54 protein-coding genes are annotated in these 55,748 nt (G+C 58.2%); 24 read left to right on the forward strand and 30 right to left on the reverse strand.

The features are described from left to right. Positions 1-153: 153 nt before the first annotated feature. Both RUESEDTHA_RS07925 and rpe read right to left on the reverse strand, forming a co-directional pair. Positions 154-372 (reverse strand): hypothetical protein, encoded by a 219-nt coding sequence (locus RUESEDTHA_RS07925; RefSeq protein WP_171121721.1) that lies wholly within the window; start codon positions 370-372, stop codon positions 154-156. Between the two features lie 136 nt (positions 373-508). Beyond that, positions 509-1,195, reverse strand: coding sequence for a ribulose-phosphate 3-epimerase (gene rpe, locus RUESEDTHA_RS07930; RefSeq protein ID WP_180885965.1), 687 nt, complete (start codon positions 1,193-1,195; stop codon positions 509-511). 166 nt (positions 1,196-1,361) lie between these two features. On the opposite strand from rpe, the gene phnC reads away from it, so the two are divergent. The 5 genes from phnC to RUESEDTHA_RS07955 all read left to right on the forward strand — a co-directional run bounded on the left by phnC (position 1,362) and on the right by RUESEDTHA_RS07955 (position 6,107). Then, on the forward strand, positions 1,362-2,183 hold the full coding sequence (gene phnC, locus RUESEDTHA_RS07935) for a phosphonate ABC transporter ATP-binding protein (RefSeq protein ID WP_180885967.1): 822 nt from the start codon (positions 1,362-1,364) through the stop codon (positions 2,181-2,183). A 63-nt stretch (positions 2,184-2,246) separates the two neighbouring features. Then, positions 2,247-3,149 carry a phosphonate ABC transporter substrate-binding protein gene (gene phnD, locus RUESEDTHA_RS07940; RefSeq protein WP_180885969.1) on the forward strand — a complete coding sequence of 301 codons (903 nt, stop codon included), beginning with the start codon at positions 2,247-2,249 and terminating at the stop codon, positions 3,147-3,149. A gap of 68 nt (positions 3,150-3,217) precedes the next feature. Then, the gene (gene phnE, locus RUESEDTHA_RS07945; RefSeq protein WP_180885971.1) at positions 3,218-4,099 is read left to right on the forward strand and encodes a phosphonate ABC transporter, permease protein PhnE; all 882 of its coding nucleotides are present in this window, start codon (positions 3,218-3,220) and stop codon (positions 4,097-4,099) included. Beyond that, positions 4,096-5,451 carry a phosphonate ABC transporter, permease protein PhnE gene (gene phnE / locus RUESEDTHA_RS07950; protein ID WP_180885973.1) on the forward strand — a complete coding sequence of 452 codons (1,356 nt, stop codon included), beginning with the start codon at positions 4,096-4,098 and terminating at the stop codon, positions 5,449-5,451. The genes phnE (RUESEDTHA_RS07945) and phnE (RUESEDTHA_RS07950) overlap by 4 nt, the downstream gene beginning before the upstream one ends. A 26-nt stretch (positions 5,452-5,477) precedes the next feature. Continuing rightward, positions 5,478-6,107 (forward strand): chloramphenicol acetyltransferase, encoded by a 630-nt coding sequence (locus RUESEDTHA_RS07955; RefSeq protein ID WP_180885975.1) that lies wholly within the window; start codon positions 5,478-5,480, stop codon positions 6,105-6,107. A 51-nt stretch (positions 6,108-6,158) separates the two neighbouring features. Here RUESEDTHA_RS07955 and phnF read toward each other — a convergent pair whose 3' ends face one another. Further along, a complete protein-coding gene (gene phnF / locus RUESEDTHA_RS07960) occupies positions 6,159-6,869 on the reverse strand; it encodes a phosphonate metabolism transcriptional regulator PhnF (protein WP_180885977.1) in 711 nt (236 codons plus the stop codon). 115 nt (positions 6,870-6,984) lie between these two features. Between phnF and phnG the strand changes: the two genes are divergently transcribed. The 7 genes from phnG to phnN are packed head-to-tail and all read left to right on the forward strand — an operon-like array spanning position 6,985 to position 11,966. Beyond that, entirely contained in the window at positions 6,985-7,431 is a 447-nt protein-coding gene (phnG, locus tag RUESEDTHA_RS07965) for a phosphonate C-P lyase system protein PhnG (protein WP_180885979.1), read from the forward strand. Continuing rightward, complete coding sequence (gene phnH, locus RUESEDTHA_RS07970; protein WP_180885981.1) at positions 7,431-8,006, forward strand: phosphonate C-P lyase system protein PhnH; 576 nt, start codon at positions 7,431-7,433, stop codon at positions 8,004-8,006. Before phnG ends, phnH begins: the two co-directional genes overlap by 1 nt. Positions 8,007-8,009: 3 nt before the next feature. After that, positions 8,010-9,101 carry a carbon-phosphorus lyase complex subunit PhnI gene (locus RUESEDTHA_RS07975; protein WP_180885983.1) on the forward strand — a complete coding sequence of 364 codons (1,092 nt, stop codon included), beginning with the start codon at positions 8,010-8,012 and terminating at the stop codon, positions 9,099-9,101. After that, positions 9,098-9,958: an alpha-D-ribose 1-methylphosphonate 5-phosphate C-P-lyase PhnJ gene (locus RUESEDTHA_RS07980; protein ID WP_180885985.1), complete on the forward strand. Its 861-nt coding sequence runs from the start codon at positions 9,098-9,100 to the stop codon at positions 9,956-9,958. Before RUESEDTHA_RS07975 ends, RUESEDTHA_RS07980 begins: the two co-directional genes overlap by 4 nt. Next, a complete protein-coding gene (phnK, locus tag RUESEDTHA_RS07985; protein WP_180885987.1) occupies positions 9,955-10,725 on the forward strand; it encodes a phosphonate C-P lyase system protein PhnK in 771 nt (256 codons plus the stop codon). The genes RUESEDTHA_RS07980 and phnK overlap by 4 nt, the downstream gene beginning before the upstream one ends. A gap of 12 nt (positions 10,726-10,737) precedes the next feature. After that, positions 10,738-11,421 carry a phosphonate C-P lyase system protein PhnL gene (gene phnL / locus RUESEDTHA_RS07990; RefSeq protein WP_180885989.1) on the forward strand — a complete coding sequence of 228 codons (684 nt, stop codon included), beginning with the start codon at positions 10,738-10,740 and terminating at the stop codon, positions 11,419-11,421. Next, positions 11,418-11,966, forward strand: a complete 549-nt coding sequence (gene phnN / locus RUESEDTHA_RS07995) for a phosphonate metabolism protein/1,5-bisphosphokinase (PRPP-forming) PhnN (protein WP_180885992.1) — start codon at positions 11,418-11,420, stop codon at positions 11,964-11,966. Before phnL ends, phnN begins: the two co-directional genes overlap by 4 nt. Here phnN and RUESEDTHA_RS08000 read toward each other — a convergent pair. After that, a complete protein-coding gene (locus RUESEDTHA_RS08000; protein WP_180885994.1) occupies positions 11,948-12,631 on the reverse strand; it encodes a DUF1045 domain-containing protein in 684 nt (227 codons plus the stop codon). The two genes, phnN and RUESEDTHA_RS08000, sit on opposite strands and share 19 nt — an antisense overlap. A 52-nt stretch (positions 12,632-12,683) precedes the next feature. On the opposite strand from RUESEDTHA_RS08000, the gene RUESEDTHA_RS08005 reads away from it, so the two are divergent. Beyond that, positions 12,684-13,823: an alpha-D-ribose 1-methylphosphonate 5-triphosphate diphosphatase gene (locus RUESEDTHA_RS08005; RefSeq protein ID WP_180885996.1), complete on the forward strand. Its 1,140-nt coding sequence runs from the start codon at positions 12,684-12,686 to the stop codon at positions 13,821-13,823. Here the strand turns inward: RUESEDTHA_RS08005 and RUESEDTHA_RS08010 are convergent, their stop codons facing one another. Genes RUESEDTHA_RS08010 through RUESEDTHA_RS08040 form a run of 7 tightly spaced genes read right to left on the reverse strand, consistent with a single transcriptional unit; the run spans position 13,824 to position 20,321 of the window. Continuing rightward, positions 13,824-14,300 carry a class I SAM-dependent methyltransferase gene (locus tag RUESEDTHA_RS08010; RefSeq protein WP_180885997.1) on the reverse strand — a complete coding sequence of 159 codons (477 nt, stop codon included), beginning with the start codon at positions 14,298-14,300 and terminating at the stop codon, positions 13,824-13,826. Further along, positions 14,297-15,070 carry a polysaccharide deacetylase family protein gene (locus RUESEDTHA_RS08015; protein WP_180885999.1) on the reverse strand — a complete coding sequence of 258 codons (774 nt, stop codon included), beginning with the start codon at positions 15,068-15,070 and terminating at the stop codon, positions 14,297-14,299. Before RUESEDTHA_RS08015 ends, RUESEDTHA_RS08010 begins: the two co-directional genes overlap by 4 nt. Next, positions 15,067-16,209: a glycosyltransferase family protein gene (locus tag RUESEDTHA_RS08020; protein ID WP_180886002.1), complete on the reverse strand. Its 1,143-nt coding sequence runs from the start codon at positions 16,207-16,209 to the stop codon at positions 15,067-15,069. The genes RUESEDTHA_RS08015 and RUESEDTHA_RS08020 overlap by 4 nt, the downstream gene beginning before the upstream one ends. After that, positions 16,206-16,790, reverse strand: a complete 585-nt coding sequence (locus RUESEDTHA_RS08025) for a histidine phosphatase family protein (RefSeq protein WP_180886005.1) — start codon at positions 16,788-16,790, stop codon at positions 16,206-16,208. The genes RUESEDTHA_RS08020 and RUESEDTHA_RS08025 overlap by 4 nt, the downstream gene beginning before the upstream one ends. Then, a complete protein-coding gene (locus RUESEDTHA_RS08030) occupies positions 16,787-17,863 on the reverse strand; it encodes a glycosyltransferase family 4 protein (protein ID WP_180886008.1) in 1,077 nt (358 codons plus the stop codon). The genes RUESEDTHA_RS08025 and RUESEDTHA_RS08030 overlap by 4 nt, the downstream gene beginning before the upstream one ends. Beyond that, positions 17,863-19,110, reverse strand: coding sequence for a glycosyltransferase family 4 protein (locus RUESEDTHA_RS08035; protein WP_180886010.1), 1,248 nt, complete (start codon positions 19,108-19,110; stop codon positions 17,863-17,865). Before RUESEDTHA_RS08035 ends, RUESEDTHA_RS08030 begins: the two co-directional genes overlap by 1 nt. Continuing rightward, complete coding sequence (locus RUESEDTHA_RS08040) at positions 19,107-20,321, reverse strand: glycosyltransferase family protein (protein WP_180886012.1); 1,215 nt, start codon at positions 20,319-20,321, stop codon at positions 19,107-19,109. Before RUESEDTHA_RS08040 ends, RUESEDTHA_RS08035 begins: the two co-directional genes overlap by 4 nt. Positions 20,322-20,731: 410 nt before the next feature. Here RUESEDTHA_RS08040 and RUESEDTHA_RS08045 point away from each other — a divergent pair, with 410 nt between their 5' ends. Beyond that, a complete protein-coding gene (locus RUESEDTHA_RS08045) occupies positions 20,732-23,065 on the forward strand; it encodes a mechanosensitive ion channel domain-containing protein (RefSeq protein ID WP_370456785.1) in 2,334 nt (777 codons plus the stop codon). A gap of 88 nt (positions 23,066-23,153) precedes the next feature. Here RUESEDTHA_RS08045 and RUESEDTHA_RS08050 read toward each other — a convergent pair whose 3' ends face one another. From RUESEDTHA_RS08050 to RUESEDTHA_RS08070, 5 genes are read right to left on the reverse strand one after another with little or no spacing between them, the layout of a single operon-like run. Further along, the gene (locus RUESEDTHA_RS08050; protein ID WP_180886016.1) at positions 23,154-24,509 is read right to left on the reverse strand and encodes a CoA transferase; all 1,356 of its coding nucleotides are present in this window, start codon (positions 24,507-24,509) and stop codon (positions 23,154-23,156) included. Further along, complete coding sequence (locus RUESEDTHA_RS08055; protein WP_180886018.1) at positions 24,506-25,660, reverse strand: ABC transporter permease; 1,155 nt, start codon at positions 25,658-25,660, stop codon at positions 24,506-24,508. Before RUESEDTHA_RS08055 ends, RUESEDTHA_RS08050 begins: the two co-directional genes overlap by 4 nt. After that, entirely contained in the window at positions 25,657-26,685 is a 1,029-nt protein-coding gene (locus RUESEDTHA_RS08060) for an ABC transporter permease (RefSeq protein ID WP_171125840.1), read from the reverse strand. The genes RUESEDTHA_RS08055 and RUESEDTHA_RS08060 overlap by 4 nt, the downstream gene beginning before the upstream one ends. A gap of 13 nt (positions 26,686-26,698) precedes the next feature. Then, positions 26,699-28,609: an ABC transporter substrate-binding protein gene (locus tag RUESEDTHA_RS08065; RefSeq protein ID WP_180886020.1), complete on the reverse strand. Its 1,911-nt coding sequence runs from the start codon at positions 28,607-28,609 to the stop codon at positions 26,699-26,701. Continuing rightward, positions 28,602-30,374 carry an ABC transporter ATP-binding protein gene (locus tag RUESEDTHA_RS08070; RefSeq protein WP_180886022.1) on the reverse strand — a complete coding sequence of 591 codons (1,773 nt, stop codon included), beginning with the start codon at positions 30,372-30,374 and terminating at the stop codon, positions 28,602-28,604. Before RUESEDTHA_RS08070 ends, RUESEDTHA_RS08065 begins: the two co-directional genes overlap by 8 nt. Positions 30,375-30,607: 233 nt before the next feature. Between RUESEDTHA_RS08070 and RUESEDTHA_RS08075 the strand changes: the two genes are divergently transcribed. From RUESEDTHA_RS08075 to RUESEDTHA_RS08100, 6 genes are all read left to right on the forward strand, one after another. Next, positions 30,608-31,105, forward strand: coding sequence for a class I SAM-dependent methyltransferase (locus tag RUESEDTHA_RS08075; protein WP_255431657.1), 498 nt, complete (start codon positions 30,608-30,610; stop codon positions 31,103-31,105). A 21-nt stretch (positions 31,106-31,126) separates the two neighbouring features. Continuing rightward, positions 31,127-31,756 carry a glutathione S-transferase family protein gene (locus RUESEDTHA_RS08080; RefSeq protein WP_180886027.1) on the forward strand — a complete coding sequence of 210 codons (630 nt, stop codon included), beginning with the start codon at positions 31,127-31,129 and terminating at the stop codon, positions 31,754-31,756. A 111-nt stretch (positions 31,757-31,867) separates the two neighbouring features. Continuing rightward, positions 31,868-34,270, forward strand: coding sequence for an FAD-dependent oxidoreductase (locus tag RUESEDTHA_RS08085; RefSeq protein WP_180886029.1), 2,403 nt, complete (start codon positions 31,868-31,870; stop codon positions 34,268-34,270). Next, the gene (locus tag RUESEDTHA_RS08090) at positions 34,270-35,823 is read left to right on the forward strand and encodes a trimethylamine methyltransferase family protein (RefSeq protein WP_180886031.1); all 1,554 of its coding nucleotides are present in this window, start codon (positions 34,270-34,272) and stop codon (positions 35,821-35,823) included. The genes RUESEDTHA_RS08085 and RUESEDTHA_RS08090 overlap by 1 nt, the downstream gene beginning before the upstream one ends. Then, the gene (locus RUESEDTHA_RS08095; protein WP_171211017.1) at positions 35,824-36,498 is read left to right on the forward strand and encodes a TetR/AcrR family transcriptional regulator; all 675 of its coding nucleotides are present in this window, start codon (positions 35,824-35,826) and stop codon (positions 36,496-36,498) included. Then, the gene (locus tag RUESEDTHA_RS08100; protein ID WP_180886033.1) at positions 36,495-37,799 is read left to right on the forward strand and encodes an FAD-binding oxidoreductase; all 1,305 of its coding nucleotides are present in this window, start codon (positions 36,495-36,497) and stop codon (positions 37,797-37,799) included. The genes RUESEDTHA_RS08095 and RUESEDTHA_RS08100 overlap by 4 nt, the downstream gene beginning before the upstream one ends. Positions 37,800-37,884: 85 nt before the next feature. Here RUESEDTHA_RS08100 and RUESEDTHA_RS08105 read toward each other — a convergent pair whose 3' ends face one another. After that, positions 37,885-38,244 (reverse strand): DUF3307 domain-containing protein, encoded by a 360-nt coding sequence (locus RUESEDTHA_RS08105; protein WP_171122314.1) that lies wholly within the window; start codon positions 38,242-38,244, stop codon positions 37,885-37,887. Positions 38,245-38,488: 244 nt separating this feature from the next. Here RUESEDTHA_RS08105 and RUESEDTHA_RS08110 point away from each other — a divergent pair, with 244 nt between their 5' ends. Then, positions 38,489-41,485, forward strand: coding sequence for an ABC transporter transmembrane domain-containing protein (locus RUESEDTHA_RS08110; RefSeq protein ID WP_180886853.1), 2,997 nt, complete (start codon positions 38,489-38,491; stop codon positions 41,483-41,485). Positions 41,486-41,490: 5 nt separating this feature from the next. On the opposite strand, the gene RUESEDTHA_RS08115 is transcribed toward RUESEDTHA_RS08110, so the two are convergent. From RUESEDTHA_RS08115 to RUESEDTHA_RS08155, 9 genes are all read right to left on the reverse strand, one after another. Continuing rightward, the gene (locus tag RUESEDTHA_RS08115) at positions 41,491-41,778 is read right to left on the reverse strand and encodes a helix-turn-helix transcriptional regulator (RefSeq protein WP_171122319.1); all 288 of its coding nucleotides are present in this window, start codon (positions 41,776-41,778) and stop codon (positions 41,491-41,493) included. Between the two features lie 108 nt (positions 41,779-41,886). After that, positions 41,887-43,119: a mandelate racemase/muconate lactonizing enzyme family protein gene (locus RUESEDTHA_RS08120; RefSeq protein WP_180886035.1), complete on the reverse strand. Its 1,233-nt coding sequence runs from the start codon at positions 43,117-43,119 to the stop codon at positions 41,887-41,889. A gap of 21 nt (positions 43,120-43,140) precedes the next feature. Next, positions 43,141-44,235, reverse strand: coding sequence for a Zn-dependent alcohol dehydrogenase (locus RUESEDTHA_RS08125; RefSeq protein ID WP_180886037.1), 1,095 nt, complete (start codon positions 44,233-44,235; stop codon positions 43,141-43,143). Between the two features lie 82 nt (positions 44,236-44,317). Further along, positions 44,318-45,517: a TCR/Tet family MFS transporter gene (locus RUESEDTHA_RS08130; RefSeq protein ID WP_180886039.1), complete on the reverse strand. Its 1,200-nt coding sequence runs from the start codon at positions 45,515-45,517 to the stop codon at positions 44,318-44,320. A 77-nt stretch (positions 45,518-45,594) separates the two neighbouring features. Continuing rightward, positions 45,595-46,320 carry an alpha/beta fold hydrolase gene (locus RUESEDTHA_RS08135; RefSeq protein ID WP_180886041.1) on the reverse strand — a complete coding sequence of 242 codons (726 nt, stop codon included), beginning with the start codon at positions 46,318-46,320 and terminating at the stop codon, positions 45,595-45,597. Positions 46,321-46,343: 23 nt separating this feature from the next. After that, positions 46,344-47,132 carry a 3-oxoadipate enol-lactonase gene (gene pcaD / locus RUESEDTHA_RS08140; RefSeq protein WP_180886043.1) on the reverse strand — a complete coding sequence of 263 codons (789 nt, stop codon included), beginning with the start codon at positions 47,130-47,132 and terminating at the stop codon, positions 46,344-46,346. A 59-nt stretch (positions 47,133-47,191) separates the two neighbouring features. Beyond that, on the reverse strand, positions 47,192-48,166 hold the full coding sequence (locus tag RUESEDTHA_RS08145) for a threonine/serine dehydratase (RefSeq protein ID WP_180886045.1): 975 nt from the start codon (positions 48,164-48,166) through the stop codon (positions 47,192-47,194). Next, entirely contained in the window at positions 48,163-48,990 is an 828-nt protein-coding gene (locus RUESEDTHA_RS08150; RefSeq protein WP_180886047.1) for an alpha/beta fold hydrolase, read from the reverse strand. Before RUESEDTHA_RS08150 ends, RUESEDTHA_RS08145 begins: the two co-directional genes overlap by 4 nt. After that, a complete protein-coding gene (locus tag RUESEDTHA_RS08155) occupies positions 48,987-49,676 on the reverse strand; it encodes a haloacid dehalogenase type II (RefSeq protein ID WP_180886049.1) in 690 nt (229 codons plus the stop codon). The genes RUESEDTHA_RS08150 and RUESEDTHA_RS08155 overlap by 4 nt, the downstream gene beginning before the upstream one ends. 110 nt (positions 49,677-49,786) lie before the next feature. Between RUESEDTHA_RS08155 and RUESEDTHA_RS08160 the strand changes: the two genes are divergently transcribed. Further along, positions 49,787-50,215, forward strand: a complete 429-nt coding sequence (locus tag RUESEDTHA_RS08160) for a peptidylprolyl isomerase (protein WP_180886051.1) — start codon at positions 49,787-49,789, stop codon at positions 50,213-50,215. 274 nt (positions 50,216-50,489) lie between these two features. Here RUESEDTHA_RS08160 and RUESEDTHA_RS08165 read toward each other — a convergent pair whose 3' ends face one another. The 3 genes from RUESEDTHA_RS08165 to fabA are packed head-to-tail and all read right to left on the reverse strand — an operon-like array spanning position 50,490 to position 53,057. Next, complete coding sequence (locus tag RUESEDTHA_RS08165) at positions 50,490-51,281, reverse strand: enoyl-ACP reductase (RefSeq protein ID WP_180886053.1); 792 nt, start codon at positions 51,279-51,281, stop codon at positions 50,490-50,492. Positions 51,282-51,286: 5 nt separating this feature from the next. After that, positions 51,287-52,516, reverse strand: a complete 1,230-nt coding sequence (fabB, locus tag RUESEDTHA_RS08170; RefSeq protein WP_180886055.1) for a beta-ketoacyl-ACP synthase I — start codon at positions 52,514-52,516, stop codon at positions 51,287-51,289. A 31-nt stretch (positions 52,517-52,547) separates the two neighbouring features. Continuing rightward, positions 52,548-53,057 (reverse strand): bifunctional 3-hydroxydecanoyl-ACP dehydratase/trans-2-decenoyl-ACP isomerase, encoded by a 510-nt coding sequence (fabA, locus tag RUESEDTHA_RS08175; RefSeq protein ID WP_170326986.1) that lies wholly within the window; start codon positions 53,055-53,057, stop codon positions 52,548-52,550. Positions 53,058-53,246: 189 nt separating this feature from the next. On the opposite strand from fabA, the gene irrA reads away from it, so the two are divergent. Together irrA and RUESEDTHA_RS08185 are read left to right on the forward strand one after the other, a co-directional pair. Continuing rightward, positions 53,247-53,663 carry an iron response transcriptional regulator IrrA gene (gene irrA / locus RUESEDTHA_RS08180; RefSeq protein WP_171121768.1) on the forward strand — a complete coding sequence of 139 codons (417 nt, stop codon included), beginning with the start codon at positions 53,247-53,249 and terminating at the stop codon, positions 53,661-53,663. Positions 53,664-53,977: 314 nt separating this feature from the next. Then, a complete protein-coding gene (locus RUESEDTHA_RS08185; protein WP_180886057.1) occupies positions 53,978-54,772 on the forward strand; it encodes a phytanoyl-CoA dioxygenase family protein in 795 nt (264 codons plus the stop codon). 9 nt (positions 54,773-54,781) lie between these two features. Here the strand turns inward: RUESEDTHA_RS08185 and RUESEDTHA_RS08190 are convergent, their stop codons facing one another. Next, positions 54,782-55,645 carry a hypothetical protein gene (locus RUESEDTHA_RS08190; RefSeq protein ID WP_180886059.1) on the reverse strand — a complete coding sequence of 288 codons (864 nt, stop codon included), beginning with the start codon at positions 55,643-55,645 and terminating at the stop codon, positions 54,782-54,784. Between the last annotated feature and the right edge of the window lie 103 nt (positions 55,646-55,748).

Below are 55,748 nucleotides of genomic sequence, written 5' to 3' on the forward strand. Positions count from 1 at the left end.
GTGTCGAAGATCATTGAATAATCGGTAGGACGGGCTTCAGCCCGGCACATCGATAAAACTAAAGAAGGCCGCTCCTCAGGGGGCGGCCTTTTTACTTGGATTGTGTCGTGGGTGCATAAACTTGGCTATGCAGGCCAAAACCCTCTGATCGGCTTAGATTACGCCAGCCAATACCAACCGAACGATATCTTCGCGTTTAAGACTGCGCGCGCGCAGCTCGGCGTCACTCATCAGCCAATAGGCGCGGATTCTGCGGGTTGCCGATCTGGTTTCAGACAGTCTGCGTAGGTTGGAACGGAGGCGACGGCTCAGCAGTTGCCACAATGCGGCAGGGCTAAGGTCATGCGGGCGGTAAACGGTGGATTTGGGCATAACGGTATTTCGTTGCGTTTTGATTGAACCGGTACAATCTACGCACGCGTGTATCGGACAGCTAGCCCCGCCCGGTCATATCCGCTGTGCGTCTGGCGCAATGGCCCAGCGTTTCCGCCGGGCCATGGTATGCAGATCAAATCGCAGCTTCTGCCGCTGCACGAACAGCCCGGATGTTGTCCCCGTAAACGTCTGGTTGCGAAACCGAGCCGCCTTTGAAGACCGCCGATCCTGCCACCAGCACGTCCGCGCCCGCAGCCGCGACCAGTGGGGCTGTTTTCGGGTCCACACCGCCGTCAATCTCAATATGGATAGGGCGGTCACCGATCATCTGACGCAGGCGGCGCACCTTTTCGGTCAGGTCGATGAATTTCTGGCCGCCGAAACCGGGGTTTACTGTCATGACGCAAACAAGATCAGTGAGGTCCAGCAGATGCTCGACCGCTTCGGCCGGGGTGCCGGGGTTAAGGGCGACGCCAGCCTTCATGCCAGCGGCACGAATGGCCTGCAACGTGCGGTGCGTGTGCGGGCCAGCTTCGACATGGGCCGTCAGGATGTCTGCACCGGCTTCGGCATAGGCCTCGATGTAAGGATCGACGGGCGTAATCATCAGGTGCACGTCCATCACCGTTTTTACATGTGGACGAAACGCTTTGACGGCGGGGGGGCCAAAAGTCAGGTTTGGCACGAAATGGCCATCCATCACGTCAACATGGACCCAATCTGCGCCTTGTGCTTCGATCGCCTGAATCTCGGCGCCGAAATTGGCAAAGTCGGCGGACAGGATCGACGGAGCGATTTTGATGCTGCGGTCAAAGGACATGTTTGGCCTCGTGTCAGGATAAAGAGTCGGCCCGCATATACCTGCGATATGCGGAGAAGGGTAGGGCCAACAGCGGCGAGCGCTGCGTTACAAAACTTTCACCCAATCGACACACAGCCGTTGAACACCGCCTTTAGCTAGCCGCCAACACATTTGGGGGTGGCTCGTGCTGCGAATAGAAAAACTGACGAAACGCTTTGGCGAAAATACGGCTGTGGAGGCTGCTTCGCTGGACGTCGACAAGCCGTGCATGATCGGCATCATTGGGCGTTCGGGCGCCGGTAAATCCACCCTCTTGCGCATGATCAACCGCCTGACAGACGCCAGCGACGGAGAGATCATTTTTGAAGGCCGCGATGTAACCAAACTTAAAGGTCGCGAAAAGCGCGCGTGGCAAGCCGATTGCGCGATGATCTTTCAGCAGTTCAATCTGGTGCCGCGTATGGACGTGGTGTCAAACGTGCTGCATGGCACGCTGAACCGGCATTCGACGCTGGCCGCCATGTTCAACCTGTTTCCGATGGACGATATTCACCGCGCTATCGACATTCTGGACCGCCTGGGCATTGCCGAACACGCACCCAAACGGGCCGAGGCGCTGTCGGGCGGTCAGCAACAGCGCGTCGCCATTGCGCGCGCCTTGATGCAGGACCCCAGCATCATTCTGGCGGATGAACCGATCGCCTCGCTGGACCCGATGAACGCCCAAGTGGTGATGCAGGCGCTGCGTCGTATCCACGAAGAGGACGGCCGGACGGTCATTGCCAACCTGCACACGCTGGACACCGCGCGCCGCTATTGTGACCGCGTCGTCGGAATGCGCGACGGGCGTATCGTTTTCGATGGCCTGCCCGAACAACTGACGACCGGTGTCGCGCGCGAGATTTATGGGGCCGATGCTAGCTTCTCGGAAGAGGCGACCTCGACCGAGATCGAAACGCTGGACACGACCCAAAAGGCCCTGATGGAAGCCGAAGCAACCATCTAGGCCCGACCCCCCTTTCATCGACCGGCCGATGAAAGGCCGGCATATCAAACCGGAGAGAGACAGATGAAAAAACTGATTACTGCCCTTGTTGCGACAACTGCGATCGCCGCCCCAGCCATGGCTGCGGATATAAACGAATTCCGCATTGGTATTCTGGGCGGTGAAAACGCTCAGGACCGGCTGAACAACAACGAATGCCTGCGCGAATACACCGAAGAAGCGCTGGGTGTGGAAACCAAGCTGTTCGCGCCTGCCGACTATGACGGCGTGATCCAGGGATTGCTGGGTGGCACCATCGACATGGCGTGGCTGGGTGCCTCGGGCTATGCGAAAACCTACCTGTCTGATCCCGAAGCGGTTGAGCCGGTTCTGGTCAAGGTCAACACCGACGGCGGCTATGGCTACTACTCGATTGGTTTTGCCCGCAAGGACAGCGGCATCACCTCGCTGGACGATATGAAGGGCAAGACTTTTGGTTTTGGCGATCCGAACTCGACCTCGGGCTACCTGATCCCGTCCATCGAAATCCCTGCCGCCACTGGCGCGACCATGGACTCGGGCGACTATTTTGGTGAGGTGAAATTCACCGGCGGTCATGAGCAGACCATCGTTGCCGTAAACAACGGCGATGTTGATGGCGGCGTGACCTGGGCTGACGGTTTGGGCGATTGGGAAGACGGCTATAAGTCTGGCGCTCTGCGCCGTGCTGTTGATGCCGGTCTGGTTGACATGAACGACATGGTCCAGATTTGGAAATCCAAGCCGATCCCCGAAGGCCCGGTTGTGCTGCGCACCGCTCTGCCTGCGGATGTGAAAGAGAAGATGACTGCTCTGATGGCGGGTCTGGCCGAGAAAGACCGCGAGTGTTTCTATGGCGTTGCAGCTGGTGAAGCAAAGGCGTTCGAACCGATCACCCACGAGGCGTATGAGATCATCATCGAAGCACGCAAGCTGAAGTCCAACTAAGCCTGCACAACCCAAAGACCGGGGTCCGGTGTTGAAACCGGACCCCGTTTCCCACTCAGGAGCATTCCATGACAGACCTGACCGCAGGGTCCCCGACCGTTGACCAGATCCGGGCCGACTATTCCGAGACGACACGACGCAAGCGGGTCTATGGTGGTATCCTTCTGATCGTATTCGTGGCTTTGATGGCCGCTGGGTTTCGCACCGCGGATGACCGCAACGCAGGCAGCTTTGTAGACGGCTGGCACCGTATCTTTGACTACCCCGCCGAAGTTCTGTCCGAGGCCTGGGATAAGATCGACGCGCTGCCTGCCAACTTGGTCAAGTTCTTCCCGGCGCTGGTCGAGACAATCAACATTGCTGCTGCATCCACGTTAATTGGCACAATCGCAGGGACTTTTCTGGCACTGATGTCCACGCGGGGTATGGCGCTCTGGCCTGCGCTGATCCCGCTGTTCCGGCGTATTGCCGATATCTGCCGCGCAATTCCTGAGATCGTGATCGCGCTGGTCCTGATCTTTATTCTGGGCGGCGGTCCGGTGCCCGCGATGATCGCCATTGCAATCCATACGGCAGGAGCGCTGGGTAAGCTGTTTTCCGAGGTGAACGAGAACGCATCGCTGAAGCCGGTCGCAGGGTTGCATTCGGTCGGGGCCAACTGGTCGCAGCGTATGTATCTGGGGGTGATCCCTCAGGTCGGACCGAACTATGTCAGCTATGCCTTGCTGCGGTTCGAGATCAACATCCGCGCCTCGGCCATTCTGGGTTTCGTTGGCGCGGGTGGTCTGGGGTACGAACTGCGCAATTCGATGTCGTGGGGGCAGGGGCGCTATGATGAGGCTGCCGCGATCTTCCTGTTGCTGTTTGTCACCATTGTTGTCGTCGACCAAATCTCGGGTCAATTGCGTGATCGCTTGACCCACGGATCCGAGAAAGGAGCGCGGGCATGAGCACCTTCGCCACAAACCTGACCATAGATGAGCTGAAAGCCGAAGCTGACCATCTGTTCAGCCGCAAACGTCTTGTGAATTTCGGCCTGCCCTCGCTGGTGCTGACTTATCTTATCTATGTGTTCTTCGCTTTCGATGTGCCCGGTCTGGCCGAGCGTGCGAATTGGGAAAACGGCAAGACGCTGGTGGCCGACAGCTATAGTTACAAAACCCATATCGAACGCGATAACCGCACCGGAGAAATCTCAGCCGCTATTGAGGGCGAGCGCAAGGGCGCCTATCCTGCGGGCGAAGCGCCAGATTGGGTCACGCTGGGCGAAACCACGGTGATTGATCTGGAGGACGGTCACGTCGTGCGGTTCGGTCCTCGTACCGTTGAATACGATATCCCCGGATACGGCACTGTCCGCGCCACACCCACGCGTGTAGCAGGTGTACAGGCCGAACTGCCTGCAGGCGATGTGCCGGACTGGATCAACATCTCGAAAAACAGGATGGCGATCACGACGGATGCGGGTCGCCTGACAGTGACGCGGAACCGGTCGGAAGTCTTCCGCTACTTCACCGGATGGGAGCTGTACTTCTTCACCCTCGACAGCCCCTATTACGGTAAGTCCTTTCCGCAACTTGTTGGGCTGGCCGCGAATGGTGAAGCCGGGGCGATCCTGAACGATTTCTGGACCAACAAGATGTGGCGGCATCAGGACGTGGCTTGGGCCATATTCGAGACGATCCTGATGGCCTTCCTGGGTACGCTGGGCGCGGGCATGGTCGCGCTGCCGCTGGCCTTCCTTGCAACGCGCAACTTCAACCCGCTGAGGTCGGTTCGGTTTCTGACCCGTCGCGTATTCGACTTTGTCCGGGGCGTGGATGCCTTGATCTGGACTGTCGTGCTGGCCCGCGCTTTTGGTCCCGGACCACTGACAGGTGCGCTGGCCATTCTGGTGACTGACACAGGAACCTTCGGCAAAATCTTCTCGGAAGCGCTGGAAAACGTTGATCAGAAGCAGGTTGAAGGTGTCCAATCCACGGGGGCCAATGCGCCCCAGCGATATCGGTTTGGCGTGATCCCGCAGGTGACGCCCGTTCTGCTCAGTCAGTTGTTGTACTTCCTTGAATCCAACACCCGCAGCGCGACCGTGATCGGTGCCATCACAGGTGGCGGGATCGGGTTGCTGCTGACTCAAGCGATCATCACGCAAAAGGATTGGGAAGAGGTTGCCTATTACATCGTCCTGATCATTCTGATGGTCATGTTGATGGACTGGTTCTCGGGCTGGTTGCGCAGGCGTCTGATCCAGGGGGAAACTGCGCCCAGACGTAAGAAGGCGAAGCTTGTCAAAGCAAGCTGAACTGGCACAGGCAGAAGGATCAAAAGATGGCGCGTCTTCGTTCGGACCAACCTTTCATTCACCCCGATTGCGCGATCTCGAACAGCACCTTTGGCGCATTTGTTGAGATCGGAGCAGGGACGCGAGTCGCGAATTCCGTGGTCGGGGATTACTCGTATTGTGATCGAACTTGTGACATTGCCAATGCCGAGATCGGGAAATTTTCTAATATAGCCAGCTTTACCCGGATTGGGGCAACGGATCACCCGATGGGGAAAGCCTCTCAGCATCATTTTCTCTATCGGTCGGCTGATTATTGGGATGATGCTGAGGACGACGCCCAATGGTTTGCCCGTCGCGCAAGCCGGGTTACGACAATCGGGCACGATACGTGGATTGGACACGCTGCAATCATCAAGCCCGAGGTCACCATTGGCCACGGTGCAGTCGTCGCATCGGGTGCAATCGTTACCAAAGATGTTGCGCCCTATACAATCGTGGGCGGCGTCACGGCACAACCGATCCGACGCCGGTATCCCGAGGCCGTGGCCGAGCGGATGATGACCCTTGCTTGGTGGAACTGGGACAATGCGCGTCTTCGCGCAGCGCTGACGGATTTTCGCGCGCTGGGGGCCGAGGCATTTTTGGAAAAATACGAAAGCGTTCCCGCCTGCTGATACTGCCGACCTTGGCCGCTGCGGTCATAGAAGGCAGGTGCAGATTTCTGCTCAGTCTTCGTTCAATGTCAACGTCACGCGGTCGCCCGCGAACACCGTCCGGCCAAATTCCACGGGCACGCCGTTTGTGTCGGCGTTAATGCCTGTGGAAAACAGAACCGGTGCGCCCTCGGTCAGGCGAAGGTGCAGGGCTTGCGTGGCCGTCGCAGCCCGCGCTGTCAGGCGGGTTGAGACACGGGTGTAGTCCCGCACACCGCACACTTGAAGGGCTTTAGTCACCGATTGCGTCTCGGACAGGGCCACAAGAATATTGGGCAGGCGGTCGGCTGGAAATACACTTTGAAACAGACCAATGGGCTGACCATCAGCCAACGACAGACCATCGTAGACATGAATTGTCGCGCCCGGCTCAAGCTGTAGCGCCTCGGCTTCGGCGTTGTCGGCTGTTCGGGTGGTGAGTGTCAGTATCTTCTTTCCCGGAATCTTGCCGCTGGCCGAAATGCTCTGGTGATACCGCACGCGTTTTCCGATTGGGTAATCCGTCGGACGCGCGGTCACGAACACGCCTGCGCCGCGTCTGGAATGCACCAATCCTTGTTCGGACAGGTCCGATAATGCGCGTCGAACGGTATGCCTGTTTACGCCATGCTGCGAGGCCAACTGCGCCTCGGTTGGAAGTTGATCGCCGGTTTTGTACCGCCCTTCGGCGATGTCCGATGTCAGGCTTAATGCGATGCTTTTCCAGACCGGAGTTTTGCTCATGTCACCAAATCTTCACAGTTCCCCGGATTGCGAGTCGCTCCGGTTGGATGTAATATTTGTCTAGTTGTATAGTACGCATAGACAACCCGGCCAAGAGGGTTTGATGGTGGATCAGATGAAAACAGAAGACATCGCGCGCAAGGAATGGATGGGCCTTCTGGCCCGTGTGCCGTCCGACGTGCTGATTGCGAAATGGGGCGAGTTCGACTTGCGTCCCGATTTTGAGTGGCTTCGTCGACCCGAAGTGGGCGGGGTCATGGTGCGGGGGCGCACTGGCGGAACCGGCGCGGCGTTTAACCTTGGGGAAATGACCGTCACGCGCTGTTCGTTGGCACTGGATGACGGGACAGTCGGGCATGGATATGTGCAGGGTCGCTCAAAATCAAAGGCTGAGGTGGCGGCGCTGATTGATGCGCTGATGCAGACCGACGTTTCAGAAAAAGTCCGCTCACAGGTGATCGAGCCTCTGGCCGAAATGATGCAAGCCGCAAGAACCAGCCGCGCGGCAAAGGCTGCCGCCACAAAGGTAGAGTTCTTTACTCTGGTTCGGGGAGAGGATTGATGACCAAGCAATCCCAGTTCTCAGGCGGTTTCAGTGATGCGTCGATTCAGGCCGCACACGCGTTTCGGGCCGCGATGACGGCGATGGCACGACCGGGCGAGATACGATCACTGACCGGTGGGCTGCCGCCCAAGCCGCTGTCTATCGCCGCAGGTACGCTATTGCTGACGCTTTGCGATCCTGAGACAAACGTTTATCTGGCTGGGGCAGCTGATACACCCGCCGTGCGCCAGTGGCTGACATTTCATACGGGTGCACCGGTCACGGGCGCTGCCGAGGCGGATTTTGCCTTGGGAACGTGGCAGGATCTAGGGCCGCTGACGGCCTATCGCATTGGAACGGCTGAATATCCAGATCGGTCCGCGACCCTGATCGTCGAATGCGCCGAATTGACCAACGCCGGCGCAACACTCAGCGGCCCGGGGATCAGGGATACGGCGTGTTTGTCCCTGCCTGATATCCCGGCTTTGCACGCCAATTCGTCGATGTTTCCGCTGGGCTGTGATTTCTTTTTCACCTGCGGCAGCGAGGTTGCTGCCTTGCCGCGCAGCACGACAATTCGGTCGGAGGGTTAGGCGATGTATGTTGCAGTCAAAGGTGGTGAAAAGGCCATCGAAAATGCGCATTCCTGGCTGGCCGAGGAACGCCGGGGGTCAACGGATGTGGCCGAGTTGAGCATCGCGCAAATCCGCGAACAGCTTTCCTTGGCCGTGAACCGGGTCATGGCCGAGGGGTCTCTGTTCGACCCCGATCTGGCGGCCTTGGCGATCAAGCAGGCGCGGGGCGATCTGATCGAGGCGATATTCCTGATCCGCGCGTACCGAACAACTCTGCCGCGGTTTGGGTGTTCAAATCCGGTGGCCACGGCTGAGATGGCGTGCGACAGACGAATATCGGCCACTTTCAAGGATGCGCCGGGCGGACAGGTTCTGGGGCCGACCTTCGACTACACACACCGTTTGCTGGATTTTAAATTGGCGGCCGAGGGGGAGGTTCCCGACGCGCCAAAGGGCGCTCCGCGCGATGAGCCGACGCCGCATATTACGGAATTTCTGCAAGGCGAGGGGATCATTCAGGATGAGCCCGAAGGCGACGAAACCCCTGACGATCTGACCCGGCAGCCGATGGAATTTCCGTCCAAACGTCCGTTGCGGCTTCAATCCCTGACGCGCGGCGATGAAGGTTTCGTGTTAGGCATGGCGTATTCGACCCAGCGCGGATACGCCCGCAACCATGCCTTTGTCGGGGAATTGCGCATCGGCAAAGTCGCGGTTGAGATGGATATCCCGGAACTGGATTTCGCCATCGACATAGGCGAGGTTGAACTGACCGAATGCGAAACGGTCAACCAGTTCAAAGGTTCAAAGACCGAACCACCCCAGTTCACGCGGGGCTATGGATTGGTTTTTGGCCAATCAGAACGCAAGTCAATCGCGATGGCTTTGGTCGACCGCGCCCTCAGGTGGAAGGAACTGGGCGAAGACAATCTGGGCGCCCCCGCGCAGGATGAGGAATTTGTCCTGAGCCACGCCGACAACATTCAGGCCACAGGGTTCCTCGAACATATCAAGCTGCCGCATTACGTGGATTTCCAGTCCGAGTTGGAACTGGTCCGAAAGCTGCGTCGCGAAGCCGAAGAGCGCATCACGCCGAAGGAGGCAGCGGAATGAGCGAGTACAATTTTGCATATCTGGACGAACAGACCAAGCGTATGATCCGCAGGGCCATCCTCAAAGGTTTGGCGGTGCCCGGCTATCAGGTGCCATTCGCCAGTCGTGAAATGCCGATGCCCTATGGCTGGGGTACGGGTGGGGTGCAGGTGTCAGCTGCGACGCTTACCCCGGATGACACGTTCAAGGTGATCGACCAAGGCGCGGATGACACCACCAACGCCGTTTCGATCCGCAAGTTCTTTGAGAACACGGCAGGCGTCGAAACCACCGAGGAAACCGAAAAGGCAAGCCTCATCCAGACTCGCCACCGCATCCCCGAGGCCAAGCTGCGCGAGGATCAGATCATTGTCTATCAGGTGCCGATCCCCGAACCGCTGCGTTTTCTGGAGCCGCGCGAGACCGAGACCCGCAAGATGCACAGCCTTGAAGAATATGGGCTGATGCACGTCAAATTGTACGAGGACATCAGCCAGCATGGGGCGATTTCAACCTCGTACGCCTATCCGGTGAAGGTGTCGGGGCGGTATGTGATGGATCCGTCTCCGATCCCGAAATTCGACAATCCCAAGCTTGAGATGGACGCGATCCAACTGTTCGGGGCAGGGCGCGAACAGCGCATCTATGCCGTACCGCCACACACCAAGGTCGTGTCTCTGGATTTTGAGGATTACCCTTTTGAGGCGACGAAAGCCGACCACCCCTGCGATCTGTGCGGTGCCGAAGACAGTTATCTGGACGAAGTTATCACCGATGATGCGGGCAGCCGAATGTTTGTCTGCTCTGACACCGATTACTGCCGCTGCCGACGTGAAGCGGGCCATACAGGTCGCATGACCAAGGATGTTGCAGCATGACCCCTCTGCTACAAGTCAAAGACATCGAGAAACGATACGGAACCAGGATTGGGTGCTCGGGCGTCAGCTTCGATCTTTATCCGGGCGAAGTCATGGGGATCGTCGGCGAAAGCGGTTCGGGCAAATCGACGTTGCTGAATTGTCTGGCCGGTCATCTAGAGCCTGACGCGGGTCAGGTGATTTTTGATACGCGCGCGGACGGACCTGTGGATACGGTAACCATGTCGGAACCCGAACGGCGAATGCTGGGTCGGACGGACTGGGCTTTTGTTCATCAGCATGCACGCGACGGGCTGCGCATGTCCGTCAGCGCTGGCGGCAATATTGGAGAGCGCCTGATGGCCGTCGGCGACTGTCACTATGGTCAGATCCGCGACCGGGCGATTGATTGGCTGGGTCGTGTCGAGATTGACGGAAGTCGGGTGGATGACCGCCCGACGGCATTTTCAGGCGGGATGCAACAGCGGTTGCAAATTGCGCGCAATCTGGTGACCGGCCCCCGGCTGGTGTTCATGGACGAACCGACGGGCGGGCTGGATGTGTCGGTGCAGGCCCGGCTGCTGGACCTGTTGCGCGGTCTGGTCCGTGAGATGGGGCTGAGTGCCATCATTGTCACCCATGACTTGGCTGTGGTGCGATTGCTGGCGGACCGGCTGATGGTGATGAAGGACGGCTACGTAGTCGAGGCGGGTTTGACCGATCAGGTTCTGGACGATCCGCAACATGCCTACACGCAGTTGCTTGTTTCAAGCGTGCTGCAGGTTTGAAGGAATAAGGCAATGATTGAACTGATCGGTGTGAACAAAAGTTTTACCCTGCACAATCAGGGCAGCGCGGTCATTCCAGTGATGGAGGGCGCGACGCTCAGGGTATCGCCCGGAGAATGCGTCGCGCTGACGGGGGCTTCGGGCGCGGGAAAGTCGACCTTGATGCGGGTGATCTACGGTAACTATCTGGCTGCATCCGGGCAGGTTCTGGTCGGTGGGCTCGATGTGGCGCAGGCCGAGCCGCGCCAGATATTGGCGCTGCGGCGCGATACGTTGGGATATGTCAGCCAGTTCCTCAGGGTTGTTCCGCGCGTCCCAACGCTTGAGGTGGTGGCCGAGCCGTTGCTTGCGATTGGAACGGAAAAGCAGGCGGCGCTGGATCGGGCGGCCGCATTGCTGGCCCGGTTGAACATTCCAGAACGGCTGTGGCAGCTTAGTCCAACTACTTTTTCAGGCGGTGAACAGCAGCGCGTGAATATTGCACGAGGCTTTGCGCACACCTATCCCGCGATGTTGCTGGACGAGCCGACCGCCTCGCTGGACGCGCAGAACCGCGATATAGTGCTGTCCCTGATCGAGCGGGCCAAAGAGCGCGGCGCTGCCATTGTCGGTATTTTCCACGATGTCGAAGCGCGAAACCGTGTGTGTGATCGGGAAATCGACGTGTCAGGGTTCACACCGGGCAAGGCCGCATGACCCGCGCCCCTGTCATAGCGGTTGTCGGCCCGTCCGGGGTGGGCAAGGACAGTGTGATGGAGGCACTGGTTGTGCGCGCGCCCGGAATTCTAAGAGTGCGGCGCGTGATTACCCGGCCCAAGGGCAAAGAGGGCGAAGATTTTGACCGGGTCGCTGAAGATGCCTTTCAACACATGGTGGCCGACGATGCGTTTATTTTGCACTGGTCGGCGCATGGGCTGAATTATGGCGTCCCGCGTTCGATCGAGACCTTCAGACAAACCGTTGATGCGGTACTTGTGAACCTGTCGCGCGCTGTCTTGCTTCGGGCGCAGGAGGTGTTTGGCGACCTGATCGTAATCTCGCTGACCGCCGACCCCGAGGTTCTTGCCCAACGACTAGCAAGCCGTGGGCGTGAAACCACAGCCGAACAAGAACGGCGTTTGGCGCGTGCGGAAACCAATTTGCCCGAAGGCCTTGTGAAGGTCTTTGAGGTCGATAATTCCGGCCCGTTGGATCAGACGATTGATACTATTCTGAACCGGCTTCAGCCGGAAAGGGCGTAACGATGGATCATGTGAAAGCACCCATCCTCAGCCTCGCCCACAAGGGCCAGATCTTTGATCTGAAACGGATTTGGCAGCAAAGGCGCAAGCCAGTCTTCCAGCGTATTCTGCACCTTGGACAGCGTAGGTTTGTTCAGATGCCCGCTGAGTGTGATGTGAAAGCGGAACGCCTCGATCACGTAGGGATAGCCCCATTGCACGAGATTGGCCTCTTGTACCGGTGTCAGACCCGCGCCGCGCCGACGGTCAAGTTCAGATTGGGGCGCGGGCGCGCGAAATGCGTCCAGTTCCCGAACACAGCCAGCGGCCAGAGCATTCAGGTCGGTGGTGTCTCCGACAGGGCGAAGAGCCAGAAACCGGCCAAGACGTGCGATCTCAAGCCCGTCCAGCACCACGGGCGCGCGTGTGGCCGCAAATTCAGCGCAGGCCGCGTGCAGACCGTCAAACGACTGCCCGTCCGCCAGTCGGAACGGAGGCTTCATTGTTGCATGCAGCCCGTATTTTCGCGGAACCTCAGTCACCGAGGAAACGTCAACCCCGGCGATGTCCAGATGGGCCACGGCTTGTCCGGTCTCCATGTCCCAACCCAGCCATTGGGTCGCAAATTTTGTCCAACCGGCCTCAGCCGGGGGCGCAAAATATATCGCGTATCGCGTGAATGTCACATTGGCCTCCTATGCGTGGCCTTCCCAATAGCTCAAACCGTGTGAAATTCAGATGACAGAAGAAATGATCCTTGCCAATGCCACACTCGTTCTTCCCAACGAGACGTTAACAGGCAGCGTTCGGATTGCGGGTGAGACAATTACCGAGGTCGCGTCGGGTGCCGCGATTCCTGCCGGTGCGATTGACTGCGAAGGGGATTATGTCTGCCCCGGACTGGTCGAATTGCACACCGACAATCTGGAACGTCACATTCAGCCACGCCCCAAGGTCGACTGGCCCCACGCTGCGGCCATCCTCGCACATGATGCTGAACTGGCCAGCACAGGGATCACCACCGTGTTTGACGCCATGCGCATCGGCTCGATCCCCAGCGGCCAGCGTTATAAGAAATATGCGCGTGACCTGTCCCGCGAGCTTTGGCAACTGCGCGAGCAGGACGCGCTGAAGATCAGCCATTTCCTGCACCTTCGGGCAGAAGTCTGTTCCGAGACACTGGTCGAGGAGCTTGACGAGTTTGATGCAGGCGACCGTGTGGGCCTTGTGTCACTGATGGATCATACGCCAGGTCAACGGCAGTTCCGGGACATGACCCAGCTTGAGGCTTATATGAAGGGCAAGCATGGCATGAATGATGACGACTTTCTTCAGCATGTCGCCTTGCTCAAGGCGTTGCGCGAACGCTTTGGCGACAGGCACGAAGTCGAAACGGTCAAGGCCGCCCGACGCTTTGGCGCGATGCTGGCCAGCCACGATGACACCACGGCTGCACAAGTGCGCACATCCTCAGGGCATGGGATTACGCTGGCTGAATTTCCTACTACGGTTGAGGCCGCTCGCGCCTGCCATGATCACGGAATCAAGGTGATGATGGGTGCTCCGAATGTCATCCGGGGCGGGTCCCATTCCGGCAATGTTGCGGCGCATGAACTGGCCAATCTGGGGCATCTCGACATTTTGTCGTCAGACTATGTGCCCGCCGCCCTTTTGCTGTCGGCAACACGATTGGGCGAAATGTGGGGCGACATGGCACGTGGTTTGCGCACCGTGACGCAGACGCCTGCACAGGTCGTCGGACTGAATGATCGCGGCGAATTGCGCGCCGGGGCTCGCGCGGACGTCATTCGGTTCCGAATGCGCGAGGACGCGCCTGCGCTTAATGGTGTCTGGTCGCGTGGGCGCCGTGTGGCCTGATCAGGCCCTGTAGAACAGATACCGGTCCGGGGCGATGGTGTCCGGGCCGCTAATCTGGTCGAACCCCACCAAGGGCTGACCCGAGATCAATAGCCCGCCCGGTCGCATCACGCGCGATATAAGGGGGCTGAGACGAGCCGCTTCGGCCACGTCCTCGTCCTTGATACCGCGCCCAAAATCATAGTGAGCCATCGCCAATTTTTGCCCACCAGCGGCCAGCTTTTCGAGCATGGGTTCCGCTTCGCCCTGCAGAAAATCTTCGGCTGGTGGAGTGCTGGATGGGTGGCATTGCAGAACCCGGTCCATCACCCAGATTCGGCGGTCTGGCAGGATTTCCCTGAGGTGATCATAGGTCCGACCGTTTCCCAGACCCATATCCAGAACGTCCCCGGTCATGTCGGATATCTGTTCGGCTGCCCAGTTCAGCCCATCTCGTTGCGCTGTCAGGCGGCGCAGCATGGAATCCAGTCGGCTCATTCGGGTCTCCGTTTTGTGTCGTTTTGCTGCGCGGTCCAGATAACGGCAGGCCCATCCAGAAGCCGGTGCAACAGGTCTTGTGTGAATGTCCAGATGTCTTCGTTATGAACAAGGTGATGGGTCAGAACGCCAAAGGGCTCAGCGTTGTCGGTACGCCTCTCACGGCGATCCCGCAGCAATTCCACGGCTTGATTGATCAGGACGTCCGGGGCGATCAATCCCCGTGTTCCGCGCCAGTCAATCGGATCCAGATGTGTATTGACCTGCTGAAGCCCTAACACCGGGTAAGCGGCGTTTCGCGGTGTGGCAGTAGACAGAAACTGGTAACCCAAATCGGGCAGTTCTTTTACAACGTCCGGGGCAATTCGGTTCCATGGCGGTACGAACATCGGGCACAACCGTTCGCCGAACGATACTTTCAATCGGTCCAGCCCGTCTTGTGCGTCCTTCAGTATTTTTGACATAGGCCGGTGCAGGCGGAATTCTGACTTCTTCTCGCCCTGCGGTGCGTGGTTTTGATGGGCCCATCCGTGAACGACCGGGATCAGGCAGGGGGTGTCAGTCACATGGTCCGTTAGCGCGTCGTCCGCGTCCTGCGGGATCACAGCCAGATGCACTGGCAAATCAAGCCTATCCGACAGGGCCGTCAGACGATCAAGCTGCGGTGTGGTGGTCGTTGCATCGTCGTCGCGCCACCAAAGAGGCAGCGACAGGCCCATGTTGTGCCAGACCTCAAGCTCAACCATCAAAGGACGCCAATCGACGATCATGTGCGCCGCTCCCAAAGGGTCTTGGCGATGTCCACAGACCTGGCTGCCCCGTCAAACCCAAATTCTGCGACTGTTCTGGTGGGGGCATCAATAACGCGATCCACCGCCATCGCCAACGTTTCGCCGTTAAGGAACTGACTTGGTAGAACGTCAATTGCGGGAAGGTTCGAAAGACTTCGCCCGCGTAGGGTTTGCTCAACCTCTTTGCCATCATCGAAGGGCACGAATACAGCGGCTGTTCCCGTCTGAAGGATGTCTAGTGCGGTGTTATATCCGCACATGCTGACCGATGCGGCCGCGTGGGGCAGCATTTGACGGAAATCTTGTCGTACTCGTTCAAGTGTTACGGGAGCGTCGCCAACGTATTGGGATAGGCGATCAATGCGTTCGCGTGCGTCCTGTCCACCGACCAGCAGGCGCCAGCGCCTGCTGGACATCTTTCGGGCGGCTTCGATAGCCGCGCGAAAGATTGGTTGCCCCACCGATCCCCCTCCGGCGCTGACAAGCACTTCGCCCCGACCCACGGCGTCGGGGTGCGGATCAGGTGCATTGGGCGCAACAAAGCCCGTGTAGAATAGCCGTTTCTCAAGCTGTTCCGAGACAGGCCAGCTTAGACCCAGCGGAACGGCTTTCTGATCGGAATGGACCAAAATGCCGTCATAGGTCCCCAGCACGATCTGCTCGGTGCGTTCAGCCTTTGCTGGCTTGGACGGCGGAGCAAGAATATCCCGCACAGATCCCAAGATGACGGGTTTGGCAGGCAGTTCCTGCGCCGCGTCAAGTGCTGCGCTGAATTCACCCGTCAACGATCTGCGCCCAAAAGGATAAAGCTCGGTGATAAGAATGTCCGGCGCAAAGGATCGCACCGCCTCTACCAGCGCCCGTTTGCGTGCCTGAAAATAGGCGTCATCGGCAACGTCGCCTGTTTGCGTCAGCAGTCGCGTGAAATCCGTACCGTCCGATCGCAAAGGTGGTAACCCAAACACCGTCATTCCGGCGCTGTCCAGTTGCGGCGCGGGCATCCCGCCGGACACCAGCAGGACCTGATGGCCGTCTTGCGCAAAGGCCCGCCCCAACGTGAGAGCGCGGCTCAGGTGCCCTGTCCCCAGCAGATGGGTGACGACGATCATCACTTTCATTCGGGAACCTCTGCCCGGATCAGGCGGACGGGCTCGGGGTCGGGGCGCATTGTATCCATATCAATGATATACAGGCGGTTGCGCTTGATTTTGAAGGGGGGGATCCCGCTAAAATCCCAACCCCAGGCCAGTGCCAGAATGACCCGCATGATACCGATATGGCAGACCGCTACGGTATCTGCGCGCAGCGAGTCCAGCCACGGGCGCAATCGCATCTTCACATCCGCAGGGCTTTCCCCGTTCGGAGGTCGAAAATCCCATCCCCAATCCTCGATATGACGATAGCCGCTGCCAGCATCTGCGATCAGGTCGACACCGCGCAGACCTTCCCATTCGCCCCAGTTCATTTCGGTCAGTGCAGCGGACATCATGGGGTCTTGTCCCGATACCAACTGGGCCGTTTCGCGGGCCCGCGCAAGCGGGCTGGACCAAATGTCCGCCGTGTCCCACGGTTGCGGCAGGCTGTAGGTCGACAAGTCCTGGCGCGCTTCTTCGTCAAGATTGATGTCGCTGCGCCCTTGTATGCGACCGGCGCGGTTCCATTCCGTATGTCCGTGGCGCAGCAGGGCAAGGCGGGTCATTGGCGTCCCTCGATCAATTGGCGTGCGGCTTGCCAGAACCTGTCCGTGGCCGCAGGCATGAGGTGTCGTGACGCAATCCGTTCGCGCGACATACGTCCGATTGATTGGCGCAGCGGCTTGTCATTCAGCAGGTCTTGAAGGCGCGCGGCAAGCGCAGAAGGACCGGAGTCCACCGACGGATAGTCACCCGGAGCCAAAACATCACGAACGCCCGGCCTGTCCTGAGCCACAACCGGAACACCGTTGGCTTGTGCTTCCAGATAGATCATTCCATAGGCCTCGTTCACACCGGGCCAAACCAGCAGGGACGCGGTTTGATAATGGGCGTGCAACGCGTCCCGGTTCAGTTGGCCCAGAAATTGCACCTTTGAACCGAAGGGGGACATCAACGCCTCGACCTCAGCGCGGGCCGGGCCATCCCCGGCTAATTTCAGGGACCAATCGCCCTGCAAGTGACCCAACGATTGCGCCAGAATCTCGTAGGAGGCCAGTTTGTCGCCATGTCGCATCATTCCAACCGTCAGCATCGGTCCCGCGCATGTTGATGGGGCCGGCAGCTCTGAAACTGGTAGGAACGGGGGCAATTCCACCAGACGTTGGTTTCCAAACCTTTCCCGCTCCAGCGTAATCAGGTCGTTGGCGGTGTGGTAATAGATCACCTGCGCAGCGTCGCATGCATCGTGTGCAGCTTGCGCGAAACGGGCCCATGGGCCTTTTAACCTGCTTGTGGCGCGCGTGCTTTCCAATTGCACATAGGGGATGTTGCGGGCTTTACATACGAGAGGGCCCAGCAGGTCTGGCGCCTTGTAATAATTGTGATAGGTCACCCACAGCGCCGTATCCGCAGGTAATTCTGTAATCAGCCTCTGCGCCTCTGTCTCGGCGTGCTTGCGCAATTCCTCTTGGACGACGGTGTCGCCGGTTTTGTCGTAAATGCGCAGGCGCGACACCAGATTAACCGTGTCACCTTGCGCGCCAATGGCCTGCATCAGGTTGCGCGCCATTTCACGATCGCCCGAAGGCACCGGGCTGTCCGGTGATTTCATTGGCGTGTAAAAGGCGACGCTTGCCATTAGTCCGGACCCGCGCCAAGGGCGCTGAGCCGCTGGGAAAGACGCGCAATGCCCGGATCCATCCGAAACTCGGCGATGAGTCGGTCATAGGCAGCGTCTGCCATCGCTGCTGTTTCGCCGGGATCGTTGGCCATCTGGGTCATGGCGGCAGCAAGGGCCACAGGATCGTCGTCGGACAAAACGCCATGCTGACCGGTTTCGATGAACTCTGGGATCGCGGAAATGGGTGTTGACAGGATCGGCAGGCGCTGAGACGCGGCCTCCATCAGCACGTTGGGCAAGCCGTCCCGGTCCCCATCTGATGCGATGCGGCTGGGCAGCACAAACAAGTTGGCCTTGCGCATGGCAGCGATGACTTCCGGCTGGTCGCACGCGCCTTTCCACTCGATCCGATGCGCGACCCCAGCGGCCTGTGCGCGGTCCTGCAGAACCTGTCCCAAAGTCCCGCCGCCGATATGCGTCCAGTGCCAGTTCAGTTCGTCCGGCAGCATTGCAAGCGCGTCGATCAGACGGTCGAACCCCTTCTTTTCGACCAGCCGCCCAACGGACAACATGTGAAACGGGTCATTCAGGGCGCGGGGCGTTCGATCTGGTGGGGGCGGGAACCGCGTCAGGTCCAACCCGTGATAGATCAAATCAACCCGCTTTGGATCGTCGGCCAGACTGCGCAGATGTTCCGCCCCGACGGCGGTACAGGTCGCGCCAAACGCAGCGCCATGCGTGCCGGCCTGCAGCTTTTCGGACTTTTCCCAATCAGGTGACGTCCAAATGTCCTTGGCGTGGGCGGAAAAACTCCAAGGCAAGCCGCGCATGATGGCTGCATAGCGGGCGACGGATGACGGCGTATGCATGAAGTGGGCATACATCGCCCGCGTCGCCTGCGGCAGTTCGGCGGCCAGAACGCACGCCTGCCCAAAGCGTCGAATGCGGTTATGCGTCGGGTCGCGGCGCAGATCAGCGCGCCAGACCCGATAGGCCTCGGCATAGCCAGATAAGCCTTTGGCCTTTTGCCGGGCCGCCCAGACGCGATCAGGCTCTTGGTAAAGGTATTCAGGCAAGTAATGTACCTGCCCCTTGAACCGATCATGCAGCGGGTGGCGTTTTACATCCGTTGGATGCCGCAGGGACCAGATATCAAAGCGATGGCCTGCGTCCTGCAAGGCAACCAGTTCTTGCGCGATGAACGTCTCGGACAGGCGCGGCCACCCTTTGACCAGCACCGCCAGTTTCGGAGGGATGGACGTCATCCGGTGGCCCGTTCCCGTTCACCGCCAAGTAGGGCGTCAACCCGGCTGGTGACATAATCCAGCCCATCCAGCAGCCCGTCTTGAATGGCCTGAGAGGGCAGCGGCTGATGGGGCAGCGCGCGGATCGCCCGAACCATCGCGTCTGTGGTCAGCCCGTCCCGGTTTTCGTCCAGCATCCGCACCAGCCCCAGACCTTCGGCACGCGAGGCCCGGATCCATTGTTCCAATCTTGGCGTTGTGCGCGGAACAATGACAGCGCGTTTGTCGAAAGACAGCACTTCGCAGAAGGTGTTGTAGCCCCCCATACAAACCACGCCAGCGGCACCCGCAAATAGTGTTTCGATCTGGGATTCAAAGCCCACGGCTGTCACGCGGCCATTCAGGGCGGCGACGCGTGTTTCAAAATCTTCGCGCAACTCACCGGACAGGAAAGGGCCATAGACCAGTACGGCCCGAGGGGAAAGGTCCGGGTCCTGTTCGTAGGCGGACAAAACCAGATTGACCATCGCCTTACCGTCGCCACCGCCGCCCGGAGTAATCAGGATATAGGGTTGCTTTGGCGGTTCGCCCACTGGCCCCAAATCACGCCGCAGGTAGCCCGTCCAATGGATGCGGGATTGTGCAGCCGCGCTAAGGGGTAGCCCACTGGTGGGATCATAGATCGACCGCAAGCCATATACCCAGATTTCGTCATAGTATTTTTCGGTCGCGGTAACGGCTTCTTTCCGGTCCCACTCGGCAGCAAGAACTTCGGGTTCATCAAGAACGTCGCGCAACCCCAAGACCAAACGTGTGTCCTTGGTTTGATATAGCGTTTCAAGCGTTGGCAGCAGCTCACCGCGAAATCCGGTGGGTTCCTTGTCGACAATCAGAACGTCGGGTTCGAACTGCTGGACCGCAGTTTGTATCAAGCCTGCCCGCAGTTCCGTCACCTCTTCAATGCCCATGCCCATCGTTTGCGAGGCATAGGACCCATCAGCCCGTTTCGTCACCCCGGGCAGGCGGACGTGGTCCACACGGCGCGGAAATGTGAATCGGCCCGCGACCGGTGATCCCGTAAGGATCAGCGCAGATGCGCTCGGGTCAGCCTGCGTAATCGCCGAGGCCAAGGCACGAGACCGGCGCAAATGGCCCAATCCAAACGTATCGTGGCTGTAAAACAGGATGCGGGGCGCACGGCCGATTGTATCTTTTTGTCTTCCTAGGCTCATGCTTTCGCCTGTCTTAGTGTTCCGGTGCAACTCCGCGCGCTTGCACCTGTATCGTATATGTTTTCCCTGCGCTTGCAAAAACTCGGTTGAGATGACCCGAAACTGGTAAGCATTGCGATTTAGCTACATATTAGTTGAGATTTGCCAGATATTCCCTGTCCTACATCAAACACAGAGCGCAGGCATCAGTTTGCAGTCTGTATGGTGGGTCATATGCAGTTTTTTCTGGGTTGAAAACACTTCAATTGGCGTCGGTGCATCCGAGACACGAATAGACACGATCACGAGAAGCGCGAGGCTGATTATTTGAACACCGCGTCACGCTTCTGTAGTGTTTTGTGCAAATGCCGAACTGGATCGAACACCTGATGAAACTTAGATTTTTTGCCGTTCTCGCCCTGTTGGTCTGGATGATGCCAGTGGTTTTGGCAAATGGGGCTGCGGCGCAGACCTCGCTTATTCCCGGATACGGCGCGGCTACAAGCACGACCGAAGACACGACCGATGAAGGCGATCTGGCCGCCGCAATTCGTTCAGCCACTGAAAGCGGTGCCAGTGTCATCGTGATCGACAGCGCAGGTCAGATCGTTTCAACGGGTGCGCAACAGGACGCCTCGGCCGAATCCGAGCCACATGACCTGATGGCCGAAGGTTCGCAACTTATGAAGGCGCAGGAGCGGCTTTCGAAGTTCCGCGAGTCGATGGTCTCACGGCTTGAGGCGTTGCCGTATTCGATCTTTGAAGTTCAGTACATTTTGCGGCAAACCAGCCCGGATGGACGCATTCAAACCTATGTCGAGGTTTTGTTCTGGAATGTCCTTTTCCTGCTGCTGGGGCGTTGGCTGTCCACCGAGATTTACGGCAAACGTATCGCCAAGAAGATCGTTGTTGCGCGGTCCAAGGAAAACCCCCAAGGCTATCGCGAAAAGATGCCGTTTTTGGTGTTCCGCTTCCTGATGGGGATCGGAGCCACGGTTTTTGCAATGCTGATGGCACTGATCGTCGGGTATTTGTTCTTTGGTGAGGCCGAAGATATCTCGATCCAGTTCACGGTCACGGCGATATTCACAGCATTCTTCCTGTCTCGAACGGTGTCGGACCTTTGGCGTATGGTGCTGTCGCCGTATCTAAGCCAGTACCGACTGCCGCCGTTTTCGGATCGGGATGCCAAGCGGCTGTATATCTGGGCATCCGCATTGGCGACCTATGACATCACCGTGGTGCTGTTTTCGACATGGGTTGCGGATTTCGGCCTGAACTACAACGTCTATGCCATGGTCTATGGCGGCCTGACGATGGTTGGCGCGCTGGGCAATGTGCTGATGATCCTGTTCAACGCGCGCTCCATCTCCAATGCCATCCGCGGGGGCAGGGCACCGGATCAGGTGTCGTGGATTTTGCGATTTATCTCGTTCGCCTGGGCCCCGGTTCTGATCGTTTACATGGTGTTTAGCTGGTTCAAGCTGGCGGTCGATCTGGTGCTGGAGAACGACAATTCGATTCCCATTGTCGCAAGCAGCTACGCCATCTTCATGTCGGTCGTCATTGCGTATGGCGCGATGAACTACCTTCTGGAACGGTATTTCGACCGCAATCGCAAGATTGAAGAAATGAATGCCGAGGTCGAAAGGGATGAGGAACCGGAAATCATAGACACACCGCTGGCGGAGCGGCGCAAGCACTCGATCGTGACGTATGAGGATCTGGCCCGGCGCGTCGCAGGTATTCTGGCCTTTGTCGTTGGTCTGTATGCACTGGTGGTGATCTGGAACCCGGATGCAAGCTGGAGCGAGGACCTGCCCATCGAGCGTGCTCTCGACGTGATGGTCATCCTGTTCATCGGGTATATCCTGTTCCATTTCTTCCGCGTCTGGATCGACAGCAAAATTGCCGAAGAGATTGATGACGGCGGAGGTGAAGCCGAGTTGGGCGATGAAGGGGGCGAAGGCGGGCAAAGCCGGTTGGCCACGCTGCTGCCGCTGTTTCGTGGCGCGATCCTTGCCGTAGTGGTCGTGACCATCGCACTGATTGCCCTGATGGAACTGGGCATCAATGTCAGTCCCCTGTTTGCAGGTGCGGGCGTCGTGGGTCTGGCTGTGGGCTTTGGTTCGCAAACGCTGGTGCGGGATATCTTCTCGGGCGCGTTCTTCCTTATGGATGATGCGTTTCGCAAGGGCGAATATATCGACATTGGCGATGTGAAAGGAACGGTCGAGAAGATCTCGGTCCGGTCGTTCCAACTGCGTCATCATCTGGGTGCGCTGAACACCATTCCCTTTGGTGAGATCAAAGTTCTGACAAACTATTCCCGCGACTGGGTGATTATGAAGCTGCCGCTGCGGGTGACGTATGACACCGACGTCGAAAAGGTGCGCAAGCTGATCAAAAAGCTGGGTCAGGAATTGCTGAGTGACCCGGTGATTGGTGACAATTTCATCCAACCGCTCAAGTCGCAGGGCGTGATCGAAATGCAGGATTCCGCGATGATCATTCGGGTCAAGTTCATGACCAAGCCGGGTGATCAGTGGCTTGTGCGTAAGAAGGTCTATCAGGACATCCGCGAGCTGTTCGCCCGTGAAGGCATTCGCTTTGCCCACCGCGAGGTTACGGTTCGTCTGGCCGACGAAAAAGGAGCCGAAGATCTGACACCAAAACAGCGTGAGGCCGTAACTGGTGCGGTGCAGGCTGCGATTGACGAGGATTACCTCGACGATATCGGCCCGGGTGGTGGTGATGACCGCTAGGGGCGGCTCCCGCCCCTTTGGGTTGTGCCTCTGATGAGGCGCTGCCCAAAGCGTTAGGCCGGGCCGCGCGTGCCGCGCGGCGGGCGCGCTACGACTTAGATGTCGGCCAGTTGGGCTGGGACGAGCCCAGTTTCGACGCAGGCAGGGGCCAGTCCATGTTTGCCTTTCCCACACTGAGGGCAGGTTTCAGGCGGTGACCTTTGCCCCAGCCCGAGTTCTCGGGCGTGTCAGAAAAATCGGCGGGCATGGCCTGCGTTATGTCTTCTGAAGTTTCGGATTTGGCGAGGCTTGCCAGCAACTCGGCTGTGCGAGCCAGCGACAGCCGGGCCTGCATGACAGACCCACCCGATGCGGCCTCGGCCAGCGCGGAAAGAATGGCAGCTGCCATCAGATAGCCGGTTGCGTGATCCAGTGCCTGCACAGGCAGCGGCGTCGGCTGGTCGGATTTTGCCCAGACGCGCCCTGCGTCTGCGATTCCGCTGCTCATCTGTACAAGGCTGTCAAAGCCACGACGACTGGCCCACGGTCCCTGCCAACCATATGCGTTCAGGGTGACTTCGACGCGGTTTGGGGCAAGTTCGTCCCGCTTTGCCTGTGTCAGGCCCAGCGCGTCCAAAGCGCCGGGTCGGTAACCGTGTACAAACACATCCGCTTGCGCCAGAAGAGACTGCAATTGCTCAATGCCTGCGGGTGATTTCAAATCCAGATAGGTACAGCGCTTACCCAAAGAGATATCTGGGATCACGCCGGGCTCGTCCCAACCCGGAGGATCAACGCGAAGTACCTCGGCCCCGAACCCGGCCAGGGTGCGTGTGGATACTGGCCCGGCCAACACGCGGGTCAGATCAAGAACACGGAGGCCCGACAGCGGGCGCTCTGCCGTCGCTTGCTGCCTGTCGCGCAAGGTAATCTGGCGGGGATTGGTCCACCCGATCAAGGGATCGCGCGACGCGGCGCGCCCCTGCGGATGGTCCAACCAGTCCGAGCGGCTGCGCATGGCGGCTGCAACGCCACCCTCTGCGACGATCGCGGTTTCGAGGTCAGAAATCGCCCAGGTTTTCAGGGCTTGCGAAACGGCCTCGCGATCTGGTTTGGCCCCCAAGACTTTAAAGGCTGCCGCCCGATGACGGGGCAGATTGGTATGCAGTCTAATCCACCCATCCGCGGCCTGATAATCCCCGGCGATGGCGTCCCACAAGCTTGGCATCTCCCAACCGTCGGCTTTGAAGGAAAACCCATACCAGAGTGAGGCCATCCGGTGATCAACCGAAACCTCTGGCGCGCTGGGAGCAAGGTTCAGCGCAGCAATCAAGCGGGCCAGTTCCTGACCCACAGCGGCGAAACTGGCGGTTGCCAGCTCGGAAACCGCATAAAGACTGGGCCGGGAACCCGATCCCGTTGTCAAATAACTATCTGATGCGGGAAGGGCAGAGATCAGGGTCATTGCTGATAAGGATCCAGACTGTCCCGCAACCCGTCGCCAAGGAAGTTGAAGGCCAAAACCACAACAATGATCGGAAGCATCGGGATCGCCGTCCATGGGTAGATCTCGATCGAAGCGAGGTTTTGGGCATCGTTTAACATCACACCCCAACTGACGGCAGGGGCCCTCAGGCCAAGGCCAAGGAAGCTGAGCGCCGTTTCCCCAAGTATCATGGCTGGGATCGACAGAGTGGCGGAAGCGATCAGGTGAGACATAAAGTTTGGCAACAGGTGCTTGCGGATCACCCGGCCCGAGCTTGCGCCCATCATCTCGGCGGCGCGGACATATTCCTCCTCCCGCAAGGACAGGAATTTGGCGCGCACGGATCGCGCCAGACCGGGCCAATCGAGTATCCCGAGAATGATCGAGATGATGAAGAAGACCGCAACTGGACTCCAATTCGATGGCACCGCAGCCGACAGCGCCAACCACAGCGGAAGTTCTGGGAGAGAGCGTAGAATTTCGATCACACGGTTGATAACCCAGTCGATCTTACCACCAAAGTAGCCGGCCATGGACCCGAACAAGATGCCAAGGAAGAAGGAAACAGAAATACCAATCAGGCCCACCGTAAGTGAGAGTTGCGCGCCGTATAGAATTCGGCTGAACACGTCGCGGCCCAAACGGTCAGATCCCCACAGAAACAGGGTTGCGCCCTCGGGCGGACAGAACAGGTGCGTATCCGTTCGGATCAGCCCCGCCAGCTTGTATTCGGTTCCTTCGCAGAAGAACCGGATTGGTCGCGGGTCTTCCTCATTTGGAATGAACTTCCACTGGAATGTCTCTAGGTCCGCTTCGGCGACGATTGGATAAACAAATGGTCCCACGAACTTTCCCTCGTGGAAAAAGTTGATGCTCTGCGGTGGGGCGTAAAGGTGTTCGTCGTTGCGCTCATTCGGGCCATAGGGGGCGATGAACCCTGCAAACGGCAGCATCAGATAGCACAGCAACAGGAAGATGCCAGAGATCAGACCCAGCTTGTGCGTTCGAAACTTGCGCCAGACCAAAACCCAGTTGGGCGCGTCCAAATCCGCGCGTTCAAGCTGTTGCAGGGCGGCATCCGGATCGAACGGAGCGTCGTCAACAAAGCGGCCGTCAGAACGTTTGGTCATGCCTCGCGCCCCTCATAGCGAATGCGCGGGTCCAGCATGACCAGCAGAATGTCAGAGATCATGGTTCCGATCAGGGTCAGAAGGGCCACGAACATCAGGATAAAGGCAGACAGGAACTGGTCCTGCGTTTTCAGCGCGGTCAGCAGGGTGGGCCCGATGGTCTGCAAACCCAGAACAACCGACACCAGAACCGAGCCGGATACCATTGACGGCAACAGGTTGCCGATATCCGCCACAAAGGGGTTGAAGGCCACGCGCAGCGGGTATTTCGTCAGCATCCGCGACGGAGACATTCCCTTGGCGATTGCCGTTTCCACGTAAGGTTTGCCCAATTCATCTAGCATATTGGCGCGCAGGCGTTGCATCATGGCAGACGCGCCGGACGTGCCGATCACGAATGTTGGGACAATCAGGTGAACTAGAATGGACTTCATCTTGTCCCAACTCATCGGCTGGCCTTCGAAGGACGGGTCCATCAGGCCGCCAATCGGTAAGTTGAAGTAGCGGTGGCCGTAATAGAACAGGATCAGAGCCAGCAGGAAGTTCGGCGTGGCCAGTCCAAGGTAACCAACAAATGCCGAGGTATAGTCGATCCACGTCCGGGACCGGGCCGCGGCGATTACGCCAAGCGGCAAGGCAACTGCGTAGACGAACAGAATGGCGGCAAGGTTGACCACCACCGTCAGCCACAGGGTGTCGCCCACGATTTCAGCCACAGGACGGTCAAATTCAAATGACCAGCCGTAATTGCCTTGTATCAGGCCCTCGAACCCGTGGGGACCGGGCCAGAATCCCATCCAGATCAGATACTGCTCCCACATCGGGCGGTCCAACGCGTATTCCGTACGCAAAAACTCGGCCTTGGCGACGCCTGCAGACTGGCCCGATGCCTGAAGCTCGGCGATCTGGTTGCTGAGATAGTCGCCGGGCGGCAGGTTGATGATCACGAAGATCAGTACCGACACCACCAAAAGCGTCAGCAGCATCGTGAAAAAGCGATACACCGCGTAGCGCAGCATTACCATTTAGCTGCTCCTGTCAGTCGGCGAAGAAAAACTCGTCGGGACGATGAATACCAAAATGAGCACCCGGTTCCCATGCCCACATTGCCTGCTCGGGCACGTTGCGCAGCCGGTTCGAGACAACTATGGGCTGAGGCGCGCCGTTCAGGATGCCGATCGCGTACAACTGGTCCGCGTGTATCTTCAGCATTTCGTTCCACGCGGTCTGCCGATCATCGTCCGTCTTGGCGATCTGCCAATCATGGGCCAGCTCCATTAGGCGCTGTGCTTCGGGCATATCGGGCGGCTCACCGGCTTCGCCTCCGGTCTGATAATACTGCCCCCATTTGGGCCAGGCCAGAAACACCTGATCGGTCGGCGCCAGATACGCGGGTGAGGTATGGAGCTGCGGAATTCCGTCATCCCAACCAAACCAGACCGAGGCCATCGTGTTCCCCGCAAAAACCCGGTTGCGAAGGATATCCCTGTCCAATGGGCGCATCACAAGGTCGACGCCAATCTCACGCCACGTGTCGGTAACGATCTGCAGCGCGTTCTCAACCTCTTGCCGTTCACCTGCTGTTTCAATGATCAGTTCCATCGGGCGTCCATCGGGCAACAGTCGGATACCGTTCTTGTCACGCTCGGTCAGGCCAGCCTCATCCAGTAGGGCATTGGCCTGTTCAATATCGTACTGGGCCCAAGCCTTTGCGTTTTCTTCGTCATAAAACGGCGACGCGGGTAAAACCGACATGGCACCGGGTTGAGCCAGCTTGAAATAGAGCGCCTGATTGATCGTCTTTCGGTCGATGGCCAACGACAGGGCACGGCGCACGCGCACGTCACGCAGAACCTCGCGCCACGCATCATCGGCAAAATTCAGGTTGGGATAAATCGCGATCTGCGACGCGACCCCGGTTTTCCATAGCAAGGTTTTGTAGTCGCCGCCCGTCTCACCTTTCTTCAGGATCGAGGCGTCGCGGAACGCCAGCCCACGCCCTTGCAGATCGGTTTCGCCAGCGTTTGTTTTCGCGGCGACCAGTCCGGGGGCGACGATCTCCATCTCGACGACGTCGATATAGGGCAATTGCATGCCTTTGCTGTCGATGCGGTGATAATAAGGGTTGCGGACAAAATTGTGCCGGATCTTCTTGCCGGAACTTGCGTTCAACCACGGCTGCAACGTGGGCAGTTGGTGATTGTCGAACTTATAAAGGTTATCCAACTTGTTGTGCAGCGCGGCCCAGCTTTTGACGCGGGCATCCTCGACCTGAAATGCCAGCTCATCGGCATCAGCGAATTTCTCGTGATATTGTTTGAGGAATTCTGAAGGCCGATAAATGAAGGGCGGGCGGGCCTGCGCCAGAGATTGCAGAAAGTCGGGGTTCGGATCGTCCCATTCATATACGACCGTGGTTTCGTCCGGGAAGCTGACGGTTGGCGGTTTGCCCTCGACAATCAGGAAGTCGGGCGGCCCGGACGGGCTGAGCAGTTCGTTATTCGCAACGTCCTCCCACCAGTACCGAAAGTCCTCGGACGTGAAAGGTGAACCGTCAGACCATTTATGACCTTCTCGCAGGCGCAGCGTGAACTTGCGGTTCCCTTCGTTTTCAAATGACGCAAGCAGGTCCGGGACAATCTCGTAGTTTTGGTCAAATCCAACCAAACGGGCATAGCCGTAAACGACCATCTGACGAATGTCCTTGGAACGCGTCACCATCGTGCGCAGGGTGCCGCCCGGGGTGCCAAATTCGCGCCCCTTCGCGGCAAGGTCCACGACCAAGGGTTCAGCCGGAAGCCGCTCCTCGATGGGGGGTAGGTTGCCCGCGCTGACCTCAGACTGCCAGAAGGGGCCTTCGACAGGGGTGGGCGTCGCGGCCAGTGTCGGTAATGAACACAGGGCCGAAAAAGCGGCTGCCAGTAACAGGGGGCGAGTGGTCTTAAACATGGCATCGTACCTTATGGCCGGGCTCCATCTCTACCAGCGAAGGTATCACGGAGTCGGTAAATCGGAAGGCGTCATCCCAACTGTCTGGTGAACCAGCGCCCAAAGCAACCAAATTCAGGTCAATGGGCCGGTTGATGTCGGGTTCCGGCTGAGCGGCAATCAGCGCCTTGGTGTAGGGGTGGCGGGGGTTGTAGAACAGGGTCTCGGGCGGGGCTTGTTCCACCACCAGACCCCGGCGCATCACCGCGACTTCGTCGGCAATCCGCGCCACGACCGCCAGGTCGTGGGAGATGAAGAAATACGACAGGTTCAGACCTTCCTGCAGGTTTTCCAACAGTGTCAGGATTTGTTCCTGAACCGACACGTCCAGCGCCGAAGTCGGCTCGTCGCAGACGATGAGTTGAGGGTCCAGCATCATGGCGCGTGCGATGGACAGGCGCTGACGCTGGCCACCCGAAAACGCGTGCGGATAGCGTTTCAGCATATCGGCGTTCAAGCCGACCCGTTGCAGCATTTCGGCGGCCTTGTCCCTTTGTTCCGCAGCCGAGCCGATGTTGTGGATTTCCAGCGGTTCGGTCATGGCGTCCTGAATGCGCATACGCGGACTAAGCGAGCTGTAGGGGTCCTGAAACACCATCTGTGCCTTGCGCTGAAAGGCGGTACGTTGCGCGCGAGACATCCGGTGAACGGTTATCGGGTCCTTGTCCGGGGATGTGCGAAAAAGAACTTCTCCACCCGGATCAGGTGGCTCGGCGCCCAAGGCTATGCGGGCGGCGGTGGTTTTGCCAGAGCCGCTTTCGCCCACGATGGCCAATGTCTTGCCGCGTGCAAGATTCAGGTCCACGCCGCGGCAGGCATGTATCAGCCGTTCCCCTTGCCACCCTTTACTTGAACGCATTGTATAGGTCTTGGACACGTCCTTCAGTTGCAGGATCAAGTCCTCTTCAGGCATCGGGATGCCGACCGCATCTTCGTCCGGAATTTCCGGGGCCGCGTTGAACAACTGTTGCGTGTATGGATGCGCCGGGTCGGTCAGTATAGGCGCGGCCGCGCCGGATTCCATGACGCGGCCCTTGTGCATGACAACGACCTGCTCTGCCATATTCGCGACTACGCCCAGATCGTGTGTCACGAGGATCAGCGCCATTCCGGTTTCGCGCTGAAGCTCTTTGATCAGACCCAGTACCTGCGCCTGAGTTGTCACGTCCAACGCGGTCGTGGGTTCGTCGGCAATCAGCAGCTCAGGCTTGGAAACCATGGCCATCGCGATCATCGCGCGCTGCCGCATCCCGCCCGACAGTTCGAACGGATAAGAATCATACGCGCGTTGGGGATCGGGAAAACCGACCCGTTCAAACTGAGTCAGAACTTCTTTGCGCGCCTGGGCCTCGGACGCGCCGCGATGTAGCCAAAGGACTTCGCTGACCTGATTTCCGATCTTGTGCAGGGGCGAAAGGGAACGCATCGGCTCCTGAAAGATCATCGAAACACGGTTGCCTCGGATATCCCTCATCTGGCGTTCGCTGATCCGGGTCAGGTCTTCCATTCCCTTGGAATCATTCAGAGTAATGGTGCCACTGCGAATTTGTGCAGTGCGCGGCAGGATCCGTAGCGCCGCCCTGCACGAGATCGTTTTCCCCGAGCCCGACTCCCCAACCAGCGCAAGTGTCTGCCCGGCTTCGACGTCGAAGTTGACGTCTTTGACAACAGAATCGCCCGCACCGAAACCGATGCTGAGGTCTCGGACAGACAACAACGCAGTCATGCGGGTTTTCCACCCGTCTGGCCGTGGGTTTTCATCGGCTTGTTCAACTCCCCGTGTTTTTTGAAGCAGTTTCGCGCGGTTGGACCCAACTAGTCAAACCCGTTCTTGTGCTGAAATGTCGCGAAAATTTGAATCCGAGGCCTATTTGCCTACACAAAGCCTTGAGGATTTGCCATCAAATGCGATGTCGGCCCCACCTTTCATACCGACAGATATCAAGGAGAGATTTCCCCGTGCCTGACGACCAAAGCCGCCTCGATTTGTTCATCGACCGTATGGTTTCGCAACGAGCCTGTCTGGACCACGCCATTGCACAGACAAAAGGCATGACGGGGCCTGTGTTCGAACTGGGGTTGGGCAATGGTCGCACCTATCACCACATGGCCCAGTATATCAAAGATCGGCCCGTCTATGTTTTTGAGCGTGCTGTTGCCTCGCATCCTGATTCAACCCCGCCAGAGGACATGGTGATTTTGGGGGATGTGCGGGAAACGCTTCCTGCGGCACTGGTTCGCTTTGGCGCGACGGCCAGCTTGATCCATGCTGATCTTGGCGGTCACAACCGGGAAAAGAACGATGCGTTTGCGCGCCTTGTGTCGCCTTTGATCGAGCCGCTTTTGGCGGAAGGGGGGCTGATGGTATCGAGCGACCGGATGTATTTCGAAACCCTGACAGAGTTACCATTGCCGACGGGGGCCGTCGAAGGCCGCTGTTTCGTTTATTGCCGCTAACTGGCTTATAAGGATTTTCTGATGCTGTTTTATGATTGCTCTACTGCTCCGAACCCCCGTCGTGCGCGGATGTTCATCGCTGAAAAAGGGCTTGAGATTGAGACCCGCGATATCTCTATCGCCAAGGGTGAGCAACTCAGCGATGAATTTCGGGCCGTCAATCCGAACGCGACCATTCCGGTTCTTGTGACGGACGAAGGGACCACGTTGGCCGAGAATCTCGGAATCGCGGCTTATCTGGAGGCGCGCTTTCCCGAGCCGCCCTTGATGGGGCGGACACCGGATGAAAAGGGATCGGTTCTGATGTGGAACAGTATTGTCGAGCAACAAGGCGGTGCGCCGATTGCCGAGGCGCTGCGCAATACCCATCCGGCGTTTGAAGGTCGCGCGATACCCGGACCTGTGAACCACGCCCAGATCCCCGAGTTGGCGCAGCGCGCGACGGTGCGGGTCGCGCGGTTTTTCGATGTTCTGGAAGCCAGGCTGGCCGAAAGTGATTTTGTCGCGGGCGAAGTGTTTACGTTGGCAGATATTTCGACATTCGTATTCGTTGATTTCGCACGCGTGATCAAAATGAAGATTCCTCAGGAAAACGCGGCAACTCTTGCCTGGTTTGACAAGATAGCGTCGCGGCCCAGCGCCCAGCTTTAAAGACCCGATCAGGTCCTGCAAGATTTTGACCACCAGAACTGTACAGAAATGTCTAGACAGAGGTGAACAGTGCGTCTAGCGTCCCCTGCGAGTCATGCGGGGGAGTGCAGGATGAAATCTCAGTATCGTGTTGTGGTCATCGGGGGCGGCGTCGTGGGTGCCTCGGTTCTGTATCATCTGGCCAAGTTTGGCTGGTCGGATGTGGTGATGCTGGAACGGCGGCGTCTTGCGTCGGGGTCTTCGTGGCATGCGGCGGGCGGTATTCACGCCTTGAACGCCGACCCGAACATGGCGGCACTGCAGGCTTATACCATTGACCTGCTAAGTGAGATTGAAAAGGAATCCGGCCAGAATATCGGCCTGCACATGACAGGTGGTCTGACCTTGGCGGGCACCCCGGAACGGTGGGAATGGTTGCAAGCGAACTATCGCATCTTTCAATCCATTGGGATTGACGATTGCGAGTTGCTGTCCCCGGAAGAGGCGCAGCGACGTTGTCCGATCATGTCCACTGATGGCGTGCTGGGCGCGATGTGGGCGGATCGCGAAGGGTATATTGACACGACCGGCACCGTGCAGGCCTATGCGACCGCAGCCAAGAAACGCGGTGCTGAATATTATGAGGAAACCAAGGTTGAAAGTCTGACGCAGACGGCAGATGGTTGGGAAGTAGTCACCGACAAGGGCACAATCACCTGTGAGCACGTGGTCAACGCGGCCGGCCTTTGGGCCAAGCAGGTGGGCCGCATGGCCGGGATTGAACTGCCGGTCTCACCACTCAAGCACCATTATCTGATCACCGACACGGTCCCCGAGGTCGCGCAGGCGGATTTCGAGATGCCGATGACCGTGGATCTGGAAGGCTTCACCTATATGCGGCAGGACCAGAAGGGTGTTCTGGTTGGTATCTATGAGGTCGAACACGAACACTGGGCCATGGACGGCGCACCATGGAATTACGGCGAAGAACTGTTTCAGGAGCAGCTTGACCGGATCGAGAACGAGCTGACGCTGGGCTTTGAACGCTATCCGTCGATCCAGAATGTCGGGATCAAGACGTGGGTCAACGGTGCGTTTACCTTTGCGCCGGACGGGAACCCTCTGGTCGGGCCGGTGCCGGGCAAGCGGGGCTATTGGTCAGCCTGCGCGGTGATGGCGGGCTTCCTGCAGGGTGGGGGGGTCGGCAAGACGCTGGCTGAGTGGATGATCCATGGTGAGCCCGAGGCTGATGCGTGGCCCATGGATGTGGCCCGCTTCGGCGACTTCGCGCAGAACAAACGGTATATCCGCGAAACGACCGGACAGTTCTATTCCCGCCGCTTCGTGATGACCTATCCGAACGAACAACTTCCTGCGGGGCGTCCGTTGAAGATGGCTCCGGCGCATGACGCGATGACGGAAGCCGGGTGCAAGTGGGGGGTAAGCTGGGACCTTGAGGTGCCGCTCTATTTCGCGCCGAAAGGGTTCGAGGAAACACCGACCCTGAAGCGTTCGAACGCGCATGATATCGTGGCCGAGGAATGCAAGGTGATCCGCGAGGGTGTGGGCCTAATGGATATCACCGGATTCTCGCGGTTTGAGGTCAGCGGCCCCAACGCGCAGGTTTGGCTGGATAAGGTGATGGCCTCGAAACTGCCAGCGCCCGGACGGGCAAAGCTGGCCCCGATGTTGGGCGAGAACGGGCGGCTTAAGGGTGATCTGACCGTGCTGAACTGGGGCGATGGGACATGGTGGATCATGGGCAGCTATTACCTGCGCGCCTGGCATATGCGGTGGTTCGATGACCACATGATCGACGGTGTGGCCGTTCGCGATCTGGGTGAGGAATATTGCGGGTTTGCTGTCGTCGGCCCAAAATCGCAGGCCGTGGTCGAGAAATTGGCTGAACAGGATATCTCGGGCCTAAAATTCATGGGTTGCGGGGATTTCGATATCGGCCTCGTCCGCGCCCGTGTCGCGCGCATGTCGGTCACCGGAGAAAAAGGGTATGAGATCAACTGCCGTTATGGGGATCACATCAAGCTGCGCCGGATGCTGCTTGATGCCGGGGCGGATGAAGGCATTCGCGAATGCGGCTTTAACGCTATGCTGTCGACCCGCCTTGAAAAGAGTTTTGGCATCTGGTCGGCAGAGTTCACACAGCTTTACACGCCCGGAATGACGGGAATGGATCGCTGGATCGACTGGGACAAGGAATTTGTCGGTAAACATGCGGCACTGGCCGAACGCAACGGCAACGGCCCCGCGCAGGTGCAGGTCACGCTGGAGGTTGATGCGCTGGATGCGGACGCCAGTGGCTATGAACCCGTCTGGGCCAATGGTGAGCGGGTCGGGTTCGTGACCTCGGGCGGGTATGGCCATTACACCGGCAAGTCGCTGGCGATGGCACTGGTCAACCGTGACAAAGCAACTCCGGGGACTGATCTGTCGGTTCATGTGGTCGGTGTTGAGCGCCCGGCAAGGGTGATCGAACCGTCGCCTTATGATCCGCAAGGCCAGGCGATGCGGGGCTGATGATGATCTCACAAACCTCGGAACGCGGCAGGCGACGGCGAGGGCGGGGCGCAGAAGCGCCACCTGCCGCAAAGCGTGATGTGAACTACCGCCAACTCAGGAACCCGTTCCCGCAGATGGAGGTTTTCCCGGCAGAGCAGATCGCCGACATGCATGAAACCGCCCTGCGCTTGTTGCAGGAATTGGGCATCAAGGTCCTGCTGCCCGAGGCAAGAAGGATTTTCGCCGCAGCAGGTGCCAAGGTTGATGAGCAAACCGAGATGGTCTTTATCGGACGCGACATTGTCGAGACCGCTGTAGCCTCGGCCCCAAAATCCATTGCCTGTCGCGCAGGGGTCCGCCGCCGGGATTTTACGCTGGAACTGGGCAGTCTGGTCTTTCAACCCGGGGCAGGTGCCCCCAATGCGACCGATCTTGAACGGGGGCGCCGTCCGGCAACCGGGCAGGACTATCTGGAGTTCCTGAAGCTTACCCATCATTTTGATGTGTTCCAGATGATCTCGCCCCAGGTTGAACCGCAGGACGTGCCAACCCAATTGCGGCACTATTTCACCACGCAGGCGCAGGTGGAGTTGACGGACAAGTTTCCGTTCTTTTTCGCGCGCGGGACACCGCAGGTGATGGATTGCTTTGAAATGCTCTCGACCGCTCGCGGGTTGTCGGATGACGCATTCCGCGCAAACCCGCACTGCTATACGATCATCAACACCAACAGCCCCCGGACGTTGGATATTCCAATGGCGCAGGGGCTGATTGATTTTGCCCGCCACGGACAGATGTCGATTGTCACGCCCTTTACGCTGATGGGGGCAATGGCACCTATTACTGTGGCAGGGGCAATTACATTGTCCCATGCCGAAGCCTTGTCCGCCATTGCGCTGACCCAATTGGTAAATCCCGGTGCGCCAGTCTGCTATGGGACATTCACAAGCAATGTTGATATGAAATCCGGCGCGCCTGCGTTCGGGACGCCCTCGCATTTTCAGGCGTCGCTGGCGGCGGGGCAGTTGGCGCGGCATCTGGGCCTGCCGTGGCGGTCGGCTGCGGGGTCGGCCTCGAACAGCAATGACGTTCAGGCAGCGAACGAAAACCAGTTCGGCTTGTGGGGGTGTTTGATGGCCGGGGCAACGGTGATCATCCATTCGGCCGGGTGGTTGGAAGGCGGGTTGACCGTTTCCTTCGAAAAGCTGGTCTGTGATGCCGAAGTTCTGAACATGGTGGCTGAACTATGCGCCGGTGCGCAGGCGGGTCCGGCTGAGATCGGGTTCGACACCGCCCTGAGCGAAGTTGAACCCAGCGGCCACTTCTTTGCGACCAGTCAGACGATGGAGCGTTACAACACCGCGTTTTATGAGCCGCACGTTCACGACTATGCCAATTTTGGCACCTGGACTGAACGCGGGTCAGTCGACGCCAATCACCGGGCTACGGGTGTGTGGAAGGACATCCTAGCCAATTTCCAGCCACCCAAACAGGACGGTAACCGGATTGAGGCCGTGAGGAAGTTCGTTGCCCGTCGCACGGAAGAGGGCGGCGCACCGCCGGAGAGTTGAATGAGTAATAAACCGATCCTCCACCGAGATGACCCCAAAGCCGAACCTTTGGTCGGAAATATCAAGGTTACGCGCGACGACTGGCTGAACGTGGCGATGGACGTTCTGATTTCCGATGGTGTGGATCAGATAAAAGTACTGAATTTGGCCGAACGGATGGCTGTGTCCCGCTCGTCCTTCTACTGGTACTTCAAGTCGCGTCAGGAGTTGATGGATGCCTTGCTCGAACGATGGCAAGCCACAAACACTGCCGCCCTGATCGCGCAGGCCGAGGCCCCGGCAGCGACTGTTACGGCTGCGGTGTGCAACGTGCATCGCTGCGTGGTGAACACCGACTTGTTCGATACTGCGCTGGATTTTGCAGTACGCGATTGGGCGCGCAAGTCGGGCAAGGTACGGCGTGCGCTGGATCAGTCCGACGCGCGGCGGTTGAAGGCGTTGCACGCCATGTTCGCCCGCTATGGCTATTCCGAGGTCGAGGCCGAAACCCGCGCCCGCGTGCTGTATTACATGCAGATCGGCTACGATCTGGCGCAACTGAACGAACCCATGTCTGTGCGGATCTCGATGGTTCCGCATTATCTGTACGTCTTTACGGGGGTCGAACCACGACCCGAAGAAATCGAAGAATTCAGCGCCTATTCCATGCGCTACTGGAAAGGAGACCCAGCATGAGCCAACCAGACGCAATCATAATCGGAACAGGAGTGATCGGTTCCGCCATCGCGTTCGAGATGGCAAAAGCGGGCTGGAAAACCCTGTCCCTGGATCGAAACAGTCAGGTTGGCCACGGCTCGACCGCAGGGTCCTGTGCGATCATTCGGATGCACTATTCGACTTTTGACGGCACGGCCTTTGCGTGGGAAGGGTATCACTATTGGCGGGATTGGGCCGCGTATTTAGGCTTGCCCACGGATGCAAACCTTGCGCAGTTTCGCGAGACCGGGTGTCTTGTGATGAAAACCGATGCCAACGGGATGTTGGAAAAGCACATGGCGAACAGCGCCGACTTGGACTGCCCGTTCGAAGAATGGTCGCCTGATAAAATTACTGAACGTCTGCCGGTGTATTCGCTGGAAAGTTACGCACCGGCCCGTCGGAAAGACGATCCTGAGTTTGGGCAACCGAACGGTCGCAAGATGCAGGGTGGGGTGTTCTGGCCTCAGGCAGGGTATGTTACTGACCCGGCGCTGTCGGCCCAGAATCTGATGGACGCGGCAAAGCAACACGGGGCCGAGCTGCGCACCGGGGCCGAGGTTGTCGAGATACTAAAAGACGGCGGACGTGTTGCGGGCGTCAAACTGGCCTCGGGCGAAGAGATACGCGCCAAGGTCGTCGTGAATGTTGCCGGGCCGGGCTCTGCGATCGTGAACAAGATGGCGGGAGTTCTGGACGACATGACGATTGAAACCCGCCCCTTACGGCAGGAGGTTGTACACGTCCCGTCCCCCGAGGGTTTCGATTTTGAACATGACGGTACAATCGTGTCCGACAGTGACATTGCCCTGTATTGCCGGCCCGAGCATGGCAACCATATCCTGATCGGCTCGGAAGATCCCGAATGCGATCCGCATCAGTGGTGCGAGGATGACGTTCACTATAACCACGACTTTACGGATCAATGGACGACGCAGGCAATGCGTTACGCGCAGCGGGTACCCAGCCTTGGGATACCTTCGAAGACACGTGGTGTTGTGGACCTTTATGACGCGTCCACCGATTGGATTCCGATCTACGACAAGTCCAGCCTGCCGGGGTTCTACATGGCCTGCGGCACCAGCGGGAACCAATACAAGAACGCGCCGATTGCAGGTAAGATGATGGCGGCCCTGATCGGCTATTGCGAGGGTGGCGCGGATCACGATGCCCAGCCGATGCAGTTTGAACTGCCGTATATCAAACGCTCGATTGATGTGGGGTTTTACTCGCGCAAGCGACCCATAAACGAAGAAAGCAGTTTTTCGGTTCTGGGCTAGCCCGGTCGAGTCAAGATTGTGCTCAAAATACAAGGCCGTCAACTTGTGCAAAGTTGGCGGCCATTCATGTGGCTGAACGCGTCTTCTAAGCCGCGAATTTTACCCAGGCCCAAACCATAGCCACATAGGTCAGGTTGTGCAGACACTGATCCAACCCGGCGGCTCGCCAGAACGCGGCCTGCGTCGGCATAAGCTGTTTCTTGTCGGAATAACTTGCTTTAGCAAAGTCGATGTTGAAATGGACGATCCATTCCAAGGCGGCGATTATCAGGATGAAGGACCAGGGCGCACCAAAGATCAAAAACACCAAGACAGAGCCCACAACATGCACCGCGGCATGCTGAGCGCGTCCCAGATGAAAATACTCGCCACGCCCCGCCAGCATCTTGGGCGTTTGGAGATAATAGTCCGCAAACATATGTTTGATCTGCAACAAGCAGAGCATCAAAAACACAGCGCCTAAGTTGGCAGGCAAATTAGACCTCCCGATATCGTCCTGCGGACAACAGTATGTGCTTAATTGTTGTTGCGCAAATGAACTTGTTCACAGTCGGCAATTATCTGATCAAATTGGAAACTATTTGCGTATTCTGATGTGATTGCGGTAAAATCACCAAGTTGGATTTGCGACGCATATGTCAGGATCGGATCAGTGATCCGCAACAGGGGCAGGTTCCATAGAACGTACTATTTTCCGGTTTATTTGGAAGTATTCGAAGCGCGACCAGCTTATCCTTCTGGCCGTCACCTCGACGCTGTTTCCGTTGCTCTACCTGACGTTGGAATTGCCGAAGCGGATCATCAACGACGCTATCGGTGCGGCAAGCCCTGTTGTTGACGTCCTTGGCTATAGCCTGCCGCAGACGACCTTTTTGATCATCTTGTGTTTTGCCTTTCTGGCTGCAGTGCTTGCGCATGGCTTGATGAAGATGCGCATAAACACGATGAAGGGCGTGCTTAGCGAACGCATGTTGCGGCGGTTCCGGTATCAGTTGATCAGCCGCGCCCTGCGCTTTCCCCAGCCATATTTCGAGCGGGTCAGTCAGGGCGAGATGGTGTCGATGGTCACCGCCGAAAGCGAGCCGATGGGCGGCTTGATGGGCGATGCGATCAGTCAGCCGGTGTTGCAGGCCGGGCAGATGATCACAATCTTGTCCTTCTTGTTCCTGCAAAGCGTCTGGTTCGGGTTGGCGGCCGTTGCTCTGATCCCTGTACAAGCGTGGCTGATCCCCAAACTTCAGCGTCAGATCAATCTGCTCAACAAACGCCGTATTCAGGAAGTGCGCGTTCTTGCCGCCCAGATTGGCGAGAATGCGGCCGGGGCATCGACGCTGCGGGCCAATGGCGGCTGGCGGTATCGTCGCGCCATGATTTCGGATCAACTGGGGCGTCTGTTCGGGATCCGGTTCGAGATTTACCAAAAGAAGTTCTTTATGAAGTTCATAAACAACTTCATCTCTCAGCTCACGCCGTTCATGTTCTATCTGGTCGGCGGTTTGCTGGTGCTGCAAGGATCGGTTTCACTGGGCGCCCTTGTCGCGGCGCTTGCGGCGTACAAGGATCTCAGCTCACCCTGGAAAGAGCTGCTGACTTATTACAACCAAACGCAGGATATGTCTCTGCGCTGGGACGTCGTGATAGATCGTTTTGCGCCGCCGGGCATGCTGGATGAAAAGCTGTTCGAGGATGAACCCTCAGACCGCCCGCACCTGAACGCGGATGTTGTTCTGGACCATGTCTCGGTGCGGGACATGGATGGCAATCAGGTTCTGGATGATCTGAACCTGACCTTTCCGGGGGGTAAAACCATCGGCATCGCCGCCCCGAGTGAAGAAGACCGCCGTGCGATTGCTGAGTTGCTGACGCGTGAAATCCTTCCCAGTGCGGGCCGCGTCGAAATCGGGGGTCACAACCTGTCTGGCCTGCATCAAAGCGTTGTGGCAACCCGGATCGGTTACGCCTCGTCCCGGCCGGTCATGTTTCAGGGAACTCTGGGTGACAATGTCATGATGCCCATGCGGTTCAAACCGCTGTCGGCCACGACGGATGACCCTGGTTTTGCCGAAACGCAAAGGGCTGGCAACAGTCGTGACCCGTTTAAGGCAGAATGGCTGGATCCGTCGCTGGCCGGGGTCGAGACCGCGGACGCGCTGCGTGACTGGTGGCTGCAACTGATTGACGGGATGGGTTCCGGCGCAGCCCTGTTCCAACGCGGATCAGAACAGGCATTTGACGTTGATGAACATCGCGAACTGGCCCAAAAGCTGGTCGAGCTGCGCCCGATCGTCCAACAAGCCGTGCGCGATGCTGGGCTGGAACAGCAGGCGCTGGTTTTTGACCGCGATGCCTATAATGCCGCTTTGCCAGTTGCCGAGAACCTTTTGTTCGCCACGCCTCGTGTGCCCGTTACGCAGGCCCTGTTGGCGCGTCAGCCCGTCTTTTTGGGGCAACTGCGCGAATTGGGGCTGGATGAAACGCTGGTCAACCTGACGCGCGACGTGGTCGATATGCTACGCCAGATCTTTGGTCTAGACGGGACCGACCACCCCTTATTCCGCAAACTGGGTCTTGAGGTTCAGACCTACGAAAGCGCGGTGGAATTGCTGGAGCGAACCCGCGACGAAGGTGTGTCCGGGCTGGACGACGAACAGCTTGCCAATCTGCTGGCTGTTCCCGTTGTCATTTCCGCCGAACAGATCGGGCCTGCGTTTACGGACGAACTTAAGAACCGCATCCTCGAATTGCGTCACAGTCACTCCCACAAGCTGCTGGAAACGCTGCATGACGTCTTTGCCCCGCTGGATTCCGAGGCGTTCGCACCGGGTTTGACGGTGATGGAGAATGCGCTGTTCGGCAAGGTCAGTCAGATCGGTGGGGCCAGATCGGACGAAGTGCGCAAACTGATCGTCGATGTGCTGGATCAAAACGGAGCGCGCCCCTTGGTGGTCGAGCTGATCTATGACGTCCCGGTTGCCTTGGGTGGCCAGAACTTGCCCGCGGTTTTTGCCGAACCGCTCGCTTTTACGCGCGCGACAATCAAGAAGCCGGACATTCTTATTCTGGAAAACGCATTGGCAAGCTATGACATGGCAACGCAGGTCGCGGTTTATAAAAACCTACGTTCATTACTGCCTGATACGACGGTCATCTATCTGAACGATCAGTTCGACAGTCCCGACGTATTCGACATGTTTGTCGAAATCAGGCAAGGTCGGGTTGTTTCGGATGAGGGACCGGCGGACGTGGAGGAAGACAGTGCAGCCTCGGCAGACCTGGCGCGCAAACTACGGGCGCTGGAACAGACGCCGTTGTTCTCGGGTCTGGATCGACGTCAGTTGCGCCTTTTGGCCTTTGGTGCGCGTTGGTTTGATGCGAAGCCGGGCGAAGTTGTATTCCTGAAGGACGATCAACCAACAGACGGCGCGTATGTTGTGCTGGAAGGAGAGGCGGGCCTGTATCTGCCTCAGACGGGCGGGCCGGATCAGCTGATTGCAACGGTCGGCGCGGGCGCGTTGGTCGGTGAACTGGGCTTGATCCGAAAAGAACCCCGTGCCCTAAGCATGATCGCCGAAACAGAGTTGTCCTGTCTGCGGATCGGTGAAGAAGAATTTCTGGCTGTTGTCGAGAATGACGCGGCGACCGCATTCAAGCTGTTGCAGGTCATCGCGGGATACGTATCGAACTAAGTGGATCAGCTTTTGGGTTTGCAGAATAAATCGTATAGCAGGCCGATCACTTGCGCCGTGTTACCATCCTGAAGCGAGTAGTAAATCGTTTTGCCTTCCCGACGGGTCGAAACCAGACCTTCGCCGCGCAACCGCGCAAGCATCTGGCTGACAGCCGCCTGCCGCGTATCCAGCAGCCGTTCAAGCTCACTTACAGATTTTTCGCCTTCGCCCAAATGACATAGGATCATCAGGCGCCCCTCATGCGCCAAAGCCTTCAGGAACGCCGCAGCATTTGCGGCGCTGTCCTTCATGTCCGACAGGGCGTCGTCGGTGTCCTGAGTGTTGTCTTCCTTGAGCGTCACGCGCAGCCTGTTCGCAACTGGGGGCTGGTCCAATATGCCTCAGATCGCTGGGGCTTGTCACCCCTCGGTTGCTGGCGCCCCGCCCTGAAAGGCGTTTCCGTTGACATAGTCACAGGGTTCTTCCTGCATCTGCAGGTGCAGCCCGTCGCCAGTGAACGGATGCGCGCGAGCCAGATCTTCGTCTACGTCGATCCCCAGACCCGGTGCGGTTGGGGCTGTTACGAACCCGTCTTCGACGCGAAGCGTGCCCTTGATCAGACTATCGTGAAATGGCGTTTCGATGGTTTCCAACAGCAACAGGTTCGGGATTGACGCCGCCAGTTGGATGTTGGCGGCCCATTCAATCGGACCGGCATAAAGGTGCGGGGCCATCTGCGCGTTGAACACTTCGGCAATGGCCGCAACCTTCTTCATCTCCCAAATACCCCCTGCGCGCCCGAGCGCGGGTTGTAAGATCTCAGCCGCACCCGCCCGCAATACCGCGCCGAATTCGGTCTTGGTTGTCATGCGTTCCCCAGTCGCAACTGGGATACGGACGTTGCGGGCAACGCGGGCCATATCTTCGATCATGTCGGGCGGGGTGGGTTCTTCGAACCAAAGCGGGGAATAGGGTTCCAACGCTTGCCCCAAGCGGATCGCGCCTGCGGTGTTGAATTGGCCATGGGTGCCGAATAGCAAGTCTGCCTTGTCTCCGACGGCGTCGCGGATCGCTTTGCAAAATGCGACCGACATTGAAATGTCGGTCATCGCAGGCATGTGGCCGCCGCGAATTGTATAGGGGCCCGCAGGGTCGAATTTTACAGCCGTGAAACCACGCCGGACCATTTCGGCTGCGCATTCCGCAGCCTGATCTGGCGCAGTCCAGAAATCGGTCAGGTTATGCTGGGGCAGGGGGTAAAGATACGTATAGGCCCGGATGCGCGGGTTCATCAGCCCGCCCAGCAAGGCATAGACAGGGCGGTCGCGGTCTTTGCCAAGGATATCCCAGCACGCGATCTCCAGACCCGAAAACGCGCCCATTACCGTCAGGTCCGGGCGCTGGGTGAATCCGCTGGAATAGGCACGGCGGAACATCAGTTCGATATTCTCGGGGTTTTCGCCCATCATGTGCCGTTCGAACACATCGCGGATGACGTGTCGCATCGCCTCGGGGCCAACTGATGAGGCATAACATTCCCCCCAGCCTGTGATTCCGGTGTCGGTCGTGACCTTCACCAGGATCCAGTACCGCCCACCCCAGCCCGGAGCAGGCGGTGCAGTGATGATGATATCGAGGTCCTGCAATTTCATCTCGGTTCTCCCAGCGATGTGTCAGCCCCTGTCGAACACAATGACATTGCGTTTGGCCGATCCGGTTTTAGTGTCCGCGATCGCTTCGTTGATCTGCGCCAGAGACCAGCGGCCCGAGATCAGTTCGTCCAGTTTCAACCTGCCCTGTTCATACAGGTCGATCATCCACGGTATATCGCGCTGAATGACCACGTCGCCCATCTTGGACCCGATCAAGCCTTGGCCCAAAGCGGCCAGAATGACGGGTTCGTAGCTGGCGGTGTCACCGGAATGGGGCATTCCGATCATGACGGCTTTGCCTCCGCGCCCCAGATACCGCACGGCCTGATCATATGCCGGTATCGCGCCAACCGTAATCAGAACGGCGTCGGCACCGCGCCCACCCAACGCTTTGTAGGCGACCTTCCACGGAGCCTTGGATGTCGCCAAAACGCCGTGGGTCGCGCCGAACTCTTTCGCGATCGCAAGTTTTTCTTCGGTCATGTCGACGGCCACGATCCGCCGGGCACCGGCGATGCGGGCCCCCTGAATGGCGTTCAGGCCGACCCCGCCTGCACCGATGACCACGACGTCCTGCCCGGCGCGCAGACCGGCGGCATTCACTGCGGCACCGACCCCAGTGATGACTCCGCAAGATAGCAGGCTGGCCACGTCCTTTGGCATATTTTCAGGGATTTTGACAATCTGCCGGTGACTGACCACCACCTTTTCCGCAAACGCGCCACAGGCCATTGCTTGTTCCAGGGGCTCGCCCTTCGATGTCTTCAGTGGCCCTTTGACCGTGTCGTATGGCGTTTCGCAAATTGTTGGCTGACCTCCTGCGCAGGACGGGCAGGACCCGCAGGCCCGGATCAGCGTGACGACGACAGCGTCACCCACTTTGAACCCATCGGTGGAACTGCCGACTGCGGTGACGATTCCAGCGGCCTCATGCCCGTAAACGGCAGGCAGGAATCCACCCCACGCTCCACTTGCGTATGAGATGTCGGAATGGCAGATCGCCACCGCATCCAAGGTCACTTCAACTTCGCCCGCAGCGGGTGGCGCAAGCTGAACATCTTCGATCACCAAAGGTTCGTTGAACGCGTGACATACGGCGGCCTTGATCGTCTGCATGGATTCCCCTCGTTTCGTTTGGATCACGGTGGCGCGGTCAGGGACGCTCTGCAAGACGGAAACCGTCATTTAGGGGTCGTTGTTACGCCTTGTTGGGGCGTGATCGCAAAAACATGGTAAATCCAACGATCATCAAGACCATAGCCAGCAGGAACGGTGCCCCGGGCAGGTAAAGCGCGGTTCCAGGTTTGACGAACTGCGCAAACATACTGGTCATCAACAGCGGCGAAATCACCATGGACAAGGCGTGCAGCGACGTAAGTACGCCCTGAAGTTCACCTTGCTGAGAATCCGGTGTTGCGCGCGACATCAGCGCCTGCAAGGCAGGCGTAACAACCGCCCCAAGCGCCGTAATGGGGATCAAAAGCAACGCAATCAATCCGTTTGTGAGAAAACTCAACAACAGAAAACTGACGATCTCGAAGGCCATACCGTAGATGATGGTGACACGTTCACCAAGGTGTCGGGTCGCCGGGCGGATCAGCCCGCCTTGTACTGCGGCCATTCCAATCCCGTAAACACCCAGCGACAGGCCGATCATTTGCGCAGACCAGCCGAAACGCTCGGTTGTGAAATAGGCCCAGATCGCAGGGTAGACATAGATCGAAACAGAATAGAGGAAATAAACCCACAGCAACGGTCTAATGCCCGGCAGTTCAGCAATCGCGCGCAGCGAATTGACAGGGTTGGCGCGGCGCAAGCTGAAGGGCCGCCGGGTTTTGTCAGTGACCGTTTCCGGCATGACAAACACTCCGATGAAGAACGATAGCGAAGACAATATCGCCGCCGCCCAAAAGGGCGCGCGGGTTCCGTATTCACTCAGCAATCCACCGATCACGGGACCGAGGACAAAGCCAACGCCGAAAGCGGCCCCTAGCAGGCCAAAGTTAGCTGCTTTTTCATGCGGCTTCGATACGTCGGCCATGAATGCCGCAGCGGTTGAGTGAGTGGCAGCCGTGATGCCCCCGACAATCCGCCCAGCCAAAAGCAGCCAGATGCTGCCGGCGATGGCCATAACGACGTAGTCCAGCGCCATAACAAAAAGGGAGACTAACAAAACAATGCGTCTGCCATAGGCGTCTGACAGGTTCCCCAGAATAGGGCCGAAAACAAACTGCATCGCAGCAAATGAGGTGCTGAGGACACCGCCCCAGATTGCAGCACTTGCCAGCGTTCCCCCCTGAACCTCGACGATCAGGTCGGGCATGATTGGCAATACCAGCCCGATGCCCATGGCGTCGATCATGACTGTCAGCAGGACAAAAAAGAAAGGCAGGCGCATGGGAACCGGAAGAAGGACACGTCGACAGGACCTTAACCACAGTCGTTTGACAAGGAAAACACCGGTTCAGGAAAATCTTATGGGTCGGGCGGCAACGAACTGGCGATCTCATCAAGGATTTCAGCCAACTGGTTCGGATGAGAAAAGAAAGGAGAGTGCGAGCTGTCGATCACGTAACGCATGTGTTGGGGCGCGGCGTGGCTCATGTGCTCCTGGTACTCGTTTGGAATTGTCTGGTCGTCGGATGCGCGGATATATGCCTTTGGAACTTGCTTAAATTGGTCACCAAGCGGCAGCGGCGTATCCTGAGGCGCAGTGGCCTGAGGGCACAAACGCGCGAGGGCATAGGGCACCGTGGCAGGGGGGCAATCATGGTAGAATAGCGCCTGAACGCGATCCGGCTTAACGGAATATGACAAACCATCCGCGGATTTCTCAACAGCGTCTCCGATTGTCTGCCTTGGCGACTTTCGGCGCATCTCGATCATTGACTGACCATCTTCGGGCACATACGCGCACAGGTATACCAGTGCTTTCATACCTTTCGGGTCCGCCTCGGCTGCTGCGCTGATCGGATAGCCTCCCCAGGAATGCCCGACGATTATCGTTTGTGGCGAACTGGCGGACAGAACGGCATCGCGGCAACTGCGCAATGTCACATCTGCGATCGGTGTCGGGTCTGAACCGTGGCTGGGCATATCAATCGCGTGCGCCGAATGGCCCAGATGCTCTAGCGCTGGAACTACGTCGCGCCAGCACCACGCCCCGTGGCACGACCCATGGACCAAAAGGAAATCCGCCAAAATACCGCTCCTTCTAAATTCGCCTAAATATGTCCTATGTCTGCCATGAACCGCTGAAGCAGGGCCGCGTATTCAAATGGTTGTTCAACACAAGGAAGATGGCCCGCCCTCCGCATCAGCTCGAACCGTGAACCGGGGATCAGGTCAATGGTTTCGCGCACCAAATCGGGCGGGGTCGAGCCGTCTTCGCTGCCGGCAATTCCAAGCGTTGGCAATCTAAGGCCGCTGGTGGGCGTGTAAAAATCGGTGCCCGAAATGGCGGCGCAGCAACCCAGATATCCATCAACCGGCTGGCGCACCATCATATTTCGCCAAAGCAAGTGGTCCGGCGACGCGCGAAACGGCTTTGAGAACCATCGCTCCATCGTAGCGTCCGCCAGCGCTTCGATCCCGCCCTCACGCACCGCGTTCATCCTGTCCTGCCAGATTGACGGGGTTCCGATCTTTGCGGCCGTGTTCGACAGGACCAAGGCGCGAACCTGATCCATGCGCTTTACGGCAAGCCCCTGCGCGATCAACCCGCCGATGGACAGGCCAACGAAGACACAGTCCCGAACCTCAAGAAAGTCCAACAGAGCTTCGGCGTCGCGGATTAGTGACCCCATCGAATAAGGCGCAGAAGGGCAGGACGACAGACCGTGCCCGCGCTTGTCGTACCGGATGATCCGCAGGCCCGGTGGCAAATGCGGCAGCATGGCGTCCCACAAGCGTAGGTCGGTACCCAGAGAATTGGCGAATACCACGGGTGCGCCATTTGGGTCGCCGTCGACCCGGTAATGGATGCCAATATCTCCTATCTCGGCGAACTGCATGACTTAATCCCCATTGGTCACACGTGGAATTCACAACCTGACTTATCCTGCGTGCGCTGTCAGGTCAGGAATTCCAGTGCTTTCCCAAAGACTTCGGGGTCCGTATTGCCCCCCGATGCAACAACTATCACCGCGTCGCCCTTGATTTCATCGCTGCGAAAAAGGGCCGAGGCCAATGATACAGCACCGCCCGGTTCCAGAACAATCTTGAGGCGCAGAAAGGCAAGCGCCATAGCCCGCATCGCTTCTTCTTCGGTGACGGAAAACCCCGGACCGCAAAGCCGTTTCAAGATCGGAAAGGTGATTTGGCCCGGTTGCGGTGTCAGGATCGCATCGCAGATATTCCCCGACGACGCGGCGTTATTCTGTATTTGCCCGGTCGCCAACGAGCGTTTCACATCGTCGAACCCCTCGGGCTCGCAAGGTCGGGCGCGCAGACCCGGGGCATGCCTTTCAAGCGCCAGCGCGATACCTGACGTCAGCCCGCCACCGCCACAGCACACCAGAACATCGGCTTGTTCGACACCCAAGGACGCGGCTTGGCGGGCGATCTCGAGGCCGGTTGTGCCTTGCCCTGCGATTACCTGCGGCTCATCATAGGGGCGGATCAGGGTCAGGCCGCGTTCCGATGCAAGCCTTTCTCCGATATCCTCCCGGCTTTCATTCGCGCGATCATAAAGGACAACCTCTCCGCCCAACGCACGGGTATTGTTAATCTTCAACTGCGGCGCATCCGACGGCATGACAATGACCGACAACGTGCCGTGTAAAGCAGCGGCGTGCGCAATCCCCTGCGCGTGGTTCCCCGAGGAATAGGCAATTACACCGCGCTTGCGATCCGCTTCGCTGAGGGCCGAGATCGCCGACCATGCACCCCGAAATTTGAAGCTGCCAGTATGTTGCAGACATTCCGGCTTTACCAATACACGGCGTCCCGCGATCTCATCCAGAAACGGAGATGTCAGGATCGGGGTTTCCCGAACGTGGCCTTTTAACCGCCCTGCCGCGGCTTCGATTAGGTCAAGCGAGCTCATGCGGCGTCCAGTACCTTATGAATGAGGTCAAGCGATTGGGGTTCGTCCAGAAACGGGGCGTGGCCCCGATGCGGTATCTCTGCCGAGATAAGACCGGGGTGACGTTTGTGCATTTCCGTCAGCGTGTCTTTGCCGAGTATATCAGAATTCTTGCCCCGTATGACGCCGGTTGGCGTGTCACGAAGCGCCTCGAAGAACATCCACATATCCGGAACGGCCCCCGTTGCGGCTTGTTCCAACAGTGCGGTGCGCAGAGCCTGGTCATAACGCATCGCAAGACCGTCACCTGTCTGTTCATACTGGATTTCGGCCTGTTGCCGCCAACGCTCCAATGGGACGCCGGGAAATGTCGGCTCCCTAAACTGTTGCAGGGCCTTTGCGGCCTCATCATAGGTTTTGGACACGGGCTGTTTGCCAACGTAATCCATGATCTTGGCAATACCCGACAGTTCCAGAACCGGGCCGACATCGTTGAGAACCACAGCCGACAGGCGCTCGGGGTGGCTGGCGGCCAGCGCCATTGCGATCAGACCACCCCGGGATGTTCCGATCACCGACGCCTTGTCGAGACCGAGGTGATCCAGCAATTCGATCGCGTCATGGGATTCGCGAAAGATATTATAGTTCATATAGTCCGGGTCGCGGTCTGAATTGCCGCGCCCGCGGTAGTCCATGGTGATCATCCGCATACCCGTCAGGTGCGGCGCCAGAAACGAAAAATCCCGGCTGCAGCGGGTCAGTCCCGCCAAGCATAACACCGACTGGCCCGAGCCTGTGTCGTTGAAATAGATGTTCCTGCCGTCTGTCGTGGTGAAGAAAGTCATTCAAGCCCAGCCAGTTGCGGTATCGTCGTCAGGTCGGTCAGAACATGTGCGGGTTTCCATGGCAAACGGTCCATCGGTTCACCCGCCCTGTTGACCCATGCGGTCGTAAAGCCGTAACCGGACGCACCGGCTGCGTCCCAGCCGTTAGAGCTGACGAACAGGACTTCGTCGCGTTCGCCGCCGAACCTGCCCTGTACAAGATCATAAACGCTAGCGTGGGGCTTAAAGACGCCAACGCTTTCGACCGACAGGACATCGTCCAGCACGTCACCGATGCCTGCGGACTTTACCGCGCCGTCAAGCATTGGGGGGGATCCGTTGGACAGGATGGCGGTTTGCAACCCTCCGGCCTTCAGCGCGCGCAACATCTCGGGGACTTCGGGATATGCCTGCAACTGCCAGTACAAGTCCAGGAGCCGTTGTCGCAACGTGCTGTCTCCGTCCAGGCCGGTTGCCTCAAGCGCCCAATCCAACCCGTCTTGCGTGACATCCCAGAAATCTGCATGGGCATCCGCAACTGCGCGTAGCCACGTGTATTGCAACTGTTTCAAACGCCAGTAATTTGCTAGTTCCGGCCATTTCTGCTGCAATGCTTCAAAGCCGGGTTCGGCAGCAGCCTGACGGGCGGCCGCCGCGACGTCGAACAGCGTTCCATACGCGTCGAAAACGCAAGTTTTGATTGGCATTTGATCCCCTCCATTCTTTGGGCGCAGGTTGGCAAAAGAGCGAAGGGTTTACAATGCCGTGTCACACCCTAGGGTTGGCCGCTCAATCCTTTTTCAGGCCGGAGGCCAATATGACCGAAATCAAGCAAGGCGACACGGTTCGCATTCACTACACCGGGACGCTGTTGGACGGCAAAGTCTTTGACAGCTCGGATGGGCGTGACCCGTTGGAATTCGTTGTCGGCTCTGGTCAGATTATTCCCGGTCTGGATAGCGCGATGCCGGGGTTGTCCGCGGGTGAAAAGAAGCGGGTCGAGATCGCTTGCGCGGACGCCTATGGCCCGATCAATCCCGCAATGCGGCAGAGCATTCCGCGCGAAGGAATTCCTGATGACATCCCGTTGGAACCCGGTTCGCAATTGCAGATGCAGGCCCCCGACGGACAGGTTATGCCAGTGACTGTGGTTGAGGCGGACGAGGCGACCGTTACGCTCGACGCAAACCATCCGCTGGCAGGGCAGGACCTGATTTTCGATATCGAGGTTGTTTCGATAAACTAAGCCCACACAAGACCCGGTTCGGATCAGCCTGCAATCAGGCTGGTCCAGGATTCAAAAGTGGCGCGAACATGCGGTTGCGTGAAGAATACAAACAGCATCAACAGCATTGTCAGCGTCAGCAATGCTGCGCGACCGCGAACCCTTAAAAAACCCTGCTTTCGGCGGGAACGGGAAACGCGGGGGCTACTTGCGATAATATGTTCGGCTTTGCTCATGCCGCTATCACTGCCGGGGAAAGATGTTCAAATCTTGGCACCGACAGGGAAAGATCGGGTCACATGTGATCCGGTTGCGGCATACCCAGAACATGGAACCCGCCGTCGACGCGAATGATTTCACCCGAAGTGCACGCGCCGGCATCTGATGTCAGATAAACAGCGGTGCCACCGACAGCTTCCAGTGTCGCGTTCGATCGCATCGGCGCGTTCTGGTCGCAGAACTTGTAGGTCTTGCGCGCACCACCAATGGCAGCACCTGCCAGTGTCTTCATCGGACCGGGCGAGATGGCGTTGACGCGGATACCTTCGGGGCCAAGATCGTTGGCCAGATAGCGAGTAGCGGATTCCAGCGCGGCTTTGGCCACACCCATGACGTTGTAATTCGGAACCACGCGGTTCGAGCCCTGATAGGTCAGCGTCAGCAACGTGCCGCCATTATCTTTCATCAGCGGATAGGCGCGGCGCGCGACCTCGATGAAAGAATAGGCCGACACATCCATCGAGTGTTTGAAATTCGCCCGTGTTGTGTTCAGAAACCGGCCCGTCAATTCGGATTTGTCCGAATAGGCAATGGCGTGGACCACGAAATCAATCGTCGGCCAGCGTTCGCCCAATTCGCCAAATGCACGGTCCAGCGAGGCGTCATCGGTGACGTCTGCATCCACCATGAAATCGCTGCCGAGGCTTTGTGCCAATGGCTCCAGCCGCTTGCCGAATGCTTCGCCCTGATAAGTGAATGCGAGTTCCGCGCCAGCCTCGTGCATGGCCTTGGCAATGCCCCACGCGATCGAGCGGTCATTCGCCACGCCCATGATCAGGCCGCGTTTGCCCTTGAGAAGATCCGACATCATATTCACCCGTTATACTTGGACAGAACCATGGACCCGTTCGTGCCGCCAAAGCCGAAGCTGTTGGTCATAACACTGTCCAAACCTGCATTTTCAATCACTTGTGTTGCAATTTCACCGGGCAGGATGCCTTCGGCAAGTGTTTCGACATTGATCGACGGCGTAATGAAGTCATGGTGCAACATCAGCAGGCAGAAAATTGCCTCGAGCGCGCCAGCCGCCCCCTGCGCGTGGCCGGTCATCGACTTGGTCGATGAAATCGGAGGTACATTGCCCTCGCCAAAGATTCTTCGCACGGCTTCAACCTCGCCCACGTCACCGACCGGGGTCGAGGTTCCATGTGCGTTGATATAACCGACCTTCCGACCCTCGGGGAGGGTACCCAAGGCCAGACGCATGGCGCGTTCGCCGCCTTCACCGGACGGGGCAACCATGTCGTGGCCGTCAGAGGTTGCAGCATAACCTGTGACCTCGGCATAGATTTTTGCGCCGCGGGCCAGAGCGTGATCTAGATCTTCCAGCACGACGATACCGCCACCGCCCGAGATCACGAATCCGTCGCGATCCTGATCGAACGCGCGCGAGGCTTTGGTTGGCGTGTCATTGTATTTCGACGACATCGCGCCCATCGCGTCGAACAGGCAGGACAAGGTCCAGTCCAGCTCTTCACCACCGCCGGCAAACATGACGTCTTGCTTGCCCAGCATGATCTGTTCCGCCGCGTTGCCGATGCAGTGCAACGAGGTCGAGCAGGCCGACGTGATCGAGTAGTTGATGCCCTTGATCTTGAACGCCGTCGCAAGGTTGGCCGAGATGGTCGAGCACATGCACTTGGGAACAGCGAAGGGCCCGATCCGCTTGGTCGCGCCGTTTTTCAGAACAGTCTGATGCGCCGTCAGCATTGCACTAGTCGAAGGGCCGCCCGAGCCTGCGACAAGACCTGTGCGCGGGTTCTCGACCTGATCTTCGGTCAGGCCTGCGTCAGCAATGGCCTGTGACATGGCGATATGCGCATAGGCCGCGCCGGGCCCCATGAACCGCAGAGTGCGCTTGTCGACATGCTCGGTCACGTCGATCTTGAGCGACCCGGCGATCTGGCTGCGAAAGCCGTGTTCAACCATCTGGTCATTGGCCTCGATGCCGGACTTACCAGCTTTGAGTGAGGCCAGAACCTCTTCGGCATTGTTCCCGATGGAGGACACGACCCCCAAGCCGGTGACAACTACTCGACGCATTTGCGTGCTCCTTATTTCGGCCCTGTCAGGCTTAGGCTTCAGACAATACGACTTTCATATCTTTGACGTCGTAGATCATTTCACCGTCCGCTTCGACGATTCCATCCGCAACACCCATGGTCAGGCGCCGCGTCTGTATCGCTTTTTTGAAGTCTATTTTGTAGGTCAGCATCTTGCGGTCAGGACGCACCATGCCAGTCAGCTTGACCTCGCCCACGCCCACGGCCATGCCGCGCCCCTGCCAGCCGCGCCAGCCCAGGTTGAAGCCTGTCAATTGCCACAGCCCGTCCAGACCCAGACAGCCGGGCATGATTGGGTTGCCGGGGAAGTGGCAGTCAAAGAACCACAGGTCAGGCGTGATATCGAATTCGGCCAGAACGTGGCCCTTGCCATGCGCGCCGCCATCGGCCGAGATATCGGTGATCCGGTCCATCATCAGCATCGGTGGGGCAGGCAACTGCGCGTTACCGGGGCCGAATAATTCGCCACGGGCGCATTTCAGCAGATCGTCCTTGTCAAAGCTGCTCGGGAATTGGGCCATTCTTGCCGCCTCTCCTGCCAGGGGTCCGTTTATCTAATCTGGCCTCGTCTAGCACCCGTATGCAAGGTCCTGCAAGAGCGGTGGCCCACATCATGTTGTGTTCAGACTATTCTTTGCGAATGAATTTCATTTGAAATTACCTGACCACAGCACTTATATATACCTAAGTACAACGAAGGTATCGGATTGATGACACCTGAAAGCCAGAACATCGCCACGAATTGGTTGGTTCACGCCGGATTGCGTCCGACGCGTCAGCGGGTTGCGCTGGCCGAGTTGTTGGTGGGCGATGGCCGTCATCGCCATGTGACCGCAGAGAGCCTTTTTGAATCGGCAAAAAAGAACGGTGATGCCGTATCTTTGGCGACCGTTTACAACACATTGCGCGCCTTCTGCGATGCGGGCGTTTTGCAGGAAATTACCGTGGACGGGTCGAAAAGCTATTTCGACACCAACACCCATGACCATCCCCACTTTTTCTGGGAGGATGAGGGCCGCCTGAGCGATGCACCATCAGAAGAACTGGTGATTCAACGTCTTCCCGAAGCACCCGAAGGCGTGGAAATAGCTTCGGTGGACGTCGTGATCCGCCTGCGGAAGAAGTAACCTTTCTCAGTAATTATCTTTAATCACAACGCCTTACCCGTAAGCGGGTCTGGCGGCTGTGTGACGTGTTGCGTTGAATTTCAACGAGGCAGCTCTTTGCGCGACCATCGTGTTTGGCCCGATTTGCAGATTTGCCCCAAGAAATAGCCAGGCCGCTGAGGGCAAGCCGCCGTGTCTGCCAATCGCGCAAAGATATTCGCACTGAAGCTGGGGAAAGCAAAAAAGGAAATTAAGGCCAAAGTCGAAAGATATGATTTGAACCAAGGTTTGATCCATGCGCAGATCGTCGAACCACCGGCACGGAGACTGAAAAGATGCACCCTTTGGTTACGCAAGACATGATTGACGCTTATCAGCGCGACGGGGTGATTCTGATCAAAGGTTTGTTTGCCGACTACGTCGACACCCTGCGCGATGGGATTGAGGTAAACATCGCTGATCCCGGTCCATATGCGTCGGATAACAAAAAGCAGGGCGAAACGGGGCTGTTTTTTGACGATTACTGCAACTGGTCGCGGATCGAACAATTCCAGAAAGTCGTTCACAGCTCGCCCGTGGCCGAAGTTGCGGCGGATCTGATGCAGTCTCAGACTGTTCAGATGTTTCACGATCACGTTCTGGTAAAAGAGCCGGGCACGTCGATGGCAACTCCATGGCATCAGGACGGGCCATATTATTTTGTCGAAGGTCAGCAAACCATCAGTTTCTGGTCGCCGCTGGACCCCGTGTCACAAGCAACGCTGAGGTGCGTCGCCGGATCGCACCGGTGGGAGAAAGAGGTTCTGCCGACCCGCTGGGTTTCCGAAGAAGGGTTCTTTCCCGACGAGGGGCAGTACATCCAAGTCCCTGACCCCGACGCAGAAGGCATGAAGGTCGTCGAGTATGAGATGGCGCCGGGTGACGCCGTTGCCTTCAATTACCGAACCCTGCATGGTGCGCGGGGCAATCATTCAGACAGTCGTCGCCGCGCCTTTTCATTGCGCCTTGTTGGTGACGATGCGCGCTATGTCGAACGCCCGGGTCGCACTTCTCCTCCGTTTCCGGGGCACGACATGCAGCCTGGCCAGCGGCTGCGAGAGGATTGGTTCCCGGTTCTTCTTAGACGTTAGGCGTTCGGATCAGAACCACTGGCCGGTTTCGATCAACCCCAAGTCCAGCAATTGCCGCGACGACCACTGAAACGGGGTCGAGTTGCTCCAGCGAAAGCACTGGATATTGCTGCTTGAACCGGCGTTTATTTTCAACGCCTTTGCCGCGCGAAACGAGCAGATGGCAGCGGTTAGGTTGTGATGCCACGGGCAGGAATAGGTATTGTATTCAGGCTCGTTGAACGTGTGATCTGGCCTGAGTTCCAATCCCGGCTGCGTTTTGAATATGGCGATCCGGTCGATGCGCCGGCGTTCATAAGGGATCTGGTCTTCGAACCGCCACCGCAGGCCGCCGGACATGTCCAACTGACGCTCCAGCGGATGCCCGTCGGTGTCGTGGCGGGTGTGGGCATAATAACCGGTCTTGTCCAACAGGGCGCGATCAGGGGCTACGCCGTTGGGCGCGGCCGTCAGATCATCCGCGTAAAGATCAACGACATGGCATAGCATGGAATTACGGCGCTCTTCCGAATGGAAAGCTAGCAATTCGCCAATCGTCCGTGTCTCACAAAACGGAAAAAACAGATACTCGGTGTTATAGCAATAATACATCCAAACATCCGGCGCGGCTTTCATGACCTTGTTGATCGCCTCAAAGACCGCTGTGCGCGGCGCGCATGCCAGGGTGACGCGGTGGATACGGTCGGCAAGGTCAGGGTTCAGAGAAAACTCCTGCGGCATGAACACGACAAGAGATTTGAAGCCCAGGTTCAGGTGGTGCTGAATTGTGCCATCGACCTCAACATCGTCTTCGGCAAAAATGAGTGCGACGGGGCCTTGCGCGAGGGCCTTCGCGCCGGTTCGCAGGAAAGAGTTGAGAGAGTCGTACTGCATCGCCCGTCTGATTTTGTCCAACTGGAGTTTTTGGTCAAAATCGGGTAATCGCGCGGGCATTGCAAGCGGCGTTCGTAAGGTATAGACGACGTCGATCCCGCGA

Origin of the sequence: Ruegeria sp. THAF57 (assembly GCF_903914075.1) — a bacterium.
Lineage (GTDB): Bacteria > Pseudomonadota > Alphaproteobacteria > Rhodobacterales > Rhodobacteraceae > Ruegeria.

Excerpts from the sequence above, each read along its gene's own strand:
- RUESEDTHA_RS07925 (WP_171121721.1), bottom strand. The coding sequence starts at position 372 with ATGCCCAAATCCACCGTTTACCGCCCGCATGACCTTAGCCCTGCCGCA.
- rpe (WP_180885965.1), bottom strand. The coding sequence starts at position 1,195 with ATGTCCTTTGACCGCAGCATCAAAATCGCTCCGTCGATCCTGTCCGCC.
- phnD (WP_180885969.1), top strand. The coding sequence starts at position 2,247 with ATGAAAAAACTGATTACTGCCCTTGTTGCGACAACTGCGATCGCCGCC.
- phnE (WP_180885971.1), top strand. The coding sequence starts at position 3,218 with ATGACAGACCTGACCGCAGGGTCCCCGACCGTTGACCAGATCCGGGCC.
- phnE (WP_180885973.1), top strand. The coding sequence starts at position 4,096 with ATGAGCACCTTCGCCACAAACCTGACCATAGATGAGCTGAAAGCCGAA.
- RUESEDTHA_RS07955 (WP_180885975.1), top strand. The coding sequence starts at position 5,478 with ATGGCGCGTCTTCGTTCGGACCAACCTTTCATTCACCCCGATTGCGCG.
- phnF (WP_180885977.1), bottom strand. The coding sequence starts at position 6,869 with ATGAGCAAAACTCCGGTCTGGAAAAGCATCGCATTAAGCCTGACATCG.
- phnG (WP_180885979.1), top strand. The coding sequence starts at position 6,985 with ATGAAAACAGAAGACATCGCGCGCAAGGAATGGATGGGCCTTCTGGCC.
- phnH (WP_180885981.1), top strand. The coding sequence starts at position 7,431 with ATGACCAAGCAATCCCAGTTCTCAGGCGGTTTCAGTGATGCGTCGATT.
- RUESEDTHA_RS07975 (WP_180885983.1), top strand. The coding sequence starts at position 8,010 with ATGTATGTTGCAGTCAAAGGTGGTGAAAAGGCCATCGAAAATGCGCAT.
- RUESEDTHA_RS07980 (WP_180885985.1), top strand. The coding sequence starts at position 9,098 with ATGAGCGAGTACAATTTTGCATATCTGGACGAACAGACCAAGCGTATG.
- phnK (WP_180885987.1), top strand. The coding sequence starts at position 9,955 with ATGACCCCTCTGCTACAAGTCAAAGACATCGAGAAACGATACGGAACC.
- phnL (WP_180885989.1), top strand. The coding sequence starts at position 10,738 with ATGATTGAACTGATCGGTGTGAACAAAAGTTTTACCCTGCACAATCAG.
- phnN (WP_180885992.1), top strand. The coding sequence starts at position 11,418 with ATGACCCGCGCCCCTGTCATAGCGGTTGTCGGCCCGTCCGGGGTGGGC.
- RUESEDTHA_RS08005 (WP_180885996.1), top strand. The coding sequence starts at position 12,684 with ATGACAGAAGAAATGATCCTTGCCAATGCCACACTCGTTCTTCCCAAC.
- RUESEDTHA_RS08010 (WP_180885997.1), bottom strand. The coding sequence starts at position 14,300 with ATGAGCCGACTGGATTCCATGCTGCGCCGCCTGACAGCGCAACGAGAT.
- RUESEDTHA_RS08015 (WP_180885999.1), bottom strand. The coding sequence starts at position 15,070 with ATGATCGTCGATTGGCGTCCTTTGATGGTTGAGCTTGAGGTCTGGCAC.
- RUESEDTHA_RS08020 (WP_180886002.1), bottom strand. The coding sequence starts at position 16,209 with ATGAAAGTGATGATCGTCGTCACCCATCTGCTGGGGACAGGGCACCTG.
- RUESEDTHA_RS08025 (WP_180886005.1), bottom strand. The coding sequence starts at position 16,790 with ATGACCCGCCTTGCCCTGCTGCGCCACGGACATACGGAATGGAACCGC.
- RUESEDTHA_RS08030 (WP_180886008.1), bottom strand. The coding sequence starts at position 17,863 with ATGGCAAGCGTCGCCTTTTACACGCCAATGAAATCACCGGACAGCCCG.
- RUESEDTHA_RS08035 (WP_180886010.1), bottom strand. The coding sequence starts at position 19,110 with ATGACGTCCATCCCTCCGAAACTGGCGGTGCTGGTCAAAGGGTGGCCG.
- RUESEDTHA_RS08040 (WP_180886012.1), bottom strand. The coding sequence starts at position 20,321 with ATGAGCCTAGGAAGACAAAAAGATACAATCGGCCGTGCGCCCCGCATC.
- RUESEDTHA_RS08045 (WP_370456785.1), top strand. The coding sequence starts at position 20,732 with ATGATGCCAGTGGTTTTGGCAAATGGGGCTGCGGCGCAGACCTCGCTT.
- RUESEDTHA_RS08050 (WP_180886016.1), bottom strand. The coding sequence starts at position 24,509 with ATGACCCTGATCTCTGCCCTTCCCGCATCAGATAGTTATTTGACAACG.
- RUESEDTHA_RS08055 (WP_180886018.1), bottom strand. The coding sequence starts at position 25,660 with ATGACCAAACGTTCTGACGGCCGCTTTGTTGACGACGCTCCGTTCGAT.
- RUESEDTHA_RS08060 (WP_171125840.1), bottom strand. The coding sequence starts at position 26,685 with ATGGTAATGCTGCGCTACGCGGTGTATCGCTTTTTCACGATGCTGCTG.
- RUESEDTHA_RS08065 (WP_180886020.1), bottom strand. The coding sequence starts at position 28,609 with ATGTTTAAGACCACTCGCCCCCTGTTACTGGCAGCCGCTTTTTCGGCC.
- RUESEDTHA_RS08070 (WP_180886022.1), bottom strand. The coding sequence starts at position 30,374 with ATGACTGCGTTGTTGTCTGTCCGAGACCTCAGCATCGGTTTCGGTGCG.
- RUESEDTHA_RS08080 (WP_180886027.1), top strand. The coding sequence starts at position 31,127 with ATGCTGTTTTATGATTGCTCTACTGCTCCGAACCCCCGTCGTGCGCGG.
- RUESEDTHA_RS08085 (WP_180886029.1), top strand. The coding sequence starts at position 31,868 with ATGAAATCTCAGTATCGTGTTGTGGTCATCGGGGGCGGCGTCGTGGGT.
- RUESEDTHA_RS08090 (WP_180886031.1), top strand. The coding sequence starts at position 34,270 with ATGATGATCTCACAAACCTCGGAACGCGGCAGGCGACGGCGAGGGCGG.
- RUESEDTHA_RS08095 (WP_171211017.1), top strand. The coding sequence starts at position 35,824 with ATGAGTAATAAACCGATCCTCCACCGAGATGACCCCAAAGCCGAACCT.
- RUESEDTHA_RS08100 (WP_180886033.1), top strand. The coding sequence starts at position 36,495 with ATGAGCCAACCAGACGCAATCATAATCGGAACAGGAGTGATCGGTTCC.
- RUESEDTHA_RS08105 (WP_171122314.1), bottom strand. The coding sequence starts at position 38,244 with ATGCTCTGCTTGTTGCAGATCAAACATATGTTTGCGGACTATTATCTC.
- RUESEDTHA_RS08115 (WP_171122319.1), bottom strand. The coding sequence starts at position 41,778 with ATGAAGGACAGCGCCGCAAATGCTGCGGCGTTCCTGAAGGCTTTGGCG.
- RUESEDTHA_RS08120 (WP_180886035.1), bottom strand. The coding sequence starts at position 43,119 with ATGAAATTGCAGGACCTCGATATCATCATCACTGCACCGCCTGCTCCG.
- RUESEDTHA_RS08125 (WP_180886037.1), bottom strand. The coding sequence starts at position 44,235 with ATGCAGACGATCAAGGCCGCCGTATGTCACGCGTTCAACGAACCTTTG.
- RUESEDTHA_RS08130 (WP_180886039.1), bottom strand. The coding sequence starts at position 45,517 with ATGCGCCTGCCTTTCTTTTTTGTCCTGCTGACAGTCATGATCGACGCC.
- pcaD (WP_180886043.1), bottom strand. The coding sequence starts at position 47,132 with ATGCAGTTCGCCGAGATAGGAGATATTGGCATCCATTACCGGGTCGAC.
- RUESEDTHA_RS08145 (WP_180886045.1), bottom strand. The coding sequence starts at position 48,166 with ATGAGCTCGCTTGACCTAATCGAAGCCGCGGCAGGGCGGTTAAAAGGC.
- RUESEDTHA_RS08150 (WP_180886047.1), bottom strand. The coding sequence starts at position 48,990 with ATGACTTTCTTCACCACGACAGACGGCAGGAACATCTATTTCAACGAC.
- RUESEDTHA_RS08155 (WP_180886049.1), bottom strand. The coding sequence starts at position 49,676 with ATGCCAATCAAAACTTGCGTTTTCGACGCGTATGGAACGCTGTTCGAC.
- RUESEDTHA_RS08160 (WP_180886051.1), top strand. The coding sequence starts at position 49,787 with ATGACCGAAATCAAGCAAGGCGACACGGTTCGCATTCACTACACCGGG.
- RUESEDTHA_RS08165 (WP_180886053.1), bottom strand. The coding sequence starts at position 51,281 with ATGTCGGATCTTCTCAAGGGCAAACGCGGCCTGATCATGGGCGTGGCG.
- fabB (WP_180886055.1), bottom strand. The coding sequence starts at position 52,516 with ATGCGTCGAGTAGTTGTCACCGGCTTGGGGGTCGTGTCCTCCATCGGG.
- fabA (WP_170326986.1), bottom strand. The coding sequence starts at position 53,057 with ATGGCCCAATTCCCGAGCAGCTTTGACAAGGACGATCTGCTGAAATGC.
- irrA (WP_171121768.1), top strand. The coding sequence starts at position 53,247 with ATGACACCTGAAAGCCAGAACATCGCCACGAATTGGTTGGTTCACGCC.
- RUESEDTHA_RS08185 (WP_180886057.1), top strand. The coding sequence starts at position 53,978 with ATGCACCCTTTGGTTACGCAAGACATGATTGACGCTTATCAGCGCGAC.
- RUESEDTHA_RS08190 (WP_180886059.1), bottom strand. The coding sequence starts at position 55,645 with ATGCAGTACGACTCTCTCAACTCTTTCCTGCGAACCGGCGCGAAGGCC.